The organism is Shumkonia mesophila (assembly GCF_026163695.1).
In the GTDB taxonomy this organism is placed as follows: domain Bacteria; phylum Pseudomonadota; class Alphaproteobacteria; order Rhodospirillales; family Shumkoniaceae; genus Shumkonia; species Shumkonia mesophila.
In genome coordinates this window covers 115,344-173,014 of the sequence record NZ_JAOTID010000003.1, presented here as the reverse complement: position 1 = coordinate 173,014, position 57,671 = coordinate 115,344, and the positions used below count along the sequence as shown (strand labels likewise).

The 57,671-nt window shown below is 63.7% G+C and carries 49 protein-coding genes (2 of these 49 cut by a window edge); 17 read left to right on the top strand and 32 right to left on the bottom strand.

Annotation, left to right across the window (positions count from 1 at the left end):
- The 7 genes from ODR01_RS07325 to ODR01_RS07295 all read right to left on the bottom strand — a co-directional run.
- Window positions 1–567, bottom strand: the 5' portion of a protein-coding gene (locus ODR01_RS07325) for an alcohol dehydrogenase catalytic domain-containing protein (protein ID WP_316976976.1). It extends 432 nt beyond the left edge of the window; only the first 567 of its 999 coding nucleotides appear in the window; it begins with the start codon at window positions 565–567; its stop codon lies off the left edge, out of view.
- Window positions 568–576: 9 nt separating this feature from the next.
- The gene (locus tag ODR01_RS07320) at window positions 577–1,353 is read right to left on the bottom strand and encodes an SDR family NAD(P)-dependent oxidoreductase (RefSeq protein ID WP_316976975.1); all 777 of its coding nucleotides are present in this window, start codon (window positions 1,351–1,353) and stop codon (window positions 577–579) included.
- A 44-nt stretch (window positions 1,354–1,397) separates the two neighbouring features.
- A complete protein-coding gene (hisD, locus tag ODR01_RS07315; RefSeq protein ID WP_316976974.1) occupies window positions 1,398–2,699 on the bottom strand; it encodes a histidinol dehydrogenase in 1,302 nt (433 codons plus the stop codon).
- Window positions 2,700–2,761: 62 nt separating this feature from the next.
- The gene (locus ODR01_RS07310) at window positions 2,762–4,072 is read right to left on the bottom strand and encodes a TRAP transporter large permease (RefSeq protein WP_316976973.1); all 1,311 of its coding nucleotides are present in this window, start codon (window positions 4,070–4,072) and stop codon (window positions 2,762–2,764) included.
- A gap of 7 nt (window positions 4,073–4,079) precedes the next feature.
- Window positions 4,080–4,595 carry a TRAP transporter small permease gene (locus ODR01_RS07305; RefSeq protein ID WP_316976972.1) on the bottom strand — a complete coding sequence of 172 codons (516 nt, stop codon included), beginning with the start codon at window positions 4,593–4,595 and terminating at the stop codon, window positions 4,080–4,082.
- 62 nt (window positions 4,596–4,657) lie between these two features.
- Window positions 4,658–5,818 (bottom strand): TRAP transporter substrate-binding protein, encoded by a 1,161-nt coding sequence (locus ODR01_RS07300; protein ID WP_316976971.1) that lies wholly within the window; start codon window positions 5,816–5,818, stop codon window positions 4,658–4,660.
- A 19-nt stretch (window positions 5,819–5,837) separates the two neighbouring features.
- Entirely contained in the window at window positions 5,838–6,164 is a 327-nt protein-coding gene (locus tag ODR01_RS07295) for a hypothetical protein (RefSeq protein WP_316976970.1), read from the bottom strand.
- Between the two features lie 196 nt (window positions 6,165–6,360).
- On the opposite strand from ODR01_RS07295, the gene ODR01_RS07290 reads away from it, so the two are divergent.
- Window positions 6,361–7,389 carry a LacI family DNA-binding transcriptional regulator gene (locus ODR01_RS07290; RefSeq protein WP_316976969.1) on the top strand — a complete coding sequence of 343 codons (1,029 nt, stop codon included), beginning with the start codon at window positions 6,361–6,363 and terminating at the stop codon, window positions 7,387–7,389.
- A 4-nt stretch (window positions 7,390–7,393) separates the two neighbouring features.
- Here the strand turns inward: ODR01_RS07290 and ODR01_RS07285 are convergent, their stop codons facing one another.
- Both ODR01_RS07285 and ODR01_RS07280 read right to left on the bottom strand, forming a co-directional pair.
- The gene (locus ODR01_RS07285) at window positions 7,394–7,765 is read right to left on the bottom strand and encodes a response regulator (protein WP_316976968.1); all 372 of its coding nucleotides are present in this window, start codon (window positions 7,763–7,765) and stop codon (window positions 7,394–7,396) included.
- A 70-nt stretch (window positions 7,766–7,835) separates the two neighbouring features.
- A complete protein-coding gene (locus tag ODR01_RS07280) occupies window positions 7,836–8,195 on the bottom strand; it encodes a response regulator (RefSeq protein ID WP_316976967.1) in 360 nt (119 codons plus the stop codon).
- Window positions 8,196–8,425: 230 nt separating this feature from the next.
- Here ODR01_RS07280 and ODR01_RS07275 point away from each other — a divergent pair, with 230 nt between their 5' ends.
- The 5 genes from ODR01_RS07275 (at window position 8,426) to ODR01_RS07255 (ending at window position 16,935) form a co-directional block, all read left to right on the top strand.
- Entirely contained in the window at window positions 8,426–10,063 is a 1,638-nt protein-coding gene (locus ODR01_RS07275; RefSeq protein ID WP_316976966.1) for a hypothetical protein, read from the top strand.
- 14 nt (window positions 10,064–10,077) lie between these two features.
- Window positions 10,078–11,223 carry an HD-GYP domain-containing protein gene (locus ODR01_RS07270; protein ID WP_316976965.1) on the top strand — a complete coding sequence of 382 codons (1,146 nt, stop codon included), beginning with the start codon at window positions 10,078–10,080 and terminating at the stop codon, window positions 11,221–11,223.
- 253 nt (window positions 11,224–11,476) lie between these two features.
- Window positions 11,477–14,602 carry a CHASE domain-containing protein gene (locus tag ODR01_RS07265; RefSeq protein WP_316976964.1) on the top strand — a complete coding sequence of 1,042 codons (3,126 nt, stop codon included), beginning with the start codon at window positions 11,477–11,479 and terminating at the stop codon, window positions 14,600–14,602.
- 18 nt (window positions 14,603–14,620) lie between these two features.
- Window positions 14,621–15,016 carry a response regulator gene (locus tag ODR01_RS07260; RefSeq protein WP_316976963.1) on the top strand — a complete coding sequence of 132 codons (396 nt, stop codon included), beginning with the start codon at window positions 14,621–14,623 and terminating at the stop codon, window positions 15,014–15,016.
- Between the two features lie 38 nt (window positions 15,017–15,054).
- On the top strand, window positions 15,055–16,935 hold the full coding sequence (locus ODR01_RS07255) for a PAS domain-containing protein (RefSeq protein WP_316976962.1): 1,881 nt from the start codon (window positions 15,055–15,057) through the stop codon (window positions 16,933–16,935).
- 51 nt (window positions 16,936–16,986) lie between these two features.
- Here ODR01_RS07255 and ODR01_RS07250 read toward each other — a convergent pair whose 3' ends face one another.
- The 7 genes from ODR01_RS07250 to ODR01_RS07220 form a co-directional block, all read right to left on the bottom strand.
- Window positions 16,987–17,991: a Gfo/Idh/MocA family protein gene (locus tag ODR01_RS07250; RefSeq protein WP_316976961.1), complete on the bottom strand. Its 1,005-nt coding sequence runs from the start codon at window positions 17,989–17,991 to the stop codon at window positions 16,987–16,989.
- Window positions 17,988–18,875 carry a sugar phosphate isomerase/epimerase family protein gene (locus ODR01_RS07245; protein WP_316976960.1) on the bottom strand — a complete coding sequence of 296 codons (888 nt, stop codon included), beginning with the start codon at window positions 18,873–18,875 and terminating at the stop codon, window positions 17,988–17,990. The genes ODR01_RS07250 and ODR01_RS07245 overlap by 4 nt, the downstream gene beginning before the upstream one ends.
- Window positions 18,876–18,890: 15 nt before the next feature.
- Window positions 18,891–19,724: a carbohydrate ABC transporter permease gene (locus ODR01_RS07240; RefSeq protein ID WP_316976959.1), complete on the bottom strand. Its 834-nt coding sequence runs from the start codon at window positions 19,722–19,724 to the stop codon at window positions 18,891–18,893.
- Complete coding sequence (locus ODR01_RS07235; protein WP_316976958.1) at window positions 19,721–20,635, bottom strand: carbohydrate ABC transporter permease; 915 nt, start codon at window positions 20,633–20,635, stop codon at window positions 19,721–19,723. The genes ODR01_RS07240 and ODR01_RS07235 overlap by 4 nt, the downstream gene beginning before the upstream one ends.
- A 65-nt stretch (window positions 20,636–20,700) precedes the next feature.
- Window positions 20,701–21,918, bottom strand: a complete 1,218-nt coding sequence (locus ODR01_RS07230; protein ID WP_316976957.1) for an ABC transporter substrate-binding protein — start codon at window positions 21,916–21,918, stop codon at window positions 20,701–20,703.
- 24 nt (window positions 21,919–21,942) lie between these two features.
- Window positions 21,943–22,887, bottom strand: a complete 945-nt coding sequence (locus ODR01_RS07225; RefSeq protein WP_316976956.1) for an alpha/beta hydrolase — start codon at window positions 22,885–22,887, stop codon at window positions 21,943–21,945.
- Complete coding sequence (locus tag ODR01_RS07220; RefSeq protein ID WP_316976955.1) at window positions 22,887–23,621, bottom strand: GntR family transcriptional regulator; 735 nt, start codon at window positions 23,619–23,621, stop codon at window positions 22,887–22,889. The genes ODR01_RS07225 and ODR01_RS07220 overlap by 1 nt, the downstream gene beginning before the upstream one ends.
- Window positions 23,622–23,743: 122 nt before the next feature.
- On the opposite strand from ODR01_RS07220, the gene ODR01_RS07215 reads away from it, so the two are divergent.
- Window positions 23,744–24,823: an ABC transporter ATP-binding protein gene (locus tag ODR01_RS07215; protein ID WP_316976954.1), complete on the top strand. Its 1,080-nt coding sequence runs from the start codon at window positions 23,744–23,746 to the stop codon at window positions 24,821–24,823.
- A 20-nt stretch (window positions 24,824–24,843) separates the two neighbouring features.
- Here the strand turns inward: ODR01_RS07215 and ODR01_RS07210 are convergent, their stop codons facing one another.
- The 3 genes from ODR01_RS07210 to ODR01_RS07200 all read right to left on the bottom strand — a co-directional run bounded on the left by ODR01_RS07210 (window position 24,844) and on the right by ODR01_RS07200 (window position 28,442).
- Entirely contained in the window at window positions 24,844–25,788 is a 945-nt protein-coding gene (locus ODR01_RS07210; protein WP_316976953.1) for a nucleoside hydrolase, read from the bottom strand.
- A gap of 24 nt (window positions 25,789–25,812) precedes the next feature.
- Entirely contained in the window at window positions 25,813–26,766 is a 954-nt protein-coding gene (locus ODR01_RS07205) for a nucleoside hydrolase (RefSeq protein ID WP_316976952.1), read from the bottom strand.
- 122 nt (window positions 26,767–26,888) lie between these two features.
- Window positions 26,889–28,442, bottom strand: a complete 1,554-nt coding sequence (locus ODR01_RS07200; protein ID WP_316976951.1) for an ABC transporter substrate-binding protein — start codon at window positions 28,440–28,442, stop codon at window positions 26,889–26,891.
- A 116-nt stretch (window positions 28,443–28,558) separates the two neighbouring features.
- On the opposite strand from ODR01_RS07200, the gene ODR01_RS07195 reads away from it, so the two are divergent.
- Window positions 28,559–29,551 (top strand): LacI family DNA-binding transcriptional regulator, encoded by a 993-nt coding sequence (locus ODR01_RS07195; RefSeq protein WP_316976950.1) that lies wholly within the window; start codon window positions 28,559–28,561, stop codon window positions 29,549–29,551.
- A 214-nt stretch (window positions 29,552–29,765) separates the two neighbouring features.
- Here the strand turns inward: ODR01_RS07195 and ODR01_RS07190 are convergent, their stop codons facing one another.
- From ODR01_RS07190 to ODR01_RS07165, 6 genes are read right to left on the bottom strand one after another with little or no spacing between them, the layout of a single operon-like run.
- Window positions 29,766–31,724, bottom strand: a complete 1,959-nt coding sequence (locus ODR01_RS07190; protein ID WP_316976949.1) for a MacB family efflux pump subunit — start codon at window positions 31,722–31,724, stop codon at window positions 29,766–29,768.
- Between the two features lie 4 nt (window positions 31,725–31,728).
- On the bottom strand, window positions 31,729–32,949 hold the full coding sequence (locus ODR01_RS07185; protein ID WP_316976948.1) for an efflux RND transporter periplasmic adaptor subunit: 1,221 nt from the start codon (window positions 32,947–32,949) through the stop codon (window positions 31,729–31,731).
- On the bottom strand, window positions 32,946–34,268 hold the full coding sequence (locus ODR01_RS07180; RefSeq protein WP_316976947.1) for a multidrug effflux MFS transporter: 1,323 nt from the start codon (window positions 34,266–34,268) through the stop codon (window positions 32,946–32,948). Before ODR01_RS07180 ends, ODR01_RS07185 begins: the two co-directional genes overlap by 4 nt.
- The gene (locus ODR01_RS07175; protein ID WP_316976946.1) at window positions 34,178–35,674 is read right to left on the bottom strand and encodes an efflux transporter outer membrane subunit; all 1,497 of its coding nucleotides are present in this window, start codon (window positions 35,672–35,674) and stop codon (window positions 34,178–34,180) included. Before ODR01_RS07175 ends, ODR01_RS07180 begins: the two co-directional genes overlap by 91 nt.
- A 44-nt stretch (window positions 35,675–35,718) precedes the next feature.
- Window positions 35,719–38,877: an efflux RND transporter permease subunit gene (locus ODR01_RS07170; RefSeq protein ID WP_316976945.1), complete on the bottom strand. Its 3,159-nt coding sequence runs from the start codon at window positions 38,875–38,877 to the stop codon at window positions 35,719–35,721.
- 8 nt (window positions 38,878–38,885) lie between these two features.
- Window positions 38,886–40,100: an efflux RND transporter periplasmic adaptor subunit gene (locus ODR01_RS07165; protein WP_316977158.1), complete on the bottom strand. Its 1,215-nt coding sequence runs from the start codon at window positions 40,098–40,100 to the stop codon at window positions 38,886–38,888.
- 443 nt (window positions 40,101–40,543) lie between these two features.
- Between ODR01_RS07165 and ODR01_RS07160 the strand changes: the two genes are divergently transcribed.
- On the top strand, window positions 40,544–41,086 hold the full coding sequence (locus ODR01_RS07160; RefSeq protein ID WP_316976944.1) for a TetR/AcrR family transcriptional regulator: 543 nt from the start codon (window positions 40,544–40,546) through the stop codon (window positions 41,084–41,086).
- 188 nt (window positions 41,087–41,274) lie between these two features.
- On the opposite strand, the gene ODR01_RS07155 is transcribed toward ODR01_RS07160, so the two are convergent.
- Window positions 41,275–42,213 (bottom strand): MurR/RpiR family transcriptional regulator, encoded by a 939-nt coding sequence (locus ODR01_RS07155; RefSeq protein ID WP_316976943.1) that lies wholly within the window; start codon window positions 42,211–42,213, stop codon window positions 41,275–41,277.
- A 137-nt stretch (window positions 42,214–42,350) separates the two neighbouring features.
- Here ODR01_RS07155 and ODR01_RS07150 point away from each other — a divergent pair, with 137 nt between their 5' ends.
- From ODR01_RS07150 to ODR01_RS07115, 8 genes are all read left to right on the top strand, one after another.
- Window positions 42,351–43,967, top strand: a complete 1,617-nt coding sequence (locus ODR01_RS07150; protein ID WP_316976942.1) for an ABC transporter substrate-binding protein — start codon at window positions 42,351–42,353, stop codon at window positions 43,965–43,967.
- A gap of 84 nt (window positions 43,968–44,051) precedes the next feature.
- Window positions 44,052–45,029: an ABC transporter permease gene (locus tag ODR01_RS07145; protein ID WP_316976941.1), complete on the top strand. Its 978-nt coding sequence runs from the start codon at window positions 44,052–44,054 to the stop codon at window positions 45,027–45,029.
- A complete protein-coding gene (locus ODR01_RS07140) occupies window positions 45,026–45,943 on the top strand; it encodes an ABC transporter permease (RefSeq protein WP_316976940.1) in 918 nt (305 codons plus the stop codon). Before ODR01_RS07145 ends, ODR01_RS07140 begins: the two co-directional genes overlap by 4 nt.
- Window positions 45,940–46,923, top strand: coding sequence for an ABC transporter ATP-binding protein (locus ODR01_RS07135; RefSeq protein WP_316976939.1), 984 nt, complete (start codon window positions 45,940–45,942; stop codon window positions 46,921–46,923). The genes ODR01_RS07140 and ODR01_RS07135 overlap by 4 nt, the downstream gene beginning before the upstream one ends.
- The gene (locus tag ODR01_RS07130; protein WP_316976938.1) at window positions 46,920–47,939 is read left to right on the top strand and encodes an ABC transporter ATP-binding protein; all 1,020 of its coding nucleotides are present in this window, start codon (window positions 46,920–46,922) and stop codon (window positions 47,937–47,939) included. The genes ODR01_RS07135 and ODR01_RS07130 overlap by 4 nt, the downstream gene beginning before the upstream one ends.
- Window positions 47,940–47,947: 8 nt before the next feature.
- On the top strand, window positions 47,948–48,811 hold the full coding sequence (locus tag ODR01_RS07125; RefSeq protein WP_316976937.1) for an alpha/beta hydrolase: 864 nt from the start codon (window positions 47,948–47,950) through the stop codon (window positions 48,809–48,811).
- A 51-nt stretch (window positions 48,812–48,862) separates the two neighbouring features.
- Entirely contained in the window at window positions 48,863–50,293 is a 1,431-nt protein-coding gene (locus tag ODR01_RS07120) for a M20 family metallopeptidase (RefSeq protein WP_316976936.1), read from the top strand.
- A 16-nt stretch (window positions 50,294–50,309) separates the two neighbouring features.
- Complete coding sequence (locus ODR01_RS07115) at window positions 50,310–51,272, top strand: isoaspartyl peptidase/L-asparaginase family protein (RefSeq protein WP_316976935.1); 963 nt, start codon at window positions 50,310–50,312, stop codon at window positions 51,270–51,272.
- A 25-nt stretch (window positions 51,273–51,297) separates the two neighbouring features.
- Here ODR01_RS07115 and ODR01_RS07110 read toward each other — a convergent pair whose 3' ends face one another.
- From ODR01_RS07110 to ODR01_RS07085, 6 genes are all read right to left on the bottom strand, one after another.
- Window positions 51,298–52,437 carry a M20 family metallopeptidase gene (locus tag ODR01_RS07110; RefSeq protein WP_316976934.1) on the bottom strand — a complete coding sequence of 380 codons (1,140 nt, stop codon included), beginning with the start codon at window positions 52,435–52,437 and terminating at the stop codon, window positions 51,298–51,300.
- A gap of 148 nt (window positions 52,438–52,585) precedes the next feature.
- Complete coding sequence (locus tag ODR01_RS07105; protein WP_316976933.1) at window positions 52,586–53,509, bottom strand: LysR family transcriptional regulator; 924 nt, start codon at window positions 53,507–53,509, stop codon at window positions 52,586–52,588.
- Window positions 53,510–53,528: 19 nt separating this feature from the next.
- Window positions 53,529–54,644 (bottom strand): 4-oxalomesaconate tautomerase, encoded by a 1,116-nt coding sequence (locus ODR01_RS07100; protein ID WP_316976932.1) that lies wholly within the window; start codon window positions 54,642–54,644, stop codon window positions 53,529–53,531.
- 62 nt (window positions 54,645–54,706) lie between these two features.
- Window positions 54,707–56,203 carry a tripartite tricarboxylate transporter permease gene (locus tag ODR01_RS07095; RefSeq protein ID WP_316976931.1) on the bottom strand — a complete coding sequence of 499 codons (1,497 nt, stop codon included), beginning with the start codon at window positions 56,201–56,203 and terminating at the stop codon, window positions 54,707–54,709.
- 15 nt (window positions 56,204–56,218) lie between these two features.
- Window positions 56,219–56,704, bottom strand: a complete 486-nt coding sequence (locus ODR01_RS07090) for a tripartite tricarboxylate transporter TctB family protein (protein ID WP_316976930.1) — start codon at window positions 56,702–56,704, stop codon at window positions 56,219–56,221.
- Window positions 56,705–56,777: 73 nt separating this feature from the next.
- On the bottom strand, window positions 56,778–57,671 hold the 3' portion of the coding sequence (locus ODR01_RS07085; protein ID WP_316976929.1) for a Bug family tripartite tricarboxylate transporter substrate binding protein. It continues 87 nt past the right edge of the window; 894 of the gene's 981 nt are visible here — the last part of the coding sequence; its start codon lies beyond the right edge, outside the window; it ends in the stop codon at window positions 56,778–56,780.

Below are 57,671 nucleotides of genomic sequence, written 5' to 3'. Positions count from 1 at the left end.
GCGCAGGCCGGCGCATCCCCGATGAGCCAGAACCAAGCCGGCGGTCAAGCCGACGGCCCCGGCACCCAATACCAGCGCCCGGCACTCGGCAAGCGGCCGCGCCGAAGCCCGTTCGGCCAAACCGACGGCATGCCAAGCGGTGGCGACCGGTTCGGTTGCCGCGGCGTGAACCGGGTCCATGCCGTCGGGCATGGTCACCAGGTTACGCTCGGGCATGCGCAGATACTGGGCGAACGCACCCTCGCGCGGATTCATGCCGATGATCTGGCGTTTGGCGCACAGATTGGAACGGCCGCTCAGGCAAGCGTCGCATTGGCCGCAGGTCATCAGCGGATTGACCACCACGCGTTCGCCCTTGCGCGGTCCCGCGGCGATGGTCCCGGCCGCCTCGTGGCCGAGGATCAGCGGCGGGAAGCGCCGCTCGTCGTGACCGTGGAACGCGTGCATGTCCGACCCGCAGATGCCGGCGGCCTCGACACGGATCAGGACCTCCCCGGTTTCGGGGATCGGATCCGCTTCGTTGCGATGGGTCAGTTCCTCGGGGTTGGTGTAGACCAGTGCCTTCATGAGATGCCCCTACTTCGCCGAAAAGCCGCCGTCGACCGGGATCACCTGGCCGGTGATGTAGTCCGAGCCGGGTCCGGCCAGGAACACCGTGATGCCGTCCAGGTCCTCCAGCTCGCCGTTGCGCCCGATGGCGGTCATGCGCGCGTTATGGGCCAGGATCTCGGGATTGCCATAAACGGGCTGCGTCAGCTTGGTCGGGAAGAACCCGGGGGCGATGGCGTTGACGATGACGCCGTCGGCCGACCACGCCTCGGCCATCGCCCGTGTCAGCTGGGCGATACCTCCCTTCGACGCCCCGTAGGGGGCGCTGTTGGCAAAGGCCCGGAAGCTTTGCAGCGACGCCACGTTGATGATGTGGCCTCCACCCGCCGCCTTCATGCCAGGCACGCAGCTGCGCGACAGGAAAAACGGAGCGGTCAGGTTGATTTCCAGCGTCAAGTCCCAGGACTCGTCGGTAACCTGGTCGATGGACTGGCGCAGATTGACGCCGGCCGCATTGGTGAGGATGCGCGGCGGACCGAATGCCGCCGTCGCCGCCTTGACCAGTTCCTTGAGACGGCTCCGGTCGGTCAGGTCGACGGCCATGAAGGCGGCCCGCCTCCCCGTTTCGCGGATCTCGACCTCGGCCTCGGCCAAGCCTACTGCGTCACGGTCAGCCAGAAACACGTCGGCCCCAGCCTGACTGAGGGCCCAGGCCATACGCCGGCCGATTCCGGAGGCGGCTCCCGTACACAGGGCCGCCCGACCCGTAAGATCGAAAAGGTCGTGGATCACGTCGCTCACCATTGTCTCCTTATCTAAAAAGCGGCCTGGCGCCGACAAAAGGCCGCTCACGGCTGAAGGTTGAAGGTCTCCTTGGAAAAGTACTTGGCCAGCCGGACGTCGCCAGTGCGGGCATGTCCTTCCATGCCTTCAAGGCGGGATATGCGGGCCGCGATCTGCGCCATTTCGCGGTTACCCTCGCGGGTGGCGCGCTGGTAGGTCACGGTCTTGATGAATTTGCCGACGAACAGGCCGCCGGTGTAGCGACCGACCCCCTTGGTCGGCAGGATATGATTGGTTCCCGAGCACTTGTCGCCGAAGGCCACGGTTGTTTCCTCGCCCAGGAACAGCGACCCGTAATTGCGCAAACGGTTAAGCCACCAGTCCAAATCGGTAGCCTGCACCTCCAGATGTTCCGGCGCGTAGTCGTCGCTGACGCAGGCCATTTCCTCGCGATCGGCACACAGCACAACCTCGCCGTAGTCGCGCCAGGCCGCCTCGGCCGCCTTGCGTTGAACGTCGGGCAGGGCGGCGATCAGTTCGGGCACCCGGGCCATCACCTTGGCCGCCAGCGCCCGGTCGTCGACAACGAGCCAGGCCGGGGAATCGAAACCATGCTCGGCCTGGCCGACCAGATCGTAAGCGACGATCTCGGGATCGGCTGCCTTGTCGGCGATCACCAGGATTTCGGTGGGACCGGCGAACAGATCGATGCCGACGCGGCCGAACAGGATGCGTTTGGCTTCCGCCACGAAGCGGTTGCCGGGTCCGACCAGAATGTCCGCCGGATGACCGCCAAACAGCCCGAACGCCATGGCCGCGATGCCCTGAACACCCCCGAGCGCCAGAATGGTATCGGCCCCGCACAGGTTCATGGTGTAAAGGATTCCGGGGTGGATGCCCCCGCCGGCATGGGGGGCCGAGCACGCGATGACGTTCTTGACGCCGGCAACCTTGGCGGTGGCGATGCTCATGATGGCCGAGGCGATATGCGCATAGCGGCCGCCGGGAACATAACAGCCGGCGGTGGTGACGGGAATCAGCCGCTGGCCTGCATAGACGCCCGGCGACAGTTCGACCTCGAACTCGCGGACGGAATCCCGCTGTTTGGTGGCGAAGCTCATGACATGGTCGCGGGCATAGCGAATGTCGTCCTTGAGCTGCTGGGGCACCTGCGCGGCGGCGGCCTCGATTTCGGCGCGCCCGACCACGATATCGCCCTCGTAACCATCCAGCTTGCGGCCGTACTTGCGCGCCGCCTCCTCGCCCCCCTTCTCGATCTTATCGAGCATCTCGGTGACGATCTGGCGGGTGTTGTCCTCGCCGGTGGCGGAGGTTTTTTCGGCCTTCTTCAGATATTCGACAGTCATTTTGGCGTTCCTCTTGGCTTCTTACAGGAGCGAGGCCCGGTGCCGCCGCTCGACGCGGGGAATCACAGGGCCCACAGGGACAATGCGGGAATGAAGGCGAGCATCAGCACAACGCCTAGCATGGTCAGCACATAGGGAATTGCGCGGCCCGCGATGTTGAGAACGGATTCGCCCGTCAGTCCCGACAGGACAAACAGGTTGAGCCCCAACGGCGGCGTGATGAAACCGATGCCGAGGGACGTGACCATGAAGATGCAGAAGTGGATGTCGTTCATGCCGATCTGCTGGGCGAGCGGCAGCATGATCGGCGACAGGATGACGATGTTGGGGGTCGTCTCCATCACGCAGCCGGCGAGAATGAAGATGACGATCATCAGGAGAATGATGAGGGCCGGGTTCTCGGTGACCGAGGTAACGGCAAAAACGAACGCCTCGGGGACGTTGAGGACGGCCAGCGCCTGGGCCAGGGGCAGCGAGAAGGCGATGATCGGGACGATCACCCCGTTCACCTTGGCGGATGCCGCCAGCATCCTCGGAAAGTCGCCGATCTTAAGCGTGCCCTGGAAAAGGCCGATGGCGATGGTGATGACGACGGCGGCGGCGGCGGCCTCGGTCGGCGTGAAGACACCGGAGTAAATACCGCCAAGGATGATGAACGGCACCATCAGGGCAAAGCGGGCGTCCCAAACCGTACGCAGCCAGTGGCGGAAATGGAATGGCGCGCGCGAATTCTCGTAGCCGTGGATGCGGTTGAGCGTGATGTTGGTGATCATGATGGAGGCCATGATCATCACGCCCGGCACGAAGGCCGCCAGAAACAGGGTCGACGCCGAAATTCCAAGAACCAGGCCGATAATGATGTAGGCGATGGAGGGGGGGATGAGGATGCCGGTGCAGGACCCCGCGGCGACCAGCGCGCACGCGTAGGCGCGGGGATAGCCCCGATCGACCAGGCGGGCATGCGTGATGCGTCCGACCGCCGCCGCTCCCGCCGCATCCGATCCCGATATGCAGGCGAAGAAGCCGCAGCCGAGCACGGTCGAGGTGCCGATTCCCGAGCGCAGGTTCCCCATGGTGGCCTCGGCGACGTCGAGCAGCTTGTTGGAAAGGCCGGTACGCACCAGTACGTCGCCGGTCAGGATGTAGAGGGGGATGGCGATGAGCGCGAAGGAGTCGATTCCCTGGAACAGGGACTCGCCGAACAGCGAAAGAGGCAGCACGTCGGTGAAAACGAGCAGGCCGATGGCCCCGAAACCGAGGGTCACCCAGACGGGCACCGCGAAACCCAGAAGGACCACCATCCCAAGAATTGGGAGAATGATATCCCAGCCGAGTTCCAGCGAAACGCCGGGCGCTTGATAGAGTTGATACATCACGACCCTATTCGAACAGGCGGGCGCCGGTGAACGTCGGACGCCCGGCCCTGAAGTTGCCCACGTCGCGCACGAGCGATTGGAAGACGCGCAGCAACATGATCGAGAAACCGAAAGGAACGGCGAACAGGAACCATACCCGCAGCACCCGGAGTCCATCGGTGACCGAATGAAATTTGAGCGAGGTCAACACGGGGTCCATCGACCAATAGAGGGCGAAGAGCGCGAGAACGCCGGTCAGCACGTCGGAGGCGATGTAAAGGATGGCGGTCCCGCGTTGGCCGACCAGGTGGGTGATCACGTCGATCCGGATGTGGGCCCGCTCGCGCACGGCTGCCGCGGCGCCGATCCAGACCAGGTAGACGAAGGCGTAGCGGGCGGTTTCCTCGCCCCAGACCGACGAATAGGAAAGGACGAATCGGCGGATCACTTCCATGAAGATGACCATGACGATGTAGCCATAGAGCCACAGCAGCAGCCATCGCTCGCCGTCCTGGTCGATCCGTCTCAGCAGAGTCCTCATGGATTCACCGGCATGTGTGCCGGAGCGGGCGGACCCGCCCCGGCTTGGGTCTCAGGGATGTGTCAGACGTCGTGGACGTAGAACTTGCTTGGCGTCTTGGCGGCTTCGAGCAGGCGATCGAAGGCCGCGAGCGACCCGGCGAGCTCCTTCTTCGTGGGCTCCCATTCGGGACGCTGGTAGCCGCAGGCGGCTTGCCATTTCGCGAGCTCTTCCGGCGTTGGCGTATGGAACTTCACGCCCGCCTTGGTCAGTTCGGCCATGGCGTGGGCCCGCGACGCGGGAACCTGGGCAAGATTTTGACCAAAGGTGATCTCGCTGGCGTTCTCGATGCCTTCCTGCACGTCCTTGGGCAGGCTCTTAAACCATTGCAGATTGCAGGAGTAGACTTGGCTATCCGGCACTGCCTGGTTGAAGGTGATGTAGGACAGAATGTCCTTGAAGCCGAAGACGTAAAGGGCGCCGGCCGAGGGGTCGAGGGCGTCGGCGACTCCCTGCTTGATCGCCGAGGCGGTCTCGCCCCATGCCACCGGTGTCGGATTGGCGCCGCACAGGCGGTAGAACTCCTTGAGGATGTTGGACGCGGGGATGCGGAACTTGACGCCCTTGAGATCCTCGGGCGTCCGGACCGGCCCGTTGCGCAGGCCCTTGCGGATGGCGAGCGTGCGGGGATCGATGCAGAAATAGAACAAGGGCTTGAAGCCCTTCTCCAGCACCTTGGCGTCCACATCGTCCTTCCAAGTCTTGGACGTCACCAGGTTGACGAACTCTTGGTTTTTGCCGACCCAGTAGGGGATGTTGATCAGGTCGACGGCCGGGGCAAAGGCTGAAAAATTGGAAATGGAATGCTGGGCCGCCTGGATGGTGCCCGACTGCACTTTTTCGACGAGTTGGGTCCCCGCCCCGAGCTGTCCGGCCGGCGAAATTTTGACGTAGACCTTTCCGGCGGTGGCGTTCTGGATGTTCTCTTTGGTGTCGAGAAGCATGAAGGGGTAGGCCCGCTGCATTTCAATGCGATAGGCGGCGGCGACGGTCATGACATGTTTCGCTGTCGCCTCGCGTTCCTTCTCCTCCTGCGCCGACTGGGCGGCGGCCTCACGGCTCCACAGGGTGCCCGCCGCACCGGCGACGATTGCCGTGGTGAGGCCGAACTTGCCTGCAAGCTCAAGAAAATTGCGTCGCTCCTCCGAACGTAGGCTGTCTTCCTCGTGTCTCTTCATGACCATGACCGGGACTCCTCTCTGTTTACCGTGGATTGATTGTTTCGCCGGGCCGGTCGTCGCCGGCCGCGTTTTCATCGACGTATTCACGGATCAGGGTGCCGACGGTGAAGAAAAATGCCGAAAGGAGGAGGGCCAGATACTCGCCGATATCGTCGAGCGGAACCGGGATGTCCCAGCCGAAGGCCGCACGCCCGCGACCGATCAGCACGTTGGCCGCGAACAGGGCAAACGTGCCGCAGAAGGCGGCGAGGCAGAGATTGCCCAACCCTTTGACGGTGGTTCGCGGCTGTCTCGCAGCCATCACTCTCCCCATTTCCGGTTTCTTCAACCGCTTTATGGCGCCGTCCATTTTAAGTAAGCGCTTACATTTTCCGTCATTCTAGGGGGAGGGTGGGCGGGATTGTCAACATGAATCTTAGGCATCTCTGCCGGCGAGCCTGAGAATTGCCCTTCTATCAACTTGATTATAAAACATTTTTACAGTTGCACCGATTTTGATTTGGCGCCAAACTATGTTCATGGGAGCGAAGCGTCAGAGAAAGCGCTTGCAGAATGGGGCGGGGCACTCGGTCCGTCTGCTGGATGTCGCCCAGGAAGCGGAGGTTTCGACGGCGACCGTTTCGCGGGCGCTCAACGATCCGGCCAAGGTTCGTCCGGATCTGGCCGAACGCGTTCATGCGGCCATCCGCCGATTGGGCTACGTGCCCCATGGTGCGGCGCGCGCCCTGGCCAGCCAACGCTCGCAAACCGTAGGGGCCGTTGTCCCAACGCTCGATAACGCCATTTTTGCCCGGGGGATCGAAGCCCTGCAGCAGCGCCTCAGCGAGGACGGCTACACCCTCCTGCTGGCCATGTCCGAATACGATCTGGCCCGCGAGGTATCCCAGGTCGGGAAACTGATCGAGCGCGGGATCGACGGCCTCATGCTGATCGGCGAGGCCCACGATCCGAGGCTTTACGCAATGCTCGACGCCAAGGGGCTTCCCTACGTCAACTCCTGGGTCTTCCGCGAGGCCAGCCCCCATCCTTGCATCGGTTTTAAGAACAAGGAAGCTGCCCACCGAATCGCTTCATACCTGATCGATATCGGGCACCGCGACATCGCCATGATCGCCGGCGTCAGTCGGCACAACGACCGCGCCGCGGACCGCATCGTCGGGGTTCGTCAGGCCATGACCGAGCGGGGCCTGCAGTTTCCGGACGCCCTGCTCGTCGAGCGGCACTATGACGTCGGCGAGGGAAGGCAGGCCCTGCGTCAGTTGTTCGATCGGCCGACACCACCGACTGCGGTGATCTGCGGCAATGACGTCATCGCCTTCGGCGCCCTTTTCGAGGCTCGGACCCTGGGCGTGAAGGTCCCCCTCGATCTATCGATCGTCGGCTTCGACGACCTGGATTTGGCCAGCCAGGTGGACCCGCCGTTGACCACCATGCACGTGCCGTCAGTGCGCATGGGAAAGGGTGCCGCCGAATATCTGCTGGCTCGCTTGGCCGGGGAGAAACCGCCGAATGCCACGGAACTGGAAGCGAGTCTCATCGTCCGGGGAACGACAGCCCCCCCACACCGCCAGTAGCCGTTCAGGCCGACGTGAGGCAGTCTTCGACGGCGTTCAGCAGGTCTTCCTCGGAGAAGGGCTTGGGCAGGATCTTCCTGGCGCCATACTGTTGCGCGAGTTTGAGGAAATCGAGATTGCGCGTACGCCCGCCCCCAGAAATCGCAACGATCGGCAGCGTCGGAAAATCGCGCTGCAGTTCGATGATGGTCTGCACACCCTCTTTTTCCGGCATGATGATATCGGTGATGACAATATCGAACTGTTGGGATCGTTGAAGCGAAATCCCTTGGGCTCCGTTCTTGGCCTCCTCTACCGCATGGCCCGCTGCCTCGAGGATCTCCCTCATCGTGAAGCGGGCCAATTCTTCGTCGTCGATCACCAGAACGCGTGCCATGTTGCCCCCTTGCTGCCGGGTTGCGCCGTCTTCCGTGCCGTGGACACGATGTCGACCATGAACAACAGATCTACGTGCCACTGACCACGGCGAGCAGTTCGTCGCTGGTAAAGGGCTTGGAGAGGGTGGCATCCGCGCCGAACCGGCTGGCGAAATCCAGATAGGACATGTTGTGGGTTCGTCCGCCCCCGGATATCGCGATTACGCGGAGCTCCGGATAGGTCCGTTTCAGTTCCATCACTGTCTCGATTCCCCCCTTGCCTGGCATGATGATGTCCGTAACGACGACGTCGAAGGGCGTGGCTTCCTGCATTTCCAAACAGGCATCGCCGGTTGCGGCCTCGGACACTTCGTGGCCCACGCTCTCAAGGATCTCGCGCAGGGTGAAACGGGCGAGATCGTCATCGTCAACGATCAAGATGCGGGCCATGGATCTTTTCGTCCTCAATCGGCAGTCGCCAGCCGCCGCCCATCTCCATGGCGTTTGCGCCGGCTCCGCCCAAAGCTGAGATGGAATTTCCCGGCCGCAAGAGCCAAGTGAAAACAGCCGGGCTCGGCGTTTTACAAAATGCTCGATCCGAGTGTACTCTAGTTTACGGATGACGTCGATTTGTACGGCAGAGGCGATGTGGTGATGACCGTCTTTCGATGCGCGGAACGATGAGAAAGACACCCCCGACAGCGACGCCGAATGCGACCGGACGCGAACGCTCCCAGCAGAGCCTCATCGAACAATACGGTCCCGGGGTCGCGCAGTCCTTCCGGCGCATTTCCCTGCCGGACCTGTTCCCGAATCTTCGCCTGATCCGCAAGCGTGTGCCGGGCCAACTCCACAAGATAGCGGTCGCCGTCCTTGAAGAATACCTGGCGTCGGGCGGTTGGTACGTCACCATCGCGGATGGCGTCTACGACGTGGCCTACCTCAATCTTCCGAATTCTTTCGCCGACCTCAAGCATGCGGCCATCCTTAAGGACATCGAACGGCAGATTCAGGACCGGATCAGCCGAATCCCTTCAAAAGCTGGCAGGCGCCTGTCGCACGAGATCAGCCGGCAGGATTTCGAGACCATGCACAACGGCCCCCGGCCGACGGTGGTGGTGAATCTCGACATCCCCGAGATCCTGTTCGGCGCCCCGGGCGACGAGAAGACGCTGTCAAAGCGCATCGACCAGACGGTCAGAGACGTTCTGGAGGATTTCCTGGCCATCAACGGGTTCTTTACCCGGCTGTCGAACGCGAAGATCCTGCTCATTTTTCCGGAATTGGACCGCTCGCTCGCCCAATTGAAGCGCGATGCCATCGCCAACGAGATCGCCCGGCGCCTCAAGCCGGCAGACGCAAAAACCGGGAGTTCCCGGAAAGGCCCTGCGGCGACGGCACCCGGTCCGAGCGAGGCCGGCCGGAACCTGTCCTTCCGGACGAAGCCGTCGGCGGGACTCGTCAATACATGGAACCAGGCGGTGGCGGAGGCGGCCAGCAAACGGGGACAGTTCGATCCCGATGAGGCGAGGGCAATGCCCGCCGGATGGTCATGGTCCTACCAACCGCTCTGGCGCATCCGCAATCGATTGCTTACCGCTTATGTCCTGCGCGGTTTTTCGCCCGTCACCGACGCATCCCGCACGTTGACCAACGATTCTCCTTTGAGGGAGGTGTTGATCCGGACCGACCAACCTGGACTGGCGGACCTGCCGCTGATGGACATCGCGGTGCGCGACATCCACCGCGCAATGAACGGCGGCGGCCAAGCCATCGTGATCGTGCCGGTCCGCTTCGCCACGCTCGACCGGACCAACTTGCGGACGCTTTATCTGCATATCTGTTCGCAACTGCCGGAAGGCGCGCGAAAGTTTCTGGTCCCCGAAATCATCGGGATTCCTCCGGACCTCGTCACCTTCCGGCTCGAGGAACGGATCAATCAGCTTCGCCCCTTCTCGCGTGCCATCCTTCTGCGCGCGAGCTTGGTCGATCAACGGTTCCGACGGTGGCGCAACCTCGGCGTCCATGCCGTGGGCATCGACATGAGCCAATACCTGGGCCCGGAAGCGGACATCATGCAGGGTCTTGAGCAGTTCGCAGAAGCCGCGGAAGGCGCCAAACTGCATACCTATGCTTACGGCATTCCCAGCCTGAGCCTCACGACGGCAACGGTTGTGAGCGGTATCGACTATGTCGGTGGCGACCTGATCGCACCGCCTACCGACCAGCCGTTGCGGATCGCCGAGTTCGATACGGCGATGCTGTATCCCGGAGACCAATCGTCAACCACCGACGACGCATCATGCCGAACCCCCTAGCCTTGGAGAAACGCTTGCTGGGCCTGGTTCGGCAGATCAACAATCTGCTGATTGCCGGGGGACAGGAAAGCGAACTGTTGCCGCAAATCTGCCAGGCGATCGTCCACGAGGCGGGGTTCGAATTCGCTTGGGTCGGCTATCGCGATGGGATCGACGACTGCCGGGTGGTCGTCATGGGGCAGGCCGGGCACCCCGTCCCACCCGTCCGGCATACCCTTGCGGCATCCGAAGGGGCGGCGGAACGCGCTCTTTCCACAGGGAAGACCGCCCTAGGTCCGTCGAATGGGAAAATGGCCGGCGGACAGTTGGCCTTGCCCTTCTCCCTGGACGACGGCGCTTCGGGCATTCTGGTCATCGGCTTTGCCGCCCATGCCTCTCCCGCGCCCGATACGATTTCGTTGCTGGAGGGGCTGGCCGCCCTGGCGGCGCGCTCGATCGCGAACCGCAAAGCCGAAATGGAATTGCACCATGCCCAGCGGATAAGCGGCGTGTTCCTGCGTAAATTCGAAACCTCCCTGCTTGCCGCCGTCCAGGCGATGGCGGCGGCCTTGGAAAAACGCGATCCCTACACCGCCGGTCATCAGCGCCGGGTCGCCGCCCTGTCGATAGCCATCGGGCGGGAGATCGGCCTGTCGCGCCATCGGCTGCAAGGCCTGCACATCGGCTCGCTCATCCATGACATCGGCAAGATCCAGGTTCCGGTCGAGATTCTCGCCAAGCCAGGGCGCCTGCGCCCGGAGGAGATGAACCTGATCCGCATTCACCCGGCAGCCGGACAGGAAATGGTCCAGGGCATCGACTTTTCCTGGCCGATCGGGTCGATGATCGTCCAGCACCACGAACGCCTGGACGGCTCCGGCTATCCGAACGGGCTGGCCGGCGATGACATCATATTGGAGGCGCGAATCATCGCCGTCGCCGATGTCGTCGAAGCCATAGCTGCCCACCGCCCCTACCGCCCCGCCTTAGGCGTCGCGGCCGCGCTCGAGGAAATCAGGGCCGGTCGGGGACGGGGCTATGACGCCGCGGTGGTCGACGCCTGCTGTGCGTTGTTCGCCCGCCTGGGAGCAAAGCTTCTATTCGGCGAGGAACCCGCTTCGCGATTGTCCGTCCACGATAGCGCCTCGGGTCCGCACCGCGGATCGTGGGGAACCGAGTAGATTCCAAGAACATAATTATATATCAGAGCGATATTTCGTATTTAATAATTCTTCTAATATGACACACTTTGGCAACGATTCATTACCTGATTTCCAGTTATCGAAATCATCCTGAAACACCTCGCTGTTAGGGTCGCATCATCAGGCTTTCCCCGGGTGGCCACCGCCAATCCGGAGCCGAGAGACCGATGGGGAAGAATCGATCCATGACCGTCGGCGCGCCACCCGATGCGTCTGCACAACGAGAAAGACGATGATCGCGCGAACTTTCCGGATTTTGAGCACCCCATTTTCCGTATTGGCCTCTGTTCTTGTGGTGGGTGGGATGCTGTCGGTCGGACTGTCATGGGCCTCCATGCAGATCGACCGCTCCAGACTGGTGCGCGAAGCCGAAGATCACCTGCGCAACCACCTCATCTCCATCGAAGCCAGCCTTCGGAACAACCTCTTCGCATTGGACGCCCTGGCCGTATTCTTTGAAACCGACGCAGAGGTGAGCCGAACTGAGTTCCAAACCTTTGCCGGCTCTTTGTTGCGTAGCCATACGACCATTCAAACCCTGGCGTGGATTCCCAGGGTGCCCGGGGAAGAGCGGCGGGACTATGAAGAGAAGGCCCGGCGGGACGGCATATCCGAAACGGGAATCACGGAGCGCGCGGCGCAGGAACGGCCGGTGGTTGCCGCGAACCGCGACGAGCACTTTCCCGTCTTTTATGTCGAACCGCTGAGCGGCAACGAACCGGCGGTTCTTTTCGATGTCGGGTCCGACGCGCGGCGTTTCGTCGCCCTCGCCCAGGCTCGCGACACCAGCAAACCGATCGCCACGGGGCGTGTCGTCCTCGAACCGGAAGCCGGGAATCAATACGGGGTCACGATCTTCCGGCCAATCTACCGGAAAGAAACGCAGCCCCGCACCGTCGAGGACCGCCGAAGGGATCTGGTTGGCTTCGTAAGCGCGGTTTTTCGCATCGGCGACCTCGTCGAGCAGGGCATGGAGCCGCTGCATGCCTCATCGCAAGACCGCCATATGGAGGTCCGCATCTTCGACATGACCGCCGCCGGCAACCAGCTTCTCTACCCCAAAGGCGGGACGGTCGATGACCCCACCGATCTTCAAAGTGGCATCAGCGTCGAAAGGACCCTCGATGTCGTCGGGCGCCACTGGCGCCTGGTGGCGTTGCCGACAACGGCCTACGAGTACACGAAGAAAAGCGCCAATCCCTGGATGGTCCTGGGCGGCGGGCTTACGGTTACGATTCTCCTCGCGGGTTTCGCCAAGACGGCAATGCAGCGCAGCAGTGACCGCAGGGCAGCCCTGCAATCCGTGAAGGAAAGCGAAAACCTGTTTCGCTCGTTTCTGGACAACTCGCCCAACGCCACCGTGCTTAAGGACATCGACGGGCGGTATCTGATCGCCAACACCGCATTTCTGAAGCACGTCAACGAGAAGGATGTGATCGGCAAGGCGTCGTCCGACATTTTTCCGAACGACGCGGAGCGCCGCAGGCTGATGGCCGAGCATGAAAGAGAGGTCATCGAAAGCAGGCTGCCGATCGTAAAGGAGCGAGAGTGGCGCGCCGCCGACGACGAAATCGGGACTTATATCATTACCAAATTTCCGATCCTCGATGACGCCGGCAGGGTGGTCCGAATCGGGACCATCGCCACCGACATTACGGCACGGAAGCGGACGGAACGGGAACTCCATAACCTCAATCGCGCCTACCGGACGCTCAGCCGCTGCAATGAGATCCTCGTCCGATCCGAAAGCGAGAAGGCGCTCGTCGCCAGCGTCTGCCGTACCATTGTCGAGACCGGCGGCTACGTCGGCGCCATGGTGGGGATCACCGAACCGGGCAAGCCGGACGAGATCCGTCCGATTGCCCAATTCGGTCGCCTCCCCGAAACAGCTGGCATCTTCCAGATTCCATGGGATGGTCCGGCCTGTCCGATCGTCGCCGCCGTCGATATCCCCAAGACGCGGGTGATCGCGGACAAGGACGATCCCTTGGCCGGTGGCCCCGTCGTTGACGACGGCGAGGCCAACGTCATGGCGGCGTTTCCGTTGTCTTCCGGCGAGCGGACCGTCGGGGTTCTGGCGGTGTTTGGCGACAGTCCCGACGCCTTCGGCAGCGACGCGGTGGCGCTTCTCCAGGAACTCGCAGGCGACATGGCCTTCGGCATCGCGGCTCTGCGGACCAAGGCCGATCACGAGAAGGCCGAGGTCGAGATGCGCAAACTGGCCCGAGCGGTCGAGCAAAGCCCGGCCATAATCATCGTGACCAATGCCGAGGGAACGATCGAGTACGTCAATCCCAAGTTCGTCGAGATCACCGGCTACAGTTTGGGCGAAGCGGTGGGAGCAAAGCCGACCCTCCTGAAGTCGGGCGAAACCGGGGCCCAGGACTACGAGGACCTTTGGAAAACCATCAAAAGCGGCAAGGAATGGCGAGGCCTATTCCACAACAGGCGGAAGGACGGCTCGCTTTTCTGGGGCGAGGCCGCTATTTCGCCGGTGTTCGACGGAGAGGGCAAGATCACGCACTTCATCGGCATCCAGGAAGACGTCACCGAACGGCTGGAGACGGAGCGGCGCCTGCGGCATGCCGACAAGATGGACTCTCTGGGCAACCTGGCCGGAGGCATTGCCCATGACTTCAACAACATGCTGCTGCCGATCGGCACGTTGACGGAAATGGTCCTCAAGGAAATGGAACCGCAGAGCAAGGGTCACCGGCGGCTTGAGCGGGTCCTGGAGGCGACCCAGCGGGCCCAAAGCCTGGCCCAGCAAATTCTTTCGTTCAGCCGAACCGACGAAGGGGAAGTGCGCACACACGGCATCTCCGAGATTACCGTGGAAACCGTCAATCTCCTGAAATCGACGCTTTCCCGGTCTGTCGCGCTGGACGTCCGGATCGAGCCTGATCTTGGCGCCGTCGAATGCGACCGCGCACAGATCGAGACGGTGATCCTCAACCTCGCCAAGAATGCCGCGGATGCGATGGGACAAAAGCCGGGCGATCTTCGGATCGCGTTGGAAGGCGTTCTTTTATCCTCACCTCTCAAGGGGCTGGCTTCGAGCATTGACGCCGGACGCTATGCCCGTTTGACCATAAGCGACACCGGGAAAGGGATCGAGCCCGACAAGCTGGTGAAGATCTTCGAGCCCTATTTCACGACCAAGGCCAAGGGAGAGGGTACCGGATTGGGCTTGTCCATGGTGCGGACGATCATCCTTAAGCATGGCGGGGAAATCATCGTGGAAAGCCGGGTCGGCGTGGGAACGACTTTCCAGATTTATCTTCCCCTGCATGACGCAGGAGACGTAGGGGTGGCTTCGGCGGCGGCTGATGTGGGCGGCGAACACCCTGCCACGTGAACGCGAAGGAAAAGACCAATGGCGGACATCCTGGTGATCGACGACGAAGAACTGGCCCTTTTCACCATGAGGGAGATCCTGGAAGACGCCGGCCACACGGTGGCCACCGCCAGCGACGGAGCCGCCGGTTTGGCGCTGCAAAGCTCGCGGAGGTTCGATCTGGTGATCACCGACATGATCATGCCCCACAAAGAGGGAGCACAGCTGATTGGCGAAATCCGCGAGAAAGATCCGGGTATCCCCATCCTCGCGGTCTCCGGAAGCGGGCGGACCCGAAACACCGATCTCCTGGAATTGGCCAAGCAATGTGGAGCGAACGCGGTGCTCACCAAACCGTTCTCGGAGGAGGATCTGTTGAAAGTCCTCGCCGTTTGCCTGGGAACGGGTAAAACGGATTTGCCGTCGGCGAGCTGATGAAAGGACACCCCCAGCGGTGCCATAAGAGGTTCTTGATGGATCGCTCGATGCTGACCTTGGCAAGGCGGGCCGCCGTTATCCTTGTGGTGGTCGTGGGTTTTCTTTCCCCGCCGGGAACGTCGGCGGACGAGCCCGACCGGCCTTCGCAGATCGTCGCCGGCAGCGGTGCCGACGATCCGAAGGGCGTTCCGGCCAAAGTCGTGCTGTGGGGCTCGATCGGCATCGGCGTGCTGGGTGGAGCGGCATTCACCTGGATCGTCATCCTGCACCGCATCATGCGCAGGCGGACCGCCGAACTGAAGAAAGCCCACGACGACCTGGAATTGCGGGTTGCTAAACGCACGCGCGAACTTTGGAACAAAAACTTCGTCCTCGACGCCGTGATCAAAGCCAGTTCGAACGCCGTTTTCGTCAAGGATCGCGAGGGCCGCTTCATCCTGGTCAATCCGACGACGGCGCGCAACTTCGGGCTCGCGCCCGAGGACCTGATCGGCAAGAAGGCCGCGGACCTGCTGCCTCCCGATTTCGCCTCCGAGATGGTGGCGAGGGAACGTGCCATCATGGAAACCGGAATCTCCACCGAGATCGAGGAGACGATTCCCTTCAAGGGCGGCGAACGGATCGTTCGCGCCTTCAAGACGCCCTACCGTGACGGCGAGGGAAACATCATCGGCATTATCGGCATTGTCCGCGACATCACCGAACGCAAGCAAGCCGAACAGGAGCTGGTTGCCCAGCGGCAACTCCTGGATACGATCATCGAGACCATTCCGCATGGCATCTTCTGGAAGAATCGTGACCTGACCTATGCGGGGTGCAACTCCACGGCGGTACGTAACTGGTACCTCGATAAGCGCGAGGACATTATCGGCAAAACGGCGTTCGACTTGGCCCGCGACAAGGATGAGGCCACGTTGTTGGCCGCGACGGACAAGACCGTCATCGAGGAAGGGAGGGCCCTGGTCAACTTCGAGGACACCCACCTGCGCGCCGACGGCACGGTGGCCACACATCTGAGCAGCAAGCTGCCGTTGAGGGACGCGGCCGGAAACGTGACGGGCCTCCTTTGCATATTCCTCGACATCACCGACCGCCTGGCTGCCGAGAAGCAGTTGCGTCACGCCCAGCGAGCAAGGGCGCTGGGCAGCCTGGCCGGCGGGATCGCGCACGAATTGAACAATCTGCTGCTCCCCATAACGGCGCTCAGCAAGATGGCCGAGAAACGCGCGCCCGAAAACAGCCCGGAAAGATTGCGCCTCGGCAAGATCGTGGAGGCCAGCGACCGTGCCGCCGAGATCGTGCGTCAGATCCTCACCTTCAGCCGCGAGGACGACGAGGAAAAGACGGTCGTCGATATGGGAACGTTGGTCGACGAAACCGCCAAACTCCTGCGCTCGACCCTTCCCGCCAATGCCGATTTCCGGTGCCAGATGGTACCCGACGTCGGCGCCGTGCGGGCCGTGGGTAGCCAGATCCGAACGGTTGTCGTCAATCTCGTGACGAATTCAACCGAGGCGCTCGAGGGCAAACCCGGAGAGGTGACGCTCTCTCTTGAGCGTCTTGACCTGGACGGCAAAGCCATTCGCGACCTTCCGGAACTCAAGGCGGGACCGTACGCGCGGATTTCCGTCCGCGACACGGGAAAGGGCATTTCCGCGGACAATCTGGAAAGGGTTCTCGATCCCTTCTTTACAACCAAAGAGGCCGGCGCGGGAATCGGCATGGGGCTGACCACCGTTAATGCCATTGCGACCCGTCACGACGGCGCCGTCCGCGTCTTCAGCAAGCCGGACGCGGGAACCCGGGTGGACGTCTACTTTCCATTGATGGAAGAGGGAAAAGCCGGGACCAACCTGACCCAAGGCAGCTCTTTCCCTTCCGGCACCGATCCAAAACCCGCCCCGTCGTTGACCTGACGGGGCGATTTCGCTCGCGCTCCGGGGGCGTTCCGTGCCTTTTCCCGCCGCTCAGACGTCCCGTTCCAGCAGGGCGACCATCCTCTCCAGCTGCTCCATGGCCTTGACGCCATCGGCGATATCGGGAGCGGCACTCGGTTCGCCCCGCAAGGCCGCCGCGGCATCGGCGATCAGGGCGTTGTACCCTTTGTGGTCCTCGTTGGCCGCCGCCGTGAAATTCGGCGTCCAGGTCAGGGTATCCACCGCGTCCGAAAGGCTGGCCGCCGGGTCGTCGGCCTTGAACGGCGGATTGCGGAAGTACGAAACGTTGATGATGTTCGCAACTTCGACCCGGGTGTGATCGCCCATCACCTGGATGAACTCCATCGGGGTGCCACGCGATTGGACGGTCCCCATGACCACCGACCCGATGACGCCGTTCAAGCAGGAGAAATTGAGGTGGAACAGCAGCTTGCCCGGCGCCGGCTCGACCCGGCGCACGGCCATGTCGGCGAACGCCGCCCCGGCGAGCCAAGGAATCAGGTCCATGTAGTGCACGCAATGATGAAGGTAGAAGCCGGTGTAGTCCGCCTCGCCCTCAAAATAGGTCGGCGCCGTCATATAGGTTCCGAGGATGCCCAGGACCGGGCCAAAACCGCCGCCGGTCAGGATGTTGTGGGCGATCCGATTGCCGGTGGAGTAGCGTTTCATGAAGCCGACGATGACCGGCTTGCCGGCGCGCTTGGCGGCCGCTTCCACCTCTCTGGCCCCGGCCAGGTCGACCGCCGGCGGCTTTTCCATGAAGACGGGAAGTCCGCGCCCCAGGGCCTCCAGGCTTGCCGCCCGGTGAACGTCCGGCCCCACCGCCATGCCGATGGCGTCGAGCCCGGGATGCGCGATGAGGTCGCGGAAATCGTCGAAAACATGGCGCACGCCGTACTGGCGGGCGACGGCCTGCATCGAGTCCTTGTCGACGTCGCAGATCGCCGCCAGCCGGATGCCGTTGCGGCCGAGTTGGGGCAGAAGCATCTGGCGGGCATGACGGCCGCAGCCGATCCATCCGATGTTGAGGGTCATCGCGCGGCCTCCGCCAGTTCGAGGCAGGAACGCACGAGGCCGAGGCCGGCCCGCAGCTTGGGATCTTCGTCCTGGTGGGGCGCCCGCCAGTGCGCGATGGGTAGGGCGACCCGATCGTCGTCGCGACGGAATGGTTCCAGCGACACGGGCCCCGCGTAGCCGATCTCGGCCAAGGCCCGCATGATCGCCGGCCAGTTCATGGCCCCCGTTCCCGGGAAGCCGCGGTGGTTTTCATTGGCCTGGAAATGCACGAGGCGATGGCCGGCGGCCCGGATGGCGTCGGGGATCGAGCGTTCCTCCATGTTCATGTGAAAGGTGTCGAGCAGGATGCCGAGCCCCTTGTCGTTGACCCGATCGACGACTTCGATGGCCTGGCCCGTCGTGCAGACGATGTCCGTCTCGAACCGATTGAGGGGCTCCAGCGCCAAGACCTTGCCGGCGGATCGGGCGATCGGGGCAACGGCGGCCAATCCTTCGACGGTCCATTCGGCCCGTTTGGCGATGTCCTCGGGGCCATGCGGTTGCGGCGGACGACCGGCGAAGACCAGGGGCTCGCCGTAAAGCGGCCCGCCGACGATGCGCGCGCCCAGCCCATCGGCGACCTCGATGCATCGTTTCAGGTAGTCGAGCCCACCTTGGCGGGCGGCCGGATCGGCGCTGGCGATCGAACGTTGCAGGTTCACCCGCGCCGCCAGCACCACGCCGAGGCCGGCGTCGGCCAGCGCCTGGCGGGTTTGCGCGAAATCGAGCCCGTCTTCCTTCTCGGGGACCAGAAGCTCGATGAAATCGAAGCCCAGATCCCTGACTTTCCGAAACAGATGCAGGTCCTGCGGCCCGAACGGCCGCACGAATTGCATCGAAATGATCCCAATCGGATTTTTCAAGATTTTTTCCTCTGTCTAGCCTTTGACGGCGCCTTGGGTAAGTCCGCTGATCAAGCGTTTCTGAACGATGAGAAAAAGTATGGTTGCCGGCATCGCACCGACGATCCCGCCGGCGGTCAGCAGGCCCCATTCGACCTCGTACTCGCCGATCAGGGTCTGGATCGCCACGGTGATCGGCCGCACGTTCCGCCCGCCCAGGGTCAGCGCGTAGAGGTATTCGTTCCACGACGTGATGAAGATGTAGATGCCGGTGGCGATGATCCCGGGCAGGCACAGTGGCATCACCACCCGCCACAGCGCGCCCAGGCGCGTGCACCCGTCGGTCATCGCCGCGTCGTCGAGCGAACGCGGAATGCCGTTCATGTAGCTGACCATCATCCACACCGAAAACGGGATGGCGACGGTCGAGTTGGCGATGATGAGCGCCAAGTGGGTATCGATCAGCCCCAGCTGCCGCATGAAGATGAACAGCGGCAGGATCAGCAGCACCACCGGAAACATGTTGATCACCAGGAACTGCAGGAGCAGCCCCCGCTTGGCTGGAAAATTGAACCGCGAGAAGGCATAGGCCGCCGTGACGCTGAGTGTCAGCCCGATGACGACGGTCCCCCCGGCGATGATGAAGGAATCAACCAGGTTGTTCCAAAAACCGACGGTCTTGAACAAGCGGACATAGTTTTCCATCGTCGCCCCGCTCAGCGAGGGCCCCTGGGTGAACAGCCGGCCTTTTTCGGTGACCGAGGTCAGGAACATCCACGCATAGGGGCCGAGGGCGAACAGCAGGATCGCCACGACCGGCAGGTCCACCGTCAGCAGGCGGCGGGCGAGCGAGCGTTTTCTGATGATCACGACTGCACCGCCTTTCCGACGCGCCGCAGATAGACGACCACCAAGCCGATCAGCATCAAGGTGAACAGCACGGCCAACGCCGAGCCATACCCGAAGTCGAGATTGGTGCGGGCCTTGATGAACGCATAGAGCGGCAGTGTGTAGGTGGCATAGCCGGGCCCGCCGCCGGTCATGACGAAGATGACGTCGATCGAGTTGGCGACCCAGATGGTCCGGAGCAGCACGGCGGTCACCAGGACGCCCGAAATGCCCGGCAGCGTGATGTGCCAGAACTGCCGCCAGGTGCTGGCCCCGTCGATCGCCGCCGCTTCGTAATAGCTGCGGGGGATGGATTGCAGGCCGGCCAGGATCATCACTGCGAAAAACGGAAAACCCTGCCAGGTCAACGTCAGGATGATCGCGTAAAGCGCGGTCGCGGGATCGGCCAACCACGGGATGGAGCGCGAAATCAGTCCAAACCGCAGCATGAAATCGTTGAGCACACCGTAATTGGAATCGTAGATCCAAACCCACATCAGGGCGATCACCACGCTGGGCAGCGCCCAGGGCACGATGATCAGGGCGCGGGCCAGGCCTCGCCACGGAAATTCCTGATTCAGCAACAGCGCGGCAGCCAGCCCGAGCAGCATCTGCGAGGGGACCGTCAGGAAGATCCAGATCGCCGTGTGGCGAAGGGATATCCAGAACACCTCGTCATGCAGGGCCGCGACGAAGTTCTTCAACCCCACAAAATCGAAACTCTTCGGACGGAACAGGATGTAGTCGTGCAGGCTCATCCAGGCGGTCTGGATCATCGGCAGGAAGACGATGGCCACGGTGACCAGGACGGCCGGCGACAGCATGGCGATCGGCAGAACGGTCCGGCCGAGCGCCATGCCGCCGGTCCCGGACGGTGGCGGGTTCGATGTCATTCAGCGGCCCCTCGTCGTTGCTGGGCGATGAAAGGGGGTGGCCGAGGCCACCCCCTCCCGCGTGGTCATTTGTAAAGTTCGGCGATCTTGGCGTTCATGTCGGCCGCCGAAATTTCGCCGGTCAGGGCCCGCTGCATGTTCACCGGCCATACCGTGTTGACGAAGTCCGACGTCTCGGGCCGGTTCGGCAGCAACTGGGCGAACGGCAGCGACTGGACCGTGGCGTCGATGAAGCGCCGCTTGTGCAGCGTCCAGGCGTTGGCGTCCTTCGTGCTGACCGGAAGCTGGCCGGTCGCCGAATTGAACTCGGCGTTGTTGCCGGCGGTGGACAGGAACGCAATCCACTTCCAGGCAGCATCCTTCACCTTCGATGCCGCGAAGATGGCCGTCGACTCGTCTCCGAAAGCCGTCCACCGACCGCCGCCGCATTCCGGCACCGGCGCGGCGGATACCTTGTCGCCCAGCGCCTGGTCCATCTCGTTGGACGATCCGATGTGATGGATGGTCATCGCCGTCTTGCCGGCCTTGAAGGCGCCAATGGTTTCCTTGAACCCGTCATTGGGCGCCGATGGCGGGAACACATGGTCCTTGCGGAACAGGTCGACGACGAACTGGGTGCCGGCAAGCGCGGCGTCGGTTTTCATGCCACCTTCGAGGTTCGCGCCCTTGCGCGACAACGTCAGGCTGGCCCAGTGGTCGTGGCCGCCCTTGCCGCCGCGGAATCCGAACCCGTAAACGTCGGGCTGTCCGTCGCCATTGGTGTCGCGGGTCAGCTTCTTTGCCGCTTCCCGGAAATCCTCGCAGGTGGCGGGCACCTTCAGGCCGAGTTCCTTGAACGTGTCGGTGCGATAGTAGAGATAGAGCACCACGTACTGCAGCGGCAGGTAATAGATTTTGCCGTCATTGCCCCTGGTCAGGTTGAACAGGTTTGGGTCGATATCGGCCTTGCCCGCCCAGCCGTCGACGCGGGCCGCGATCGGTTCCAGCGCCCCCATTTCGATCAGGCGGGGCTGCGCGAACATCTTCACCATCGCGGCGTCCGGCGCGTTGCCGCCGATGATCGACGTGTAGAGATTGTCGTAGTAGCTATTCCAGGGGATGTTTTCCGCTTCAATCTTGATGCCCGGATTCTGCTTCTCGAACTTGCTGACGAGATTGGACATCGGATTGTCGGCGTTGTCGAAATGGAACCAAAAGCGCACCGTTTCCGCCGACCAGGAACTCCCCGCGCTCGCCGCCAGCATGCCAGCGGCAACGAGCGCCCCCATGACAGTCCGTTTCATTGTCCTTGCTCCCTTCTGTGATCCTCATTTTGTATTGACGGCCTTCCTGAACGCTGCCCCCGCTTCTTCAGTGGCGGTTAGAGCGTCTGAAAGGACGCTGCTCATCTGCATGAAGCCATGAACAACGCCCTCAAAAATCCGCAAGGTATCGGCCCGCCCGAGGGCGGACAGCCGGGCATGGAACCTTTCGCTGTCGCTGCGCAGGGGGTCCTGCCCGGCGGCAATCAGATAGAGGGGCGGCAGCGCCCGCAGCGCCGAATCCGACGCCTTCAAAGGCGAGATCAGCGGGTCGGACCGGCGTGCCGGCACCGGCTGGTACCAGGCCCAGTAGCGCTGCATTTTTGCTCGCGTCAGCCCGGGACCCTCGGCGTACAGCCGATAGGAAGGGCTGTAGAAGTCGTCATCGTAGACGCCATAGAACAGCAGCCCGACATCCGGCGCCCGGCCTTTTTCCGCCTGCAGCCGCAACGTTGCCGCAACGGCCAGGTTCGCCCCGGAACTGTCGCCGGCCACGCCAAGGCGGCGGTTCGGAAAAATCGACCCCAGGGCCTGCCAGGCGGCAATACAATCGTCCAGCCCCTCCGGATAGGGATGTTCCGGCGCCGAACGATGATCGAAGGTCACGACCGGCGCCCCGGCGGCGATGGCCAGCACGCGGGCGGCGCGCTCGTGGGTTTCCTTGCTGCAGAAAGCCCATCCGCCGCCGTGGATGTAAAGAATGGCCCCCCTGCCCTCGTCGTTGGCCGGCACCAGCACGCGGCCGGCCATGCCCGAAGCCAACCCGACGTCGCGGACTTCCACCATGGCGGGCAGGTCCACATTCCAGCGCCGATTGGTGCGCTCGGCCAGGGCACGCCCCTCTCCGGCCGGCAACGTCGTGGGGTCCGGCAAGCCGGCATCCTCGCGGAGCAGCCGCTCGAGAACGTCGCGCATTTGGGGCGTGAGGGCGGAAACGCCTGTGTCGGGCATTACGGCCTCTCGGTCATGGGCTGAGGCCCATTGATGATGCTCGGCCCGAAATCGACGATCGTCGAAATGTGGTGGGACAAGGCCGCCTGCACCTGTTCCACGCTTCCGGTGTCGAGGGCCGCGGTGATCGTGAAGTGCCGTTCCGCGGTTTCCATCAGTTCGCGATTGGGCCGCGAATTCAGGATCTTGTAGCGATGGTTGTGAATCAGGCAGCGGCCCAGAATTGGCTGCACGCTGGGAAGGTCGGCGACGCCGAACAGGTGCAGGTGGAATTGGCGGTCGTGCACCGACAACAGATATTCGTCACCCTCGACAGCGGCGGTGCGCATGGCCTCGATGTCCTGCAGAAGGACGTCCCGCACCCGCGAATCGAGGCGTTCCATGACGCGCACGACACCGCGGCATTCGATATCGTGGCGGATGCGCAGCAGTTCCCGCGCGTCGGCCCCCAGGCAATCGACGACAAGCGTCGCACGATGGGGCATGCGATTGACCAGCCCCTCTTCCTGCAGCTGGAGCAAGGCTTCGCGGACCGTGCTCTGGCTGCATTCGAAGCGATCCGCGAGTTCGAGTTCCAGCAGCACCGATTTCGGCGCCAGGATGCCCAGCACGATTTCCCTTTGCAGCGCCATAAAGATGGTGTGGCTCCGCCGATCGGTGCGCCGGGGGAGCCGATGGACCGTGCCCCTGCCGCCGTCGCTCAGGGGTCCCGACTGGAAACTTTCGATGGCCATTCCGGTTATCGCCTTGATTATCGATATCGATAACGTTAACAATAATCCTGGAGACAATGCAAGGGCATCTTGCGCGCCGAACCCGGCCCGCAAGAGCCGGAAGCGTCGGGGAGAAGAGTGGTATGGCCAGCATCCAGATGGAACGAATCGTCAAGGATTACAGCACGATGCGCGCCATACACGGCATCGATCTGGAAATCCCGGACGGCGAATTCGTGGCGTTCGTCGGTCCTTCCGGCTGCGGCAAGTCGACGCTTCTGCGCATGGTGGCCGGACTGGAGGAGATTTCCAGCGGGACGCTGCGTATCGGCAATCGGGTGGTCAACCACATCGAGCCGCGGGATCGCGACGTCGCCATGGTGTTTCAGGATTACGCCCTCTATCCGCATATGACCATTGCCGAAAACATCGGGTTCGGCCTGAAGATGCGGGGCATCAAGCGTCATGAGATCGAGAAGCAGGTCGAGAAGGCGGCCGACATCCTGCAGATCGGCGACCTTCTCGACCGCAAGCCGGGCCAGCTTTCCGGTGGGCAGCGCCAGCGCGTCGCGATGGGACGCGCCATCGTGCGCAACCCGCAGGTCTTCCTGTTCGACGAGCCGCTGTCCAATCTCGATGCGAAACTGCGCGTCGCCATGCGCACCCAGATCAAACGCCTGCACGAGATGCTGCGGACGACCACGATCTACGTGACCCACGACCAAGTCGAGGCCATGACGCTTGCCGACCGCGTGGTCATCCTGCGCCGGGGCGAGATCGTGCAGGCCGGATCGCCGGTCGAAGTTTATTCCTCGCCCAATTGCCAGTTTGTCGGAGAGTTCATCGGCTCACCGCAAATGAACGTGCTACGTGCGCGGGTCCACCGCCAGGCGGACCGCACGACCCTTGAAATCGCCGATGCGCGCATTCCGGTGAAACAGATCGATCTGCCGGCCGGAACCGAGATCCATGTCGGAATCAGGCCCGAACACCTGAATTGGTGTTCCCCGGAGGACGCCTACCTATCCCCGCTGCTGGACGTTTGCGAACCCTTGGGTTCCGACACGATGGCGATATGCCTGCTCGGCGAACAGGAACTGACCGCCCGTCTGGACCCCAAGCTGCCGCTCAAGAGGAAGGAGCAGATCCACCTCAACTTCTCGACCGAAAACCTCCACGTCTTCGACCGGGAAAGCGGCCGCAAGGTGCCATTCGTGGGGTGAGGATTTTTCGGCGCGGCGGATCAGAAGCGCCCCAGACGCGTCCCGAGCAAGGCGAAAAAGCCGGCGCTGTCGATGGCGGTCATGACCGTAGCGTTGGGAGTCCGCCCCGTGCGTCCCCGCCAATCCACGACTGTGTGCCCCAAGGTCAGGGGGCTGTCGCATTCGACGTCGACGAAGGCCGGGCGTCCACGATACAGATCCGGGCGGAGCAACAGGCCGATCACGGTCGGATCGTGAAGGGGGCCGCCTTCCACGCCGAAGCGTTCGACGTCGCTGCGATCGATATGGGTCAGTAACTCGAAAACCTTCTCGCCGACGCGGTTGCCGAGGGAGCGGATGGCATCGAGGCGTGGCGGCGTCGCCAGGGCCTGGAACGTCAGGTCCAGCGGCACCAGGACGACCGGCGCACCCGAGGCCAGCACGATCCGCGCCGCGTGGGGGTCGGCCAGCATGTTGAATTCGGCGGCGATCGAGCGGTTGCCCAGCGCGGCGAAGGCCCCGCCCATGACGACGATCTTTTCGATGCCCTTGGCGATATGAGGGCTGTGGGCCAGGGCCACCGCCAGGTTGGTCAACGGTCCCAGCGTGCAGACGGTGATCTTTTCCGCCTCGCCGTGGGCGGCGCGCCCCAGTTCGAAAACCAGAACGTCGACGGCGTGTTGCGGGCGTAGCGGCATCGCAGGGGCCGGCAGGGTGTCGCCGGCCAACCCGCCGCCGCTGGCGTACTTGCCGAAGATCTGGGATCGCAACAATGGCTTGCGGCAACCGGCGTGGACGGCGACGTCCGGCCGGCCCGCCAGTTCGCAGACCTTGCGCGCGTTGCGGGCCGTATCGTCCAGCGGCACGTTTCCGGCCACAGCAGTGATAGCGCGGACCTCGAGTTCCGGCGACGCCAGAGCCAGCAGGATAGCGACGGCGTCGTCGACCCCGGGGTCGGTGTCGATCAGGATGGGAATGGCCGCCATGGTGCCGTTCCGCTCGGGGTCACGTCACGCCGGCAGGGGATACCGCGCCAGGCGCTCGCCCAACAGGTCGAAGAAGCCCTGGGCGTCGACCTTGGTGAGCACGTGGGCATTGGGCTTCTCGCCGGTCTTGCCCCACCAGTCGGCCACCGTCTGGCCCATGGTCAGCTCGCTGGTATGTTCGATCCACACGCGGGCCGCCCGGCCGCTGTAGCGATCCGGCGCCAGCAGGTAGTCGAAAACCAGGGGATCGTGCAGTGGCCCCCCCAACTCGCCGAACCGGTCGATATCCTTGCGATCCCAGATGGTCAGGATGTTGGCCACGACCTGGGCGACCGGATTGGCAATCGCCCGCAGCTGTTCGATCCGCTTGGGCGTGGCCAGGGCCTGATGGGTCAGGTCGAGCGGCAGCATGGTGATCGGGATGCCGGCCTCGTAGACCATGCTAGCCGCATGGGGATCGACCAGGATGTTGAACTCGGCCGAGATCGAGCGGTTGCCAAGTTCCTTGAAACCGCCACCCATCAGCACGATCCGCTCGATCCCCGCCGCGATGCCGGGGCTGTGGGCCAGGGCCACCGCCACGTTTGTCAGCGGGCCCAAGGCGCACAGCGTGATCTTCTCGCCGGTGCGGGCGGCGTCGAGCAGACTTTTGACCAGGAAATCGACGGCATGGACCGGTTGCGGCGCCAGATGCGGCGGCGGCAGGACGACGCCGCCCAGCCCCTCGCGGCCGCTGAACAGACCACGCACCGGCTGGCGCATGAGCGGCCGGTCGCAGCCGGCGAAGACCGGCACGTCGGGACGGCCGGCCAGCTCGCACACCTGTAACGTGTTGCGCAGGGTGTCTTCGAGGGGGACGTTGCCGGAGACCACGGTGAGGCCACGCAGATCGAACTCGGGCGAAGCCAAAACAAGGAGAATGGCCACGGCGTCGTCGATGCCGGGGTCGGTGTCGATGATGATCGGAAGTCGGGTCATGAAAGGTCGTCTCTCCGAGGTGTGCCGCGTGATGGGCCGCGCGCCGCCGATCCCGCGGCGGGAAACGGGGAAGCGGGCCGGATCGACCCGCCTCCCCTTCGTCCAGTCATCCCCCAAGTGGGTTACTTGGAGGTCACGTCATAGGCAAGGGTATAGCCGTCGGCCCGTCCCTTGTAGACCAGATCGGCCCGCACGCCCCAATTGTTGAGGAGGAAGAACACCGGGATCACCCCCAGGTCGTTCATGCCCTGGGTCATGGCGTCCTGCAGCAGCTTCTCGCGCTTGCCGTCGTCGACCGTCTTCATGGCGGTGTCGAGGGCTTGGTCGAACTTGGGATTGGAATAGCGCCCCCGGTTGCCCTGCCCCGTTGCCTTGGTAAAGGTGGCGAGCAGCGGCCCAAGAACGCCCGAGGATTCCCCGGTTTCGACGGCGGCCCCGCCCATGATCAGGCTGAATTCCCGTTTCGAGGCGCGCGGGAAATACACCGCCGCCGGCATGGTTTCGACCTTCATCTTGATGCCGATCCGGGAGAACATCTGGCTGATGGCCTGGGCGACCTTCTCGTCGTTCGGATAGCGGTCGTTCGATGCGTGGAAGGTCATGTCGAAGCCGTTCGGGTAGCCGGCCTCGGCCAGCAGCTTCTTCGCCCCGTTCAGATCGAACTTCTCGGGCTTGAGAGCCGGGACGTAGCCGAAGTACCCGTCAGGGACCAACTGCCCAGCCGGAACGCCCTGCCCGTCCATGATCCGCTCCACCAAAAGCGGGCGGTTGATGGCCATGGACATGGCCCGGCGGACGCGCACGTCGCGCAGCGGATTCTTGCCGTCAGGCGCCACGGCGAAGGGAGAGACCTCACGGTCCTGGTCCATGTGCAGGTACATGACGCGGTTGCTGCCGGCGGAAGCCAAGCGGGCCTTGGCGTTCTTCCGAATGGTCCCGAGATCGCTGGTGGGCACGTCCTCGATGAGGTCGACGTCGCCGGCCAGCAGGGCGGCCACACGGGAGGTGGCGTTGGTGATGAACTTGAAAGTGACGGTGTCCCACGCCACTTTGCCGCCCCAATAGGCGGCGTTGCCGGCCAGCACGACGCCGTCGCCGGGCTGCCATTTGACGAATTTGAACGGCCCGGTGCCGATGACGCCGTTGCCGTCGTTGAGGGCCTTGGACGGTGTCGTCTCCAAGCTTTTCGGCAGGATGCTGATGCGGCTCAGGTTGTTGGGCAGCAGCGGGGCCGCGGCCGCCGTCTTGAAGCGGATCGTATAGGGATCGACGATGACGATGTCCTTGATCTCGCTGACGTAGCGCATGAACGAACTGGGGCTGTTCTGGGACGCCAGGGGCACCCGCCGGATCGTCGCGGCGACGTCCTCGGCGGTGAAATCCGATCCGTCGTGGAACTTGACGCCCTGGCGCAGCTTGAATTCCCAGGTCGTATCGTCGACCGGCTTCCACGCCAGCGCGAGCCCCGGCTTAAGTTGCTGCTTGTCGTCCTGGTTGACCAGCCCGTCGAAGATGTTGCGCGCCATGGCGCTGTTCGAACCGATGACATAGAACAGCGGGTCCATCGAAGAAACCGCCGCTCCGAGACCGATCTTCAGATCGGCCGCCGACGCCGTTGATACGGTCGCGGCAACCGCGATCGCGGTCACCGTCGACAAAAGAGATTTGTAAGCCATGAGCGCCTCCTGCTTTTGCGCCGTCCTTTGGTTGGAAAACGTTTTCCAAGCGTGATAATAATACATCCGGATCGGTTTGGCACCGTCTATGTGGAGACGAGGGAATTCCCGGCACCATGGCGAAAATCAGGGACGTCGCACGGGAAGCCGGTGTGTCGATCGCGTCGGTCTCCAGGGTTCTGACGGGGGCCCGGCGGGTCTCCGACGACACCAAGGCTGCCGTTCTGACCGCCGCCGAGAAGTTGGGATATCGAACCAACTATCTGGCGAGCGCGCTGCGCCGGCAGGCGACGCGCACGCTGGGAATGGTCATTCCGCGGATCGCCAATCCCTATTTCATCGCCCTGGTCCAAACAATCGAGGAGAGCGCCCAGGCCCAGGGATACGAACTGTTGCTCTGCGATTCGGCGGACGACGCCGACATCGAGAAAAGGCGGATGCGCGCCCTTCTTTCCCGGCAGGTCGAGGGCATCATCCTCATCCCCTGCGACGAGAAAGGCAGCGCCGAAACGGTGCGTGAGGCGTTGCGGGAGGTGCCGGTGGTTTCTCTCGACCGCAGCATCCGGGGCATCGCCATGGACCAGGTCTGCGTCGACAACCGGGCCGGGATCGTCGCCATCATCGACCATCTGGCGGGCAAGGCGCACCGCCGACTTGCCTTCGTCGGCGCCCAGCAGACGGTTTCGACGGCGCGCGAACGCCTGGAAGCCTATCGCGAGTACGTGCGGGAATGGGATCTTCCATCGGCCGACCGGGTATTGCTGGGCGAGTTCACCGTCGAATGGGGAGAACAGGCCGCCGACCGGATCCTGGCCGACGGATTGCCGCCGGATGCGGTGGTCTGCGGCAACGACCTGATTGCGGCAGGCGTCATCCGCACGCTCCGCGCCCGTGGGCTCGACGTCCCCGGGGATATCGCCGTCACCGGCTTTGACGACATCGAGCTTTGTCGCTTCATCGAACCGGCCATTACCACCGTCCACCAACCGCTGCGCGATATCGGCACCGAAGGGGCCCGTAGGCTGTTCGCCCGCATCGAGGGCACATCCGGGCCCGCCGCCCGCGTTCGCATCCGTCCCAGCCTGGTGGTACGCGCGTCAAGCGGCTGAGGCGGTTTGCACCCATCGGGCGGGCATTTCTGCCAAGATAAATCGAAAGCCCGCAACCGGGTGGGGTTACGAGCTTTAATCTGGCCGCGGGGATGACCTTGGCATGACCGGGGAGAGTTGCGCCGCTCTTAGGTAGCCCGTGCGACGGCAGATCCGTAGCTTTCGTGCGCGGCCCCTTAGGGAGGCTCCTAGCCTAGAGTATGAATAGATTGGGCTAGTCTCTGGATAGTGCGGCAACGGGGTCGAGCCGCGATGCGTTGCGCGCGGGCAGATAGCCAAAAACAATGCCGATCAGGCTGGAACACAGGAAGGCGGCGATGATCGAGGTCATCGAATAGACGAGGCTGAACCCCGAATCGAGGACACTGAAAATCACGCCGAAGCCGAGAGCGAAGCCAATTCCAAACAAGCCTCCGATCAGGCAGACCAGCACGGCCTCGATCAGGAATTGTTGCAAGATATCGCTTTGACGGGCCCCGACCGCCATGCGAACGCCGATCTCGTTGATGCGCTCGGAGACCGATACCAGCATGATGTTCATGACCCCGATACCCCCGACCACCAGCGAAATGACGGCGATGGCCGCGATCAGCAGGGTCATGGTTTGGGTCGTGCTGGTGATGGCCTGGCGGATGTCGTCGGTGTTGAGGATGAAGAAGTCCCTGGTTCCGTGGCGCCGGGTCAGGAATTGCGCGACCGCCTGCTCGGCCAGGTCAGTGGAAGTGTCGTCGCTGACGCGCACGGTAATGCTGCGCAACGAGGAGTCGCCCAAAAAGCGCGTCTGCACGGTCGTATAGGGCAGATAAAGCGATAGATTTTCGCTGGAGCCGAAGCCGCCCTGCTGCGGCTGGATGACCCCGACGACCCGACACGGAACGGCCCCGACGAGGATGACCCGTCCCACCGGGCTTCCGTTCAGGCCGGAAAACAGGGTCTTGCGCGTGTTCTCGTCGATGACGACGTCTTGTGCCCGGGTCCGCAGGCCGTCGGCATCGAAGAACCGGCCGTCGGCGAGCGTTGCCCCCTTCGCCTTGAAATACTGTTCGCCGACACCGTTGACGAGGGCGTTGGCTTCCTTCGACCCGAAGCGAACCGTGCTGCTGGTCGAGACCGTCGGCGTCACCGCCGCGACATAGGGTTGCCGGGCCAGGGCATCGGCATCGGAAACGACAAGCGTCCTGATCTTTCCCGATCGCATGTCGCCGAAATCCTTGCCTGGAAAAATCTCCAGAGTGTTGGTGCCCAGACTGCTGATATTGGAAAGCACCTTCTGCCGCGACCCTTCGCCAAGAGCCACCACGCACACTACGGAGGCGATGCCGATAATGATGCCGAGCATCGTCAGAAAAGTCCTGAGCCGATGGGCCATCATGGCGCGAAGCGCCATTCGGAAGGCTTCCCGGAAACGGTCCAACATCCCGCTCCAAGAACCCGTCTGCGTGTTGGCGGCGCCCGTTGGCGGATCGGCCTTCCCTCCCGGAACGTCGCGCATCTTCCGATCGGAGACGACTTGCCCATCGCTGATCTCGATGATCCGCCGGGCGCGGGCCGCCACCGTCATGTCGTGCGTGACGATGATGACGGTCTTTCCGTTGGCGTGCAGTTCCTCAAGGATACGCAGCACCTCCTCCCCGCTGCGGGTGTCAAGGGCGCCCGTCGGCTCGTCGGCAAGGATGACATTGGCGCCGTTCATCAGCGCCCGCGCGATCGAGACGCGCTGCTGCTGGCCGCCCGAGAGCTGGCCCGGCCTGTGACCGGTGCGATCCGTCATGCCAAGCCGCCCCAGCAGGCCGGCTGCCCGAACTTCGCGGTCGTGCGGCGTTTGACCGGCGTAGATCGCCGGAACCTCGACATTCTCGATCGCCGTCAGTTCCGACAGCAAATGGTAGCGCTGGAAGATGAACCCGAAATGCGCGCGGCGCAGTTCGGCCAATTCGTCGGCATCGAGGGACGCTGTTTCCCGGCCGGAAATCCGATAACTGCCGGCACTCGGTCGGTCGAGGCCGCCGAGGATGTTCATCAGGGTGGACTTTCCGGAACCGGAAGCCCCGACGATGGCGACCATTTCGCCGGCCTCGATGATGAGATCGATGTCCTTGAGGACGGTGATCGCCCCTTCGCCAGCCGGAAACTCCCGCCGCAATCCGCTAAGCGCGATCAGGGGAGCCGTCATCGGCCTACAACCCCATCGGCGGCGGACCGCCGGCATCGCGTTTCGTGGCCGTCTGCGTTTCGGGAGAGATCCGGCCCGTGACGACGCGCTCGCCCTCCCTCAGGCCGGAAAGGACCTCGGCGGCCATCTTGTTGTTGAGCCCGACTTCGATCTTGCGCGATGAAATTTGCCCCTTCTGATCGACGACCTGCACAACGTATTTCCCGTCGCGATCCTTATCGCCAAGCGCCGCCGCCGGGATCGTCATAACCCCTTTCGCCTCGCCGAGGATGATGTGGACCTCGGCGGTCATGTAGGTCCGCAGCCGTCCATCCGGGTTCGGAACGTTAAAATGGCCGTTGTAATAGATGGCCGACGACGAGGAAGAGGACGACGAACCGCTGCTCGACGAACTCGACGACGACGTGATGCTGCTGTCGCTGGTGATGGACTCCGGCGCCGGCTCGATGGAATCGAGGGTTGCCTCGTACCGGCAGTCGGGATCACCGAGGATGGTAAAATAAACCGGTTGTCCGGGCTTCACCTTGGTGACGTCGGCCTCTGAAATCTCGGCCAGGACCGTCATCGTGTCGAGCTGACCGAGAACGACGATGGTCGGCGCCGATTGCGCGGCGTTCACCGTCTGCCCTTCCTGGCTGACGATGGCCAGCACCGTACCGTCGATAGGCGCCGTGATGCGCGTGTAGCCGAGATTTGCCTGCGCGGTCTCGACCGCCACTTCCGCCTCGATGATCTGCGCATCGAGCGCCTCGATCTGGGCGCGCGTGGTTTTGACTTCGGCGTCCGCAGTTTCAAAGTCCGCCTGCGACACGGCCTTCTGCGCAACCATCCTCTTCTGGCGGGCCAACGTCGATTCGGCATGAGCCAACGTCGCTTTCTTTTCCTCGCGTTGGGCGAGGACATTGGAAAGATCGGCCTTTGCCGTACGGAGCGAATTCTGCTGCGTGACGGAATCGATCTCGGCAACCAGATCGTTCTTCCCGACTTTCTGACCGAGAGAGACCTTCAGCGACGTGATGCGCCCCGAGACCTGAGCCCCGACGGCAACGAGCTTGACCGGCTTCAACGTACCGCTTGTCAGCACGGTTTCCTCGACGTTGCCCGTCGCAACCGGGGCCGTCATCATGGTGACGTCCGGGGGGCCGAGAAATTTCGCCTTGACGGCAAAACCCGCCGCGACCGCGATGAGAGACATCGCAACCATCAGGATGAGGCGTCGTTTCATCGGGTTCCCGCCCCCCTTGATCCCGCCCGTCGCCGCCCGAGGAACAGCACCCCCCCGGCCAGCAAACCGCAGGCGAAGATTGTACCGACCATCGGCAGGGCCGTGCCGTCATGCAGCACGCCAACGAGCGCACTGACAATGCCGGCCACGCCGAATTGCAGCACACCGACCAGCGCGGACGCGCTGCCGGCATGTTTTCCGCTGGCAGCCATGCCAAGCGCCGTGGCATTGGCGGCAACCAACGGAATGGTCGCCAGGCTGATCCAAAGCGGGCTCAGCAAGACGAAGAGCGACCCGCTCGTCAGCGTGACGAGCGCAACGAAAATGGCGACAATCTGGACGCCAAGCGCGCCGGCCAGCACCTTCGACGGCGACAGGCGGTTCAGCAGAAAGCGGTTCAGTTGCGCGGCGACGATCATGCCGAACGCATTGGCGCCGAACAGCCAGCCGTAGTGTTGCGGGCTGATCTGGTGGATTTCCATGAACACGAAGGGAGAGCCGCTGATGAAGGCGAAAATGCTGCCGAGGGAAAGGCTCCCGACAAGCGTCGGCGCGATGAACCGGCGCTGCCCCAACAGATGGACATAGATCGTCAGGACACCGACGAGGTTCATCCGCTGGCGTTTTTGGCGTGGCAGAGTTTCCGGAAGCAGGGCCGACGCGGCCGCGAAACAGATCGCCCCGAACACCGCCAGGAACAGGAAAATGGCCCGCCAGTCGGCAAAGGTGAGAATGTAGCCCCCCAAAACCGGCGCCAGGATGGGAGCAAGCCCTTGGACCGTCATCATCAGCGATAGAATGCGGGCCGTCTCGCGCTCGTCGAACAGGTCGGTGATGATGGCCCGGCTGACGATCATGCCGGCACATCCGCCGATCGCCTGGAGCAGGCGCAGCGCGATGAAACTTTCGATATCCGGCGCGAAGACGATGAGGAAGGAGGTCGCCGCAAAGAAGGCCGTACCGGCCAGCAACGGCAATTTCCGGCCGTAACGATCGATCAGGGGACCATAGAATAACTGGCCGACCGCCAAGCCGACGAAAAACAGCGACAACCCGAGCTGCACTTGACCCGAGTCCGCGTGGAAGCTTGCCGCCAATGCGGGAAAGCTCGCCAGATACATATCCGTTGCGAACGGCGCGAACGCCGTCAGGGCGCCGAGGACCAGGGTCAATCGCGCAATATTGACAGGCGTTTGCCTGGCAACCGCATGCGGGGCAGTTGATGGCATTACGGTTTCGAGTTGTCGGTTGCGGCGGCATGCGGGCCGGTATCGGTGTCGACGATCTCCGGCGTCGAGGCGTCGATCACGCCATCCCAACCGCCGCCGAGCGCCTTGTTGAGGGCGATGTAATCATTGGCGATCGCAATGCGACTTTGGATGAAGGAATCCTCGGCCGAGTAAAGCGAACGCTCCGCGTCAAGCTGGTCGAAAAAGCTTGACGAACCGGTCTGGTAAAGCGAGCGCGCCAAGGTTGCCGCCTCCCGGTAGGCGGTCACGGACGAGGCCAATTTCTCCTCCCTGATGCGCTCCTGGGCGAGCGCGATGGTCGCGTTTTCCACATCCTCGAGGGCGGTGAGGACGGACGAGCGGAAGGCGAGATAGTATTGATCGCGCTGAGCCTCGGCGATGTCGACGGCAGCCTTCAATTGTCCGCCATTGAAGATCGGGACATTGAGGCTCGGACCGAACGACCAGCTGATTGACGAGTTTTTGGCCAAGTCACCGATTCGCGTACTGGATGTGGCGACACTTCCAACCAGACTGATGCTGGGATAGCGGGCGGCCTCCGCCTGACCAATCAAGGCGGTGTATTGGGCAAGGTGGCGCTCGGCCAGACGGACGTCCGGCCGCGACAACAGAATATCAGCGGGAACCCCCGTCGGGATGGGGAGGCGCGGCGATGGAATGGGGGCAACACGCGCCAATCGCTCGACCAGCGCGGCCGGCACCCGCCCGGTAAGCACGCCAAGACGATGAACGGCTTCCGCATAGCCTGACTCGAGCGTCGGAATATCGGCTTCCGTGCTGCTCGCCTGCCCGGCGGCGTTGGCGACATCGACGGCGGACGAAGCCCCTGCCTCGAACTTGTCGCGGGTCAACCCCGCCGTTTCGCGTTGCGAAGCCGCAGTGCGCTTGGCGAGGTCTATCCGCGCCTGATAACCGCGCGCCGCAGCGTAATTGGAAGCGATGTCACCGACCAGGGTCAAAAGCGTGGAGCGAAGCTCCTCTTCGGCCGCATCCATGCCATAACCGGCGGCCTCGACACTTCGGCGATTGGCGCCGAACAGGTCCAGTTCCCAACTGGCGTCCAGTCCGGCCTGGAACTGGTTATACGGCCGGCTGTTGGTGCTGGTGCTCAATCCGTTTTTGGCGCGTGTCACGGAACCGGAACCCTCGACCGACGGCAACAACGTTCCACCAGCCTGACGGTACTGGGCCCGCGCCTCGCGGATCTTCGCCTTGGCGTTCGCCACATCGAGATTGCTCTGCACCGCCTCCTCGATAAGCGCGTTCAACGTCGGATCGTCGAGGCGGCGCCACCATTGAGACAACTGAGGCGGTTCCGTCGATTTCACCGACTTCGCTTCGCCCCACTGAGCGGGAAGCGACACGGCGGGCGTCTGGTAGTCGGGACCGACCGAACATGCGGCCAGCCAAAAGACGGCCGACAGGGTTATGGCCGTCTGGGGCATCTTGGAAAGCCAGGAGATTGCCGGTGTCATTCTTGTCATTGTGATCCATCTTGAAAAGGTTGTTCGTTCCCGCCTCAGGCTTCGAGCGAGTGGGGCGTAGCGGCGTGCTCTGGCTCGGGAGGGACGTCCTGCCCCACGGCTTTGCTCTTGAACACGCGACGCACCGTCACGAAGAGCAAAGGCACGAAAAATATGCCGAGAACGGTCGCGGCAATCATTCCACCCAAGACGCCGATGCCGATGGCGTTCTGGGCACCGGAGCCAGCTCCGCTTGCAATGGCCAGCGGAGTGACGCCGAGAATGAAGGCGAACGACGTCATCAGGATCGGCCGCAAGCGCTGCCGGGCGGCCGCGAGGGTCGCCTCGACCAAGCCCTCGCCGGCAGCCTGCCGAGCGACGGCGAACTCGACGATGAGAATGGCATTCTTGGCAGCCAGGCCGATCGTCGTCAGCAGGCCGACCTTGAAGTAAACGTCGTTGGTCTGACCGAAGAGATAGGCGGCCGCCAGTGCACCGAGCACGCCGATCGGAATGGACAGCATGACGGCGAACGGAATCGACCAGCTTTCGTAGAGGGCGGCAAGGCAAAGGAACACGACCAGAACCGAAATCGCATAGAGTGACGCGGCCTGGCTGCCGGAAAGGCGCTCCTGATACGACAGACCCGTCCATTCATGGGCGTAGCCGCTCGGCAACTGGCTGGCGAGATTGTCGATCTCGTTCATGGCGTCGCCTGAACTGACGCCGGCGGCCGCCTCACCTTGAATCTCGACAGCCGCCGAACCGTTATAGCGTTCGAGTCGCGGCGAACCGAAGGTCCAGTGGCTCGAGGCGAAGGCCGAAAACGGAACCATGGTGCCGTTGGAATTGCGCACGTACCATCGTTCCAGATCCTTGGGCTGCATACGAAAGTTCTTGTCGGCCTGTAAATAGACTGGCTTGACGCGGCCACGATCGATGAAATCGTTGACGTAATCGCTGCCCCATGCCGTCGACAGTGTGGTGTTGATGTCCGACAGACCGACGCCCAGCGCGCTGGCTTTTTCCTGATCGATTTCGACCGAAAACTGCGGCGTGTCCTCTTGTCCGTTCGGGCGCGTATTGGCCAGGAGCTTGCTCTGTCCAGCCAGGGCCAGAAGACGATTACGCGTCGCCATCAGCTTGTCATGGCCGGCTCCGTTGACATCCTGCAGATAGAAATCGAAGCCGTTGGAATTGCCCATGCCCTGAATCGCCGGCGGGGCCAATGCGAAGACCTGGGCATCCCTGATCTTCGAGAACGCGCCCATGGCACGGCCGGCGACGGCCGCCGCCGAAAGCACGGGTGACGTGCGCTCGTCGAACGACTTGAGCTTGATGAAGGCAAGTCCGATATTCTGGCCTTGTCCGCCGAACCCAAAACCGGCGATGGAGAAGACGCCGTCGACGGCATCCTTCTCGTTGGTAAGGAAATGGTCCTTCACCTGCTCGAGCGCGCGCACGGTCCGTTCCTGGGCCGCACCGGTGGGCAACTGGACGCTGGCCATCAGAATCCCCTGGTCCTCGTCCGGCAGGAAGGAACTCGGCAGGCGCATAAACAGCCATCCCACGGCAACGACGATCGCCAGAAAGACGAAAAGGAACCGCTTGGCTCGCGTTGTGACGCCGCGCACGCCGTCGCGATAGGCGAGCGTGCCGCGATCGAAGGTCCGATTGAACCAGCCGGCCAGACCGCGCTTTGCGGCATGGTCGCCGGGCCGGCGGAGGATGCTCGCGCAGAGCGCCGGCGTCAGCACGAGCGCGACGACGACCGACAGCAGCATGGCCGAGACGATGGTCACCGAAAACTGACGGTAGATGACGCCGACCGAACCGCCGAAAAACGCCATGGGAACGAAAACTGCCGACAGGGCGATGGCGATGCCGACCAGGGCCCCGGTAATCTCGCCCATGGATTTGCGCGTCGCCTCCTTGGGAGAGAGCCCCTCTTCATGCATGACGCGCTCGACATTCTCCACCACGACGATCGCGTCATCGACCAGCAGACCGATGGCAAGCACCATGGCGAACATGGTCAGCATGTTGATCGAATAGCCGGCGGAAGCGAGGACGGCAAACGTGCCGAGCAGCACGACGGGAACGGCGATCGTCGGAATGATCGTCGCCCGGATGTTCTGGAGGAATACGAACATCACGATGAAGACGAGGCCGACGGCCTCGGCCAAGGTCTTCATCACCTCCTCGATCGACAGACGGACGAAGGGCGTGGTGTCGTAGGGGTAGACCACCTCGACCGCGGTGGGAAGTGTGCCGGACAGTCGACCGATCGCCGCCTGGACGGCTTCCGCCGTGCTGATGGCGTTGGCGCCGGTCGCAAGACTGATGGCCAGCCCCGCGGCGGGCAGGCCATTATATCGAGCGTCCGAGGTATAGCTTTCCGCGCCGAGTTCTACGGTAGCGACGTCGTTCAGCCGGACGATGGACCCGTCCGTCGTGCTCTTCAGAACGATGTTCCGGAACTGCTCGGGGGTCTGAAGGCGACTGCGCGCGGTGACTGTGGCATTGAGCTGCTGGCCCTGGCGCGCCGGCAAACCGCCGAGCTGGCCGGCGGACACCTGCGTGTTCTGCACCTCGATCGCCGTGGCCACGTCGCCCGGCATGAGCGCATACTTGGCGAGCTTGTCGGGATCGAGCCAGATCCGCATGGCATAGCCACCCCCGAACAATTGCGTCTCGCCGACGCCGTCGATGCGCCGCAGCGTGTCGTTCAATGTGCTGTCGACATAGTCGGCGAGATCCGTCGACGTCATCTTGCCGTCGGTCGACACGAAGCCGATCACCATCAGGAAGCCGGTGGACGATTTCGTGACGGTCAGGCCGGTACTTTGCACGATCTGCGGCAATTGCGAGGTGACGAGCTGCAACTTATTCTGCACCTGCATCTGCGCAACGTCCGGATCGGCCGCGCTGGTGAAGGTCAGCGTGAGGTTTGTCGATCCCGTCGATGTCGATGTCGCGGTCATATAGTCAAGATTGTCGATCCCGGTCATGCCCTGCTCGATGACCTTGGTCACCGAGTTCTCGACCGTCTGGGCGTCGGCGCCCGGATAGGATGCACTGATCTGAACCGTGGTTGGCGCGATCTGCGGATATTGCGAGATCGACAATGTGTTGATGGCGAGTAACCCTGCCAGCATGATCGTGATGGCGATCACCCATGCAAAGACCGGCCGATCGATAAAGAAATTCGACATCGTTCGCCTCAGTTCCTGCCGGTATCGGCCGTCGTGGCCGGTTCGCGATTGGCGACAGCGACCGCCTTGCCGTCGGAAAGCGCCCCCGTCTTGCGTTCCCGAACCTCGCCCGTCGTCTCGTCGATGGTCACCTCGATAGGCGTCGCCTCCTGGCCGATGCGAACAAACTGCACTCCTTCGACGATGACCCGGTCGCCGTCGTCGACGCCGGAATCGACCAACCAGTTGTTGCCGACACTGTTTTGGATGGAAAGCACGCGCTCCTCGACCTTACCCTCCCGGTTGACGAACATGGCCGTGGCCTCACCCTTGGTGTTGCGACTGACGGCCCGCTGGGGCACGAGAAAGCTGTTCTCGGCAATGCCTTCCTCGACGATCGCCCGCACGTACACGCCGGGCAGAAGCAGCCGCTCGGGATTGGGAAATTCAGCCCGTAGCGTGAAGGTGCCGGTGGCTTCGTCGACATTGGCTTCTGCAAACTCCAGCTTACCCTCGTACGGATAGATCGTGCCGTTTTCGAGTTTCAGCTTCACGCTGATGTTCGATCCACCGAGCTTCAGCCGGCCCTCGTTCACGGCCTGAAGAAGGTTGAGGAGGTTGGTGCTCGATTGCGTCACGTCGACGTTGATCGGGTCCTGCTTGCGAATGGTGGTCAGTGCGGTTTCCTGATTTGCCGTCACCAATGCGCCTTGCGTCAGCGAGGACTTGCCGACCCGGCCGGCTATCGGGGCCGTGATCTTCGTATAGGCGAGATCGATCCGGGCGGCTGCAACGCTCGCTTGCGCGGAGGCCACGTCGGCCTTGGCCTGGGCCAGGGTCGCCATCGCGTCGTCGAGATCCTGCCTGCTGACGGCATCCTTCTTGATAAGCCCCTGATAGCGCTCGACCTTGGCCTGCGCGCTCGGCACCGAGGCCGAGGCCTTCTGAAGCGTTGCAACCGCGCTGTCGTAGGCGGCCTGATAGCTCGCCGGATCGATCTGATAGAGTGCCTCGCCGGCGGCAACCTCGGTGCCCTCTTTAAACAGACGCCGCTGGATGATGCCGTTTACCTGAGGGCGCACTTCGGCGACAAGAGAGGCCGCCGTGCGCCCCGGCAATTCCGCCGTGATCGCGACCGACTGGGGACGAAGCGTGACGACGCCGACCTCGGGACGACTCGCCACAAGCGATGAAGCGGCTTGATTTTCGGCTTGATCGAAGCAGCCTCCTGGCATGAGCAGCATGATCAAGGCAAGGAACATCGAACCACGCAGGCGACGCCGAACGACACCGGCCGGTAGTGACCGTTTCATCCAACCGGTGCCAGGGAGACGGGGGAAGGGATTTGATTGCACAATCGGTATCCATATTTAGGAAACTTGTTCGTACCCATATTATGATTGCGTCTTCGATGTCAATCGCGATATGAGAAAAAGTGAGGCGGCGCCAGCTAACGCCCGGATTGTTGCTGGCGGATGTCCGCGGGGACATTTCTTTGTAACGGAATGTTTCTTTTTGTAACCGAACGGTTCGACCGGGGACCAGTGCCGGGCCGAACGCGGGAAAGGACGGACTGTTGAATAGGGAACGGAATCGACGGGAGATCACCCCGCCAAGACTTCGCGGTCGGCCGAAGGTCGTACCGGACGACGTCCAGCGCGACGCCGTTGTCCTCCAGGCGCGAGAGATGTTCATCGAGGAGGGTTATGCCCGCACCACGACGGACAAGGTCGCGGCACGCTGCAAGATCTCCAAGCGGACGCTCTACCGTTTGTTCTCGAGCAAAGAGGATCTTCTTGCGGCGGTCGTCGATGCACATCGCCAGAGCATGCTCGATCTGCCTGGCTACTATGACGATCTGCCGCTCACCGATGCGCTGGAAGCGATCTTCATGATCGACATCGACGCCGAGGCGGATCGCGAACGGGTGGCCTTCCTGCGTTTTGCGCTGATGGAATCCGCGCAATTCCCTGAGATAGACACGCTCGTCCGCCAGCGCGGCCCGGAGATGTCACTCGCCTTGCTGGCCGATTGGTTCGCGCACCAGCGCACGCTAGGAAGGATTGAGATCGATGACGTCGACAGCGCCGCCAGGATGCTGATGGACATGATTTTCGGCGCCGTCGTGGACAAGACGAGGGGCGAACTCGAATGGCCCGGCGGGGATAAGCGAAAAACCTACATCCGCCGGTGCATCCACGTTTTCATCAACGGCATCCGCTCGCGATAGGCGCGCTCAGCGGATTCCGGGCAGCTTCGTCACCTGGCTGTCAATCGGCGTCCAACACTGGCCTCGGATTGGAGTGGGCCCCTTGGGGCGGGGTTTGGATGGATTGTGCCAACCGCGCCCTGACCTAGATGTTCAAGACACCGGCGGCAAAAGCATCGTGGCAGACGGACAGTCCCCCTCGGCCGCCGTCACGGCTCGCCGGGTTTGCGCCCCTTCTTGCTGCCACGCTCCGCGTCACCACTCGGGCCCTCGGCCAGTCCGGGCAGGTAGCGGGCCGCGAGCCGCATCTGGATATCGATGCCTTCCCGGCGGCGATTGGCCACCGCCGCCGCCAGGCCATCCGCCAGCGCGAAAGCCGCGGTCGCCGAGTTGGGAAGCAGGCGCCGCTCGGCCTGCACGTAAAGCGCCACGTCCGCATAGCGGGCCAATGGCGAGGTCGGGCGATCGGTGATACAGAGAATACGCGCTCCCTGGCGTTTCGCCGCTTCGCTCAGTTCCAGGGTATCGGGCGCGTAGCGGGGGAAGGAAATGAAGATCGCCAGATCCCGCTCCCCCGCATGGACCAGCCTGCGCAGGGCTGAGTTGACGCCGCCGGTCATGCCCATCATCGACACGTTGCCGCGACAGAAGGGTTCCAGCCCGTGCGTCAGGATGCCGGCGATGTAATAGCTGATCCCCGATCCGAAAATGAAGATGCGTTCCGCCGCAAGAATCAGGTCCACGGCCTTTCCGCAGCTTTCCGGCGCCAGCGTTTCCCGCGTCTTCTCGAGGTTCTCCAGGTCGTGTCGGATGCTGTCCGAAATGATATCGAAGCTGCTGGCCGACCCGTCCCGTCCGGCCTTCAGCTTTTCCACCGGCGCCAGCGTCTGCTTGATGGCCTCGATCTGGCGGGCCCTGAACTCGGCGAAGCCGTCGAAGCCGATGGCCTTGGCGAATCGATTCGCCGTCGCATTGGAGACGAGGCAAGCCTTCGCCAGTTCGTCGATGGTCATCATCGCCGCTTCGGCGGGCGCCCCCAGGATGAAGTCTGCAATCTTTTTGTGCGATTTGCTGAGCAAAGCATAGGCATGTGCGATGCGGTTAGCCGTATCGGAATAATACATCGCTCTGAGGGGGGTGCCGGCCATTGACGACGATTGATTTCCATGGTTTTCATTTCTATGGAACTTTTGTTTCATATTCGCCCGCGTGTTTCAAGTCGGCATAAGGCCGGAGAGCCCGCCGCTTCCGATAAGCACCCATTCCAGGAGAGGAGGCCCCACCCGTGAGAACCAACTTCCTGCATATCCTAAGCTTCCTGACTTTGCCGATCCTGCTGCCGGTCGGCGCATCGGCGGCGACGTTGACCGTCGGCCTTGCTTCCGAACCGACGTCGACCGACCCGCACTACCACAGCTTCACCCCCAACAACGGCCTGGCGCGCAGCCTGTACGGCGCGCTGGTGACGACGGACGCGAACCAGCAGACCGTCCCCGACCTGGCGACGTCCTGGTCGGTCGAGGGCGACAACGTCTGGACCTTCAACCTGCGCAAGGGCGTCAAGTTCTCCAATGGAGCGCCGTTCACAGCCAAGGACGTCATCTTCACCTTCTGCCGGGTCAGGAACAACCCGCAGGCCATCTCCGACTATTTCGGCAATCCCGTCACCAACTTCGCCAAGATCGAAACGCCCGACGACCACACCGTCAGGATCACCACCAAGGTGCCGGAACCGTTGATGCCCGAAAGGATGGCCGAGATGGCCATCCTGAGCGCCGGCATCGTCAAGCATGGTGAGATCGCCTTCGACCTTGCGAAGGGCTGCGGCGTCACCGGCGAGTGGCCGACCCTGGCGCGGTTCAACAGCGGCGAGGACGCCATCGGCACCGGCCCCTTCAAGCTGACCAAGTACACCAAGGGGGCTGGCGTCGAACTGGCCCGCAATGAAAACTATTGGGGCGAAAAGCCGGCCTGGGAGAAGGTGACCCTGCTGCCGATTCCCAACGCCGGCCCGCGCCTGGCCGGCCTGCTGGCTGGCAACTACGACCTCATCGAAAACCCGGCGGCCCGCGACGTCAGGCAACTGGAGGGCGATCCCAGGTTCGGGGTGACGATCCGCCCGTCGAACCGCGTGATCTTCCTGCAGATGAACGTCTCCAAGGACCAGAGCCCATCTGTCGTCACCCAGAACGGAACCAACCCCTTCAAGGACGAGCGCGTGCGCCGGGCCATCTCGATGGCGATCGACCGCGACACCATCGTCAAGCGCATCATGGACGGAGCCGCCGCGCCCGCCAGCCAGTTCGTGCCGGAAACGATGTTCGGCGCCCAACCCAATCCGGAACCGCTGGTCTATGATCCGGAGGGGGCGAAGAAGCTGCTGGCCGAGGCCGGATATCCGAACGGTTTCAAGGTGACGTTCGCGGCCACCAACGACCGCTACATCAACGACTCCCAGGTCGCCCAGGCCATCGCCCAATACCTGAGCCGCGTCGGCATCCAGGCGGACGTGGATGCCATGACGGCCTCCATCTTCTTCACCCGCCGCAGCAAGAGCGAATTTGCCCTGTCCATGGGCGGCTGGGGCTCGACCACCGGGGGCGCCTCCTCGTTCCTGCAGCAATTCGTCGCCACCCTCGACAAGGACCGCGGCGTCGGCCGCTCCAACTACGGCGGCTGGTCCGATCCGGCCTTCGACGCGGTGATCCTCAAGGCGATCGCCACCGTCGACGAGACGAAACGCGCCGAGCTGTTGCGGGAAGCCGGCAAGCTCGCCTTGAAGAAGCTGCCGGACATCCCGATTCACTTCGAAAGCACGATCTGGGCGTTCCGCAAGGGCATCCAATTCGAAGGCCGCATGGACCAGTACACACTTCCGGCGCTGGCCAAGGCGGTTAAATAATCCGGCCCGGCGGCCGATCGTCCACGGGAAGCGGGCGGCCCGGAAGGCCGCCCGCCCCCTCAACCCCAGCCCAGGGACGCGTACGTGGGGACTTTCATCCTCCAGAGGCTGCTTCAAAGCACGGCCGTCCTGTTGGCCGTTTCGCTTGTCGTCTTTCTGGCGGTCTTTGCGGTCGGCGACCCGGTCGAGCTCTTGATCAACCCGGAAGCCACCCAGCACGAGCGGGAGATGATGGTTCGGGCGCTGGGCCTTGATCGCCCGGTCTGGATGCAATACCTGACGTTTCTCGGCAACGCCATGCAGGGCGATCTCGGCATATCGTTCGTGCATGGCGAGCCGGCCCTCCAGATCATCATCGAGCGCATGCCGGCCACCTTCGAGCTGGTGTTCTTCGCCCTTCTCATCGCCAGCCTGGTCGGCATTCCGCTCGGCCTGTACGTCGGGCTGAACAGCGACGCCTCGCTTTCTCGCGTCATCATGACCGGGTCCATTCTCGGCTATTCCATCCCCAATTTCTGGAAGGGGATGATGCTGATCCTGCTGCTCTCGGTGTGGCTGCATTGGCTTCCCACCTCGGGGCGGGGCGAGACGGTCGACCTCCTCGGCATTCCGGTCAGCTTCCTGACCTGGGACGGCGTTCGCCATCTCGTCATGCCGGTGCTCAACCTCGCCATCCCCAACACGGCGCTGATGACCCGCCTCACGGCCTCCGGCGCCGCCGAGGCGCGCACCCAGGACTATGTCAAATTCGCCCGCGCCAAGGGAGTGCGGCCGCAACGCATCGTGCGCCGGCACATCCTGCGCAACATCCTCATCCCGGTGATTACGGTGCTCGGCATCGAGTTCGGCGCGCTGATCGCCTTTTCCACCATCACCGAAACCGTCTTCGCCTGGCCCGGCATGGGCAAGCTTTTGATCACCAGCATCTATCGGCTAGACCGGCCGGTCGTGGTTTCCTACGTCATGCTGATCACCTTCCTGTTCGTCCTGATCAACCTGATCGTCGATCTTATCTACGCGGCGCTGGACCCGCGCGTGAAGCTGATGGACCGCGCGTCATGACCAGGCCGCGCCCCATCGATCCCACGCTGGTCCCGCCGCTGGTGGAAACCCCGCAGCGCCGCTTCAACCTGCGGCGCATCAAGCGCCGGCCCAACATGAAGACGGCGCTGATCGCCCTCGTCATCATCCTCGCAGCCGGTCTGCTGCTGCCGTTCGCCGCGCCGCAGAACCCCTATGACCTGTCCACCTTCAGCGTCATGGACAATCGCCTGTCGCCGGGCGAGCGGAGCCTCGACGGCCTGACCGTATGGCTCGGCACCGATTCCCAGGGGCGCGACATGGTGTCGGCCATTCTCTATGGCATGCGGATCAGCCTTCTGGTCGGGCTGGCGGCAACCAGCCTGGCGCTTTCCATCGGCGTGACGGTGGGCCTGCTCGCCGCCATGTTCGGCGGCCGGATCGACGCCCTGCTGATGCGCCTGGTCGACTTCATCCTGGGCTTCCCCTCCATTCTGGTGGCACTGGTGCTGCTGGCGGTGATCGGGCGCGGGGTCGACAAGGTGATCATCGCCATCGTCGTCGTCCAATGGGCTACCTACGCCCGCATCATGCGCGCCGCGGCTATGGTGGAACGACGTAAGGAATACGTCGAGGCGGCGGAAAACCTGGGCTATCCGAGCTGGCGCATCATGTTCCGCCACCTTTTACCGAACAGCATCGGTTCCGTGCTGGTGGTCGCCACCATTTACGTCGCCCATGCCATCACCCTGGAGGCGACGCTTTCCTTCCTGGGCGTCGGGGTCCCGGTGACGCAACCCTCGCTCGGTCTGTTGGTCGCCAGCGGCTTCGAGTTCCTGATGAGCGGCGAATACTGGATCAGCCTGTTTCCGGGGCTCGCCCTGCTCGTCCTCATCTTCTCGCTCAACCTCGTCGGGGACCGTCTCCGCGAAGCGCTGGACTCGCGGCGATCATGAGCGACACCCTCCTCGACGTGCGCGGCCTGCGGACCGTCTTTCACTTTCTCGAAGGCGCCTATCCCGCCGTCGACGGCATCAGCTTCACCATGCGGTCGGGCGAGGTGCTGGGGCTGGTCGGCGAGTCGGGATCGGGCAAATCGGTCGCCGGGCTGTCCCTGATCGGCTTGATCGATCCACCCGGCGAGGTCGTCGAGGGCGAGGTTCTTTTCAAAGGACGGAACTTGCGGACCCTCGGCGAGCCAGCGCTGCGCCAGTTGCGGGGCAAAGAGATCGCCATGATCTTCCAGGACTCGCTGGCCGCGCTCAATCCGGTGCTCACCGTCAGCGAGCAGATGGTGGAGGCGATCCGCGAGCATGCGGACGTGCCGTTGCCGGCCGCCCGCGAGCGCGTCATCGCCGCCCTCCGGCAGGTCGGAATCACCTCTCCGGAAACCCGCATCGACCAGTATCCGCACGAGTTTTCGGGCGGGATGCGCCAGCGCGTCGCCATCGCCACGGCGCTGCTCAACAAACCCGACCTGATCATCGCCGACGAACCGACGACGGCCCTGGATGTCACCATCCAGGGCCAGATTCTGGCCGAGATGCAGACCCTGGCCCGGGAAACCGGCACGGCGCTGATCTGGATCACCCACGATCTGGGCGTGGTCTCGGAATTGGCCGACCGCGTGGCCGTGATGTATGCGGGCCGCATCGTCGAGATCGGCGGCATCGACGACGTCCTCGATCGTCCGTGTCATCCGTACACCCAGGGTTTGCTGGATTCCATTCCCGCCGAGAACGCGCCCGGCAGCCGTCTGCGCCAGATCGACGGCACCGCCCCCAGCCTGGCGGCGCGCCCCGTGGGCTGCGCCTTCCGCCTGCGCTGCCAGCGGGCGGGGCCGCTGTGCGCCGAACGGGAGCCCGACGTCACCGAGGGCCCCGGCGGCCAGAGTTGGCGCTGTCATCACCCCATTCCCCAGGGGGATCGCCCATGATCGCAACGCCGGCGCAAACGACGCCCATCATCGGGCTGGAGGGATTGTCGCGGGACTTCCAGCGCCCGCCGGTCCTGGCCGAGCGGCTTCTCGCCCTGCTGGGCCGCAAGGCCCTGCCGCCAGTCCTCAGGGCGGTTACAGACGTCGACATTGCCGTACGCAGGGGCGAGGTGCTGGGGCTGGTCGGCGAGTCGGGCTGCGGGAAATCGACGCTGGGGCGGATGGTTTCGGGCATCCTGCCGCCGACGCGGGGCCGCGTGACGTTCGACGGACAACCGGCCGCCACGCTGGCCGGCCGCGACAGGCTGGCCTACGTCCTGGGAGTCCAGATGATCTTCCAGGACCCCTATGCCTCGCTCAATCCGCGCCAGAAGGTCGGCGACATCATCGCCGAGCCCCTGAAGGTCCATCGCATGGTGGAAAACCGTGGCGAGGTGGTCGAACGGGTCGACAGGGCGCTGGCTGAAGTCGGCCTCGATCCCAGCTACAAGGAGCGCTATCCGCATCAGTTCTCGGGCGGCCAGCGCCAGCGCATCGGCATCGCGCGAGCCTTTATCGTCAATCCGCGCTTTCTCGTCTGCGACGAGCCGATCGCCGCGCTCGACGTCTCCATCCAGGCCCAAGTGATCAACCTCTTCATGGACCTGCGCGACAAGTACGAGTTGACCTATCTGTTCATCAGTCACGACCTGTCGGTAGTGCGCCACATCGCCGACCGGGTGGCAATCATGTATCTCGGACGCCTGGTGGAAATCGCCCCGGCTGCCGACCTGTTCGCCCAGCCGGCCCACCCCTACACGCGCGCCCTGCTGGCCGAGATCCCCTCGGTCAAGCGCCGCCGCCGGAAATTCCAGCCGGTGCAGGGTGAACTGCCCTCGCCCCTGAATCCACCGCCGGGATGCACCTTCCACCCGCGCTGCCCGTTCGCCATCGCGCGCTGCCGCGAGGAAAGGCCGGTGTTGCGCGACATCGCTCCCCATCGGCAGTCCGCCTGCCATCTTAGCGACCAGATCTGAGGTATTTCATGTCCCTGAAGAGCCTTCTCGCCGATTACGGCCGCAACGCCATCCCGTTCGTCGATCCGTTGAACCCGGAGCGACCCCTCACGCTCAACACCTATCGTCCGGTCGGGCACACGCCGGACTGCGCAGTGGTGATCGTCCAGCATGGCATGAACCGCAACGGCGACGATTATCGCGACTTCTGGATTCCGGCGGCCGACCGGCACGGCCTTCTGATCGTCGCGCCGACCTTCGCGCGGGCCGAATATCCCGAGACCGAGGACTACAATAACGGCCTCGTCTTCGACGCCGACGGCAGCGTTCGGCCCCACGACGCCTGGGTCTTCGCGATCCCGGGCCGCGTCGTCGCCGCCTTGCAGCAGGTCAGCGTCATGAAGCAGCCCAAGGCGCGCATCTACGGCCATTCGGCCGGGGGCCAGTTCGTCCACCGGATGATTTCGACGCACGGCGGCGCCCTGTTCAAGGCGGCGATCGCCGCCAATGCGGGCTGGTACTCGCTGCCGACCCTGGAAAAGGCCTTTCCGGAAGGTCTGGGCGGCCTCGGCCTCGGGGTGGACGAGCTGCGTCGCCTTTTTGCCTATCCGCTGCACATCCTGGCCGGCATCGACGACTGCAACGCCAACGCCGACAACCTGCCCTCCCAGCCCGAGGCGCAGGCCCAGGGACCGGGGCGCCTGCACCGCGCCCGCAACTATTTCGCCCGCGGCCGCGAGACGGCGGAAAAATACGGCCTGCCCTTCAACTGGCGCCTGACCGAGGTGCCGGGCATTGCCCACGACGGCTGCGCCATGTCCGCCGCCGCCGCTGGTCTGTGGTTCGAAGGCCAGCTGCCCGAGATGACCGCGCCCGCCGCCGTGAACTTCTAGCGGCGGCCCCACCCCCTTCCCTTCAGCCCAACGAAGCCCAATGAGGATTCCATGCAAAATTCCGACGCCATCTGGAAACTAGTGGACGACCACCACAAGCATTTCGCCGACCTCAGCGACCGCATCTGGGGCATGCCGGAAATCGCCTACGCCGAATACCGCTCGGTGGCCGAGCATACGGCCATGCTGCGGGCCCAGGGCTTCCGGGTGACCGAGAACGCGGCCGGCATCCCGACGGCGGTAATCGGCGAGGCCGGCCAAGGCGGGCCCGTCATCGCCATTCTCGGCGAATACGACGCCCTGCCCGGCCTCAGCCAGGAAGCCAACATCGCCGAGCCGAGGCCGCTCGAGGCTGGCGGCGCCGGCCACGGCTGCGGCCACAATCTTCTCGGCTCCGCCGCCCTGCTGGCGGCGACTGCGCTTAAGGAGTGGCTGGAAAAGACCGGCCGGCCCGGCCGTGTGCGCTATTACGGTTGCCCGGCCGAGGAAGGCGGCGCCGCCAAGACTTTCATGGTCCGCGACGGCGCCTTCGCCGACGTCGATGTCGCCATCACCTGGCATCCGGGATCAATGACCCGGGTCGACGAGGCCCTGTCGCTGGCCAACACGCGCATGGACTTCCATTTCACCGGCCGCGCTTCCCATGCGGCGGCGGCACCGCACCTGGGACGCAGCGCGCTCGACGCGGTGGAACTGATGAACGTCGGCGTCAACTACATGCGCGAACATATGCCGCAGGATGCCCGCATCCATTACGCCATGCTGGATTCCGGCGGCATCGCGCCCAACGTGGTCCAGGCCTCGGCCAAGGTCCGCTACGCCATTCGCGCCCGCGACGTTCATGGCATGCTCGCCCTCAACGAGCGGGTGAAGAAGGTGGCCGAGGGGGCCGCCCTGATGACCGAAACCAAGGTCACCATCTCGATTCTCAGCGCGGTTTCCAGCATGCTCGGCAACACGCCGCTGCGCGAGGCCATGCATCTCAACATGCAGCGCCTCGGCCCGGTGGGATTCGATGCCGCCGACCGCGACTACGCCGCCAGAATCCAGGCCACGCTGAGCGACGAGGACATCCTCAGCGGCTATCGGCGGGTCGGACTGCCGGTGCGGGAGGCCACGCCGCTCTGCGACTTCATCGTTCCGCTCGATGCCGTCGGCGAGCCGATGATCGGCTCGACCGACGTCGCCGACGTCAGTTGGACGGTGCCCACCGTCGAGGCCCGGGTCGCCACCTGTGCCATCGGCACGCCGGGCCATTCCTGGCAGCTGACCGCCCAGGGCAAGGCGCCGGCCGCCCACAAGGGCTTGGCCTATGCCGCCAAGGTCATGGCCGCCACCGCCGTCGACCTGATGACCGACGAAGCACTGATGGCCCGCGCCAAAAAGGATTTCCGCGACCGCACGCAGAAGACGCCTTATGCCTGTCCCATTCCCAAGGACGTCCACCCGCCGGTCCAGCCGCGCCCGGCGGCCTTGGCATAGGAAGGAGCACCCGGCGATGTCCCCTGCGATCCGCCCCGTCCTGGCCATTCACGGCGGGGCCGGCACCGTCCCCAGGGAAGCCATGACGGCCGAACGCGAGGACGCCTTTCACGCCGGGTTGCGCCACGCCCTGCGGGCCGGCCACGCGGTGCTGAGGGACGGCGGCACGGCCCTCGATGCCGTCACGGCGGCGGTGATGGCGCTGGAGGACGACCCCCTGTTCAACGCCGGCCGCGGCGCCGTGTTCACCGCCGACGGCAAGATGGAAATGGACGCCGCCGTCATGGACGGACGGGACCGCCGGGCCGGGGCCGTCGCCGGCATCTGCGGGCCTCGCCATCCGGTTCTGGCCGCGCGGGCTGTGATGGAACAGACCGATCACGTTCTCCTGGCCGGCCCGGGGGCGCGCCGTTTCTGCCGACAGGTCGGTCTGGAACACAGGCCGACCTCGTGGTTTCGCACCGAAATCCGCTGGCAGGCCCTGCAAGAGGTGCTGGAACGGCACCGTCTCGGGCTCGCCGACGACGGCAACGAGGCCCGCAAGCATGGAACGGTCGGCGCCGTCGCCTGCGATGCCTTGGGCGACCTCGCGGCCGCCACCTCGACCGGCGGCATGACCGCGAAGATGCCGGGACGCGTCGGCGATTCCCCACTGCCGGGGGCGGGAACATGGGCCGACAATGCGTCCTGCGCAGTCTCGGCGACCGGGCACGGCGAGTTCTTCATTCGCCGTGCCGTCGGCCACGAGGTCGCCTCGCGCATCCGATGGGCGAAGCAGGCGCTGGATGAGGCGGCAAGCGCCGTGGTGATGGATGAACTCGCGGCCATCGGCGGTTCGGGCGGCCTCGTCGCCGTCGATGCCGCCGGTCACGTCTCCATGCCGTTCAATTGCCCCGGCATGTATCGCGGCTTCGTCACCGCCGATGGCGGCCTGCACACCGCGATCTATCGCGAGCCCTGCCGGATCGAGCGGGATTGACCCGCTCGATCCGGCCGTCATGCGGTTATGCCGGGGACTCGATCCAATCGACGATCATCCGCCGGTAGATTTCCGTCGCCGCCCGGATGCTCTCGACCTGACAGTACTCGTCGGTCTGATGGGCCATGGACGGCTCCCCCGGCCCGAGGATCAGGGTTGGGATGCCGCCGCAGGCGGGCGTAATCACCGAGGCATCGGTGAAATAGGGCGCCGCCTGTGGCGTGAATGGCTCCCCGGTTACCGCCTCGACGATCGCCGCCACGCGCCGCACCCACGGAACCGCGGGCTCGGTCCACACGCCGGGCAGGTCGAACAGCGTCTCGATGTCCGCCCCTTCCCCGACATACCCCCGCAACCCCTCCCGCAACGAGCCATGGTCCATGCCCGGAATGGTCCGGATGTCGATGCCGATGGTGGCCCGGTCGGGCACTGAATTGATGTTGAGGCCGCCGCTGACGGTTCCGACGTTGAGCGTCGGCTTGCCCAACACCGGATGGCGGGCGACGTTGAAGTCGAAGCTTTCAAGCCGTCCGATCGCGCGGGCCGCCTTGTAAACGGCGTTATCCCCGCGCTCGGGCATCGAGCCGTGCGCGGTGACACCATGCGTCGTCGCCTTCAGCCACAACGCTCCCTTGTGACCGACGAACGGCCGGTTCGCCGTCGGCTCACCGACCACCAGGGCCCCAACCCGGCCAAGATGGCCCCCCTCGGCCAAAGTCATGGCGCCGTCGCACCCGGTTTCCTCGCCGGCGGTAATGGCCATCAGAACCCCGGCCCCATCGCCGATCCGCTCAGCCTCGGCGATCGCCGCGGCGACGAAGGCGGCCAGGCCGCTCTTCATGTCGCTCGATCCGCGCCCGTACAGGCGGCCGCCGACGATGTCGCCGGCGAACGGGTCCTGCGTCCACGGCGCCGCGCCCAGCGGTACCGTATCGATATGCCCGGTGAACGCCAAAGGGGCCTTCTGCGCCTCCCGATCGCCCAGCCGCGCGATCAGGCTGGCGCGGCTGTCGTCCAGGGCATGCAAGGCGCAGTCGAAACCGGCATCCACCAGCAGATCCGCAAGGAACTGGGCGCACGCCCGTTCCTGCCCCGGGGGGTTGATGGTATCGAAGGCGACAAGGCGGCGGGTCAAGTCCACGGGATCGGGAATGCGAGGGTTCATTATCTATCCGATGCAGGTCATTCCTCGGGAAAGCGCTCAGCCAAGCGACCCAGGTGGGCCGGGACAGCGGGCCCGTCGGTCGCCAGGACGCTCGTCGGAAGCAAGATGCCATCGCGGCGCCGGTCGATCAACTCAAGCCGCCCGCGGCCTACCGGGTTGGGGGCTCGTTGTCCTGTCCAATCGTCCAGCTTCCCGCCAGCATATCCCGAAACCGCTGGGCGGCCGGGGAAAGCCTGCCGGCGCGGCGTTCGACGATTCCAATGGTCCGGGTCACGATCGGATCGACGAGCGGAACCGTCATCAGCAACGGATGATCCTCTTGCGGGGTCGCCAATCGAGGCAGCACGGAAACGCCAAGCCCCCTCTCGACCAATCCCAACGACGTCGACAGGTGGTTCACTTCATAAAACCAGCTCAGCCTGACCGTCGTCTTTGCCAGGGCCGAATCGAGCAAAACGCGGTTGCCGCTGGCACGGCTCACGCCGATGAGTTGCCGGTTTTCGAGATCCTTCCATTTCAAGCTTCGACGCTTGGCGAACGGATGGTCTTTCCGGCAGGCCAGCACGAACGGATCCTCGACCAGCGGCGTGAAATGAAGATCGCCGCGCGACGAACCAATGAAGTTGATGCCGAACTCGGCCTCGCCGCGCGCGACACTATCCAACGCCTGGGCCGACGACAGATCGAGAAGGCGGAAACCGATACGCGGATATTGGTTATTGAATTCCTTGATCGCCTTCGGGAGAAAATAGAATGCTGCCGTCGGTACGCAGGCGATCGTGACCTGACCGGCCTGACGGTCGCCCACTCCGGAAATCGACAGAAGCTGGTTCTCGAACTCGTCGATCAAACGCCGCGCCAAGGGCTCGATTTCTCGGCCAAATGCCGTCGTCGCCACATGCCGCGTCGAGCGTTCGAGCAATGGCGCGCCCAGCGCCGCCTCCAATGACTGGACGCGGCGCGAAAGCGCGGGCTGTGACAGATTCAGGGCGTCCGCCGCCTTGCGGAACGTTCCCAGTTCGACGACCGTAATGAAGGATCGCAGGTCAAGTAGTTCGAAATTGATCCGCATATTGCATTTTTATGCAGAATTATTTCGACTGACAAGGTCCCCCGTCGACCCGCCAAAGATGGGAAGGAACGTAAACATGCCCCGAGGCAAGCTTGCGGGCCGTTCTTAAGGTCCCAATCTTGCGAAGGTCGAGTTGGCCCCCCGTGATCGCGAAATCGGCAACGATTTCCAGGCTTCCCGCCGGATGCTCGATGAAGATTGATGCGGTGGGGCCGGACGGACGCGGGGCAACAATCGATTCGGCGATCGTCCCCGGAGACAGGATGCAGGCACAGAGCCCGATGCCGCCCGTTACCGCATAGCTGGGATGGCAGTCCCAGGGCATGAAATACCGCGAGGCCACCGTTCCGCCGGCGCGCGCGGCGGCGAGCACGGCGAACTTGGGGATGACATTGCGCGAGACGTCGCCGAAGCCCATCCGCCGGCCGGCCTCGATGCGGATCGGCTCCATCCGCTCGTAGAACGTCCGCGTGGCGTCGAGATCGGCTTTGCTTTCATACCCCGAAAGCCCGAAATCCGCCGCCCGGGCAATCACCATGGGCATGGCGGCATCCACACAGGAAACCCGGATTCCATCGATTTCGTCGATGCGGTTTCCGGTCGGAAACAGCCGGCCCGTCTTCGATCCGACCACTTCCGAAAAATTGAGCCTGATCGGCGCCGCGGTTCCCGGCACGCCATCGATGCGGGCGGGCCCCTCATAGTCGACTTCGCGACCGGGGGTCTGGATATCGGCCTCGATCAGCGAGCCGGTATTGACCGCCCGGATCCGCACCGTCGTTTGGCCATCCCGAGGCTCGATCAAGCCCATCTCGATGGCGGCCGGCCCAACGCCCGCCAGGATGTTGCCGCACGACGGGGAGAAATCGACCTCCCTCTTCGCGGAAATGACCTGGGCGAAAAAGTAGTCTACCTCGGCCCAGGGATGGTCGGATTTTGACAGCATGGCGACCTTGCACGTCACCGCGCTGCCGCCGCCGAGCCCGTCGATGTTTCCCGGATGCCCGGCGCCGATGACCGCCAGCAGCACGCCGGCCAGTGTTTCCCTGTCTTCCGGCAGGTCGCTGCGCAGGAAATAGGGCCCGCGGGAGGTCCCCCCCCGCATGAAGAGGTAAGGGATGGGTCTCAATCGCATTCGGTCACCGCCCTTTCCGCGGGTTGGACGAGGCGGCGGGCCGGGTTGCCGACCCGCCGGCATCACGCGGCGCGGACCTTGCCTTTGCCCAGAAGACTGCCGATCAGCGGCCAAAAGAACGTCAGGGCGACCATCACCAGGATGACGAGGGAAACCGGCCGTTCGACGAAGCCGATGGCGCTGCCGTCGCCGATGATGATCTGCTTGCGCAGCGAATTCTCCACCAGTTCTCCCAGAATCAGCCCCAGGATCAGCGCCGGGTTGGAGTAATGGAACTTGTCGAAGAAGTATCCCACCAGGCCGAAGACCAACATGATGATCACGTCGTAGAAGCTGTTCTGAAGCGAATAGGCGCCGACCAGGCCCAGGGCGACGATCAGGGGGCCCAGCAGCGGATAGGGCAGCTTCAGGATGTGCCCGAACTGCCGCGTGACGAAGCGGCCGCCGACGAACAGCAGCAGCGCCGAAAACACCAGGGCCAGGAAAATGGAATCCAGCAGGACCGGCTGCTCGCGGAGCAGCAGCGGTCCAGGCCGGAGGCCGATGATGATGAACGCGGCCATGATGACGGCCGTGACCGGGCTTCCGGGGATGCCCAAGACCATGGTGGGCACCAGCGCGCCTCCCACACCGGCGTTGTTGGCGGCTTCGGGGGCGACGATGCCGCGCGGATTGCCCTCGCCGAACTTGATCGGGTCATGGGCGTGCGATCGCGAGGCTTCCCCATAGGCGATCAGGCTGGAAATGGAGCCCCCCGCCGCCGGGATGATACCGACGATGACGCCGATGATCGATGACTTGACGAAGGTGGCCCACATCTTGAGCATCTCGGCGAACTTCATCAGCTTGATCGACACCTTGGCCTCGCGCAGGGTGTTGTCGCGATGGCGGAATTCCTCGATGTTCTTGAAGACCTCGGCGATGGCGAAGGCGCCGATCATCACCGAAATGTAGTTGATGCCGTTGAGCAGGAAGGGCTGTCCGAACGCAAAGCGCTCGGCGCCGTTGATGCTGTCGATGCCGATGGTCGAGATCATCAGGCCGAGGATCACCGAGAGCAGGGCCTTCATCTGGTCCTTGGCGGCGATGCTGGTGATGCAGCTTAAGCCCAGCAGACCGAGGCCGAAGTATTCGGCGCTCTGGAAAGACAGCGCCACCTTGGCCAGCAACGGGGCCGCCACCAGCATGACGAGGGCCGAGAAGATGGTTCCGAACGACGAGGCGGTCACCGCCAGGCCCAGGGCGATTCCCGTCTGGCCCTTCTGCGCCATCGGGTAACCGTCGAAGGTGGTGGCCACCGCTTCGGGGGTTCCCGGCGTCTTGATGAGGATGGCCGAAATCGATCCGCCACAAGCGCCGCCCACATAAACCGCAATCAGCAACACGACGGCGGAAACCGGGGCCATCGTGTACGTGAACGGCAGGCAGAGAATGATGGCCAACGAGGTGCTGACCCCCGGAAGCGCGCCGCAGACGATGCCGAATACCGTACCCACGACCACCAGGACCGCGGACAGCGGACTGAACACTTGGCCGAAAGCTTGAATGAGGACGTCCATTTCCCCGTTCCCCGTTCAGAAGATTATGTAGCTGAGTTCGCGCAGCAGGCCGACGCCGCGCGGCAACGGCACGAGGAAGAGGATGCCGAAGACGCCGGTGAGAACTGCAGTAACGGCGACGGTGTATAGAGCCAGGCGGAGCGGTTTTTGGTAGCCAATGGACCAGCCGGCGACCGGCAGGTAGAGGAGCGTCGAGAGGACGAACCCAATGACGTCCAGCACCATGATATAGACGAACAGCAGGACGACGTTGAGCGCCAGGGAGCGGCCGTCCAGCGATCCCAGGTCGAACATGGGGACCTTGACCTTGGACTTCTGCCGCAGAACCCGGACCGTAATGACCGCCAGCACGATCAGCCCCAGGATACCCAGGATGACGGGAAAGCCGCCGGCGCCCAGGACGTCGCCTGGGTTGTCGGACTGCGGCAGGGAAAAGGCCTGGACCAGGAAAAACACGATCCCCAGGCCCACCAGGCAGTTGAAAATGAGTTCGGCGGCCATTGCGAATGCCCCTCGTCGAGAGAAACCGGATCGTCCCGTTGGGGACGATCCGGTGAAAACAGGCGGGACCGGCCTACTGCTTGACCAACCCCAGTTCCTTGAAGACCGCCGAGAAGCTTTCGACCTCGGCATCCAAGGATTTGCGGAAGTCATCGGCCTTCAGGTACCCGGGCAGGATATCCGTCATCTGCTGCTTTTCCACGGCCTTGTACGCCGGATCGTCATAAGCCTTCTGGAAGGCGTCGATGATGATCTTCTTGACGTCCGCCGGGGTACCCTTCTTGACGACGAAACCGCGCCAAGACCCCTGGGTGAACTTGATCCCCTTTTCCACGGAGCTCGGCACCTCCTTCAGTCCGGGCACGTCGAGGCGCTTGTCGCTGAGGACCACCAAGGGGCGAATATCGCCGCTCTCGACCAGGCTCATGAAAGAAATGACCTTGTCCTGATAGATGTCCAGTTCGCCGCCCAGGACAGCCGCCTTCAACACGGAAGCGCCTTTGTAGGGAATGTAGTTCCACTGGAATCCGGCCGCCTTGGCGAAACCGTTGGCGATGTAATCATCCAGGGCCCCGGGCGAGATGCCGCCGATCTTCAGCTTCTTGGGATTGGCCTTGGCGAAGGCGATCAGGTCGTCCAGCGTCTTGAATGGGCTGCTTTTCGGAACGCCAAACAGCTGCACGTCGGCCTGCACCCTCATGATGGGTTCGAATTCGGCGCGGAACTTCACGGAGCTGGTATTTCGGGCCTCGACGATCGGCAGCGACGGGGTGACTTCCAGGATGGTGTATCCGTCCGCGGGGGCGCTGTATGCGTACGTCATGCCCTCGATGGTACCGGCACCGCCCTTGTTGACGATCGTGATTGGCGCGCCAAGGTACTTGGTGGCGATCTGGGCGAACTGTCGGGCGAAAATGTCGCTGGCGCCGCCGGCCCCGAACGGAACGACCATTTCCACCGCCCGGCG

What these genes read in the sequence shown, in the direction of transcription:
- ODR01_RS07320 (WP_316976975.1), bottom strand. Translation starts at nt 1,353, where the DNA reads ATGGTGAGCGACGTGATCCACGACCTTTTCGATCTTACGGGTCGGGCG.
- hisD (WP_316976974.1), bottom strand. Translation starts at nt 2,699, where the DNA reads ATGACTGTCGAATATCTGAAGAAGGCCGAAAAAACCTCCGCCACCGGC.
- ODR01_RS07310 (WP_316976973.1), bottom strand. Translation starts at nt 4,072, where the DNA reads ATGTATCAACTCTATCAAGCGCCCGGCGTTTCGCTGGAACTCGGCTGG.
- ODR01_RS07305 (WP_316976972.1), bottom strand. Translation starts at nt 4,595, where the DNA reads ATGAGGACTCTGCTGAGACGGATCGACCAGGACGGCGAGCGATGGCTG.
- ODR01_RS07300 (WP_316976971.1), bottom strand. Translation starts at nt 5,818, where the DNA reads ATGGTCATGAAGAGACACGAGGAAGACAGCCTACGTTCGGAGGAGCGA.
- ODR01_RS07295 (WP_316976970.1), bottom strand. Translation starts at nt 6,164, where the DNA reads ATGGACGGCGCCATAAAGCGGTTGAAGAAACCGGAAATGGGGAGAGTG.
- ODR01_RS07285 (WP_316976968.1), bottom strand. Translation starts at nt 7,765, where the DNA reads ATGGCACGCGTTCTGGTGATCGACGACGAAGAATTGGCCCGCTTCACG.
- ODR01_RS07280 (WP_316976967.1), bottom strand. Translation starts at nt 8,195, where the DNA reads ATGGCCCGCATCTTGATCGTTGACGATGACGATCTCGCCCGTTTCACC.
- ODR01_RS07275 (WP_316976966.1), top strand. Translation starts at nt 8,426, where the DNA reads ATGAGAAAGACACCCCCGACAGCGACGCCGAATGCGACCGGACGCGAA.
- ODR01_RS07265 (WP_316976964.1), top strand. Translation starts at nt 11,477, where the DNA reads ATGATCGCGCGAACTTTCCGGATTTTGAGCACCCCATTTTCCGTATTG.
- ODR01_RS07260 (WP_316976963.1), top strand. Translation starts at nt 14,621, where the DNA reads ATGGCGGACATCCTGGTGATCGACGACGAAGAACTGGCCCTTTTCACC.
- ODR01_RS07255 (WP_316976962.1), top strand. Translation starts at nt 15,055, where the DNA reads ATGGATCGCTCGATGCTGACCTTGGCAAGGCGGGCCGCCGTTATCCTT.
- ODR01_RS07250 (WP_316976961.1), bottom strand. Translation starts at nt 17,991, where the DNA reads ATGACCCTCAACATCGGATGGATCGGCTGCGGCCGTCATGCCCGCCAG.
- ODR01_RS07235 (WP_316976958.1), bottom strand. Translation starts at nt 20,635, where the DNA reads ATGACATCGAACCCGCCACCGTCCGGGACCGGCGGCATGGCGCTCGGC.
- ODR01_RS07230 (WP_316976957.1), bottom strand. Translation starts at nt 21,918, where the DNA reads ATGAAACGGACTGTCATGGGGGCGCTCGTTGCCGCTGGCATGCTGGCG.
- ODR01_RS07225 (WP_316976956.1), bottom strand. Translation starts at nt 22,887, where the DNA reads ATGCCCGACACAGGCGTTTCCGCCCTCACGCCCCAAATGCGCGACGTT.
- ODR01_RS07220 (WP_316976955.1), bottom strand. Translation starts at nt 23,621, where the DNA reads ATGGCCATCGAAAGTTTCCAGTCGGGACCCCTGAGCGACGGCGGCAGG.
- ODR01_RS07215 (WP_316976954.1), top strand. Translation starts at nt 23,744, where the DNA reads ATGGCCAGCATCCAGATGGAACGAATCGTCAAGGATTACAGCACGATG.
- ODR01_RS07210 (WP_316976953.1), bottom strand. Translation starts at nt 25,788, where the DNA reads ATGGCGGCCATTCCCATCCTGATCGACACCGACCCCGGGGTCGACGAC.
- ODR01_RS07205 (WP_316976952.1), bottom strand. Translation starts at nt 26,766, where the DNA reads ATGACCCGACTTCCGATCATCATCGACACCGACCCCGGCATCGACGAC.
- ODR01_RS07200 (WP_316976951.1), bottom strand. Translation starts at nt 28,442, where the DNA reads ATGGCTTACAAATCTCTTTTGTCGACGGTGACCGCGATCGCGGTTGCC.
- ODR01_RS07195 (WP_316976950.1), top strand. Translation starts at nt 28,559, where the DNA reads ATGGCGAAAATCAGGGACGTCGCACGGGAAGCCGGTGTGTCGATCGCG.
- ODR01_RS07190 (WP_316976949.1), bottom strand. Translation starts at nt 31,724, where the DNA reads ATGACGGCTCCCCTGATCGCGCTTAGCGGATTGCGGCGGGAGTTTCCG.
- ODR01_RS07185 (WP_316976948.1), bottom strand. Translation starts at nt 32,949, where the DNA reads ATGAAACGACGCCTCATCCTGATGGTTGCGATGTCTCTCATCGCGGTC.
- ODR01_RS07175 (WP_316976946.1), bottom strand. Translation starts at nt 35,674, where the DNA reads ATGACACCGGCAATCTCCTGGCTTTCCAAGATGCCCCAGACGGCCATA.
- ODR01_RS07170 (WP_316976945.1), bottom strand. Translation starts at nt 38,877, where the DNA reads ATGTCGAATTTCTTTATCGATCGGCCGGTCTTTGCATGGGTGATCGCC.
- ODR01_RS07165 (WP_316977158.1), bottom strand. Translation starts at nt 40,100, where the DNA reads ATGCTGCTCATGCCAGGAGGCTGCTTCGATCAAGCCGAAAATCAAGCC.
- ODR01_RS07160 (WP_316976944.1), top strand. Translation starts at nt 40,544, where the DNA reads ATGTTCATCGAGGAGGGTTATGCCCGCACCACGACGGACAAGGTCGCG.
- ODR01_RS07155 (WP_316976943.1), bottom strand. Translation starts at nt 42,213, where the DNA reads ATGGCCGGCACCCCCCTCAGAGCGATGTATTATTCCGATACGGCTAAC.
- ODR01_RS07140 (WP_316976940.1), top strand. Translation starts at nt 45,026, where the DNA reads ATGACCAGGCCGCGCCCCATCGATCCCACGCTGGTCCCGCCGCTGGTG.
- ODR01_RS07135 (WP_316976939.1), top strand. Translation starts at nt 45,940, where the DNA reads ATGAGCGACACCCTCCTCGACGTGCGCGGCCTGCGGACCGTCTTTCAC.
- ODR01_RS07130 (WP_316976938.1), top strand. Translation starts at nt 46,920, where the DNA reads ATGATCGCAACGCCGGCGCAAACGACGCCCATCATCGGGCTGGAGGGA.
- ODR01_RS07125 (WP_316976937.1), top strand. Translation starts at nt 47,948, where the DNA reads ATGTCCCTGAAGAGCCTTCTCGCCGATTACGGCCGCAACGCCATCCCG.
- ODR01_RS07120 (WP_316976936.1), top strand. Translation starts at nt 48,863, where the DNA reads ATGCAAAATTCCGACGCCATCTGGAAACTAGTGGACGACCACCACAAG.
- ODR01_RS07115 (WP_316976935.1), top strand. Translation starts at nt 50,310, where the DNA reads ATGTCCCCTGCGATCCGCCCCGTCCTGGCCATTCACGGCGGGGCCGGC.
- ODR01_RS07110 (WP_316976934.1), bottom strand. Translation starts at nt 52,437, where the DNA reads ATGAACCCTCGCATTCCCGATCCCGTGGACTTGACCCGCCGCCTTGTC.
- ODR01_RS07105 (WP_316976933.1), bottom strand. Translation starts at nt 53,509, where the DNA reads ATGCGGATCAATTTCGAACTACTTGACCTGCGATCCTTCATTACGGTC.
- ODR01_RS07100 (WP_316976932.1), bottom strand. Translation starts at nt 54,644, where the DNA reads ATGCGATTGAGACCCATCCCTTACCTCTTCATGCGGGGGGGGACCTCC.
- ODR01_RS07095 (WP_316976931.1), bottom strand. Translation starts at nt 56,203, where the DNA reads ATGGACGTCCTCATTCAAGCTTTCGGCCAAGTGTTCAGTCCGCTGTCC.
- ODR01_RS07090 (WP_316976930.1), bottom strand. Translation starts at nt 56,704, where the DNA reads ATGGCCGCCGAACTCATTTTCAACTGCCTGGTGGGCCTGGGGATCGTG.